This window comes from Collinsella sp. LCP21S3_C7, assembly GCF_052118485.1.
Classification (GTDB): Bacteria; Actinomycetota; Coriobacteriia; order Coriobacteriales; family Coriobacteriaceae; genus Collinsella.
Genome location: NZ_JBQKHC010000018.1, coordinates 1 through 44,612, shown reverse-complemented (window position 1 = coordinate 44,612; position 44,612 = coordinate 1). Strand labels below are relative to the sequence as shown.

31 protein-coding genes and 1 tRNA gene are annotated in these 44,612 nt (G+C 59.7%); 24 read left to right on the top strand and 8 right to left on the bottom strand.

Annotated features, from left to right (window positions below; translation table 11 throughout):
* The 3 genes from ACTQ1E_RS07250 to ACTQ1E_RS07240 all read left to right on the top strand — a co-directional run.
* Window positions 1-814 (top strand): hypothetical protein (locus ACTQ1E_RS07250; protein ID WP_441565571.1); only part of this gene is annotated, 814 nt, incomplete at its 5' end.
* A gap of 11 nt (window positions 815-825) precedes the next feature.
* Complete coding sequence (locus ACTQ1E_RS07245; protein ID WP_441565569.1) at window positions 826-1,389, top strand: hypothetical protein; 564 nt, start codon at window positions 826-828, stop codon at window positions 1,387-1,389.
* A gap of 403 nt (window positions 1,390-1,792) precedes the next feature.
* On the top strand, window positions 1,793-4,498 hold the full coding sequence (locus ACTQ1E_RS07240; RefSeq protein ID WP_441565567.1) for a hypothetical protein: 2,706 nt from the start codon (window positions 1,793-1,795) through the stop codon (window positions 4,496-4,498).
* 182 nt (window positions 4,499-4,680) lie between these two features.
* On the opposite strand, the gene ACTQ1E_RS07235 is transcribed toward ACTQ1E_RS07240, so the two are convergent.
* Entirely contained in the window at window positions 4,681-5,358 is a 678-nt protein-coding gene (locus tag ACTQ1E_RS07235; protein WP_441565565.1) for a DUF3800 domain-containing protein, read from the bottom strand.
* A 474-nt stretch (window positions 5,359-5,832) separates the two neighbouring features.
* Between ACTQ1E_RS07235 and ACTQ1E_RS07230 the strand changes: the two genes are divergently transcribed.
* From ACTQ1E_RS07230 to ACTQ1E_RS07210, 5 genes are all read left to right on the top strand, one after another.
* Window positions 5,833-6,801 carry a hypothetical protein gene (locus ACTQ1E_RS07230; protein ID WP_441083224.1) on the top strand — a complete coding sequence of 323 codons (969 nt, stop codon included), beginning with the start codon at window positions 5,833-5,835 and terminating at the stop codon, window positions 6,799-6,801.
* A 60-nt stretch (window positions 6,802-6,861) separates the two neighbouring features.
* Window positions 6,862-9,543, top strand: a complete 2,682-nt coding sequence (gene pglZ, locus ACTQ1E_RS07225) for a BREX-1 system phosphatase PglZ type A (RefSeq protein ID WP_441565563.1) — start codon at window positions 6,862-6,864, stop codon at window positions 9,541-9,543.
* 11 nt (window positions 9,544-9,554) lie between these two features.
* Window positions 9,555-11,873 (top strand): protease Lon-related BREX system protein BrxL, encoded by a 2,319-nt coding sequence (gene brxL / locus ACTQ1E_RS07220; RefSeq protein WP_441565561.1) that lies wholly within the window; start codon window positions 9,555-9,557, stop codon window positions 11,871-11,873.
* A gap of 78 nt (window positions 11,874-11,951) precedes the next feature.
* Window positions 11,952-13,316 (top strand): hypothetical protein, encoded by a 1,365-nt coding sequence (locus ACTQ1E_RS07215; RefSeq protein WP_441565559.1) that lies wholly within the window; start codon window positions 11,952-11,954, stop codon window positions 13,314-13,316.
* Between the two features lie 27 nt (window positions 13,317-13,343).
* The gene (locus tag ACTQ1E_RS07210) at window positions 13,344-13,535 is read left to right on the top strand and encodes a hypothetical protein (RefSeq protein ID WP_427727982.1); all 192 of its coding nucleotides are present in this window, start codon (window positions 13,344-13,346) and stop codon (window positions 13,533-13,535) included.
* A gap of 337 nt (window positions 13,536-13,872) precedes the next feature.
* On the opposite strand, the gene ACTQ1E_RS07205 is transcribed toward ACTQ1E_RS07210, so the two are convergent.
* On the bottom strand, window positions 13,873-15,474 hold the full coding sequence (locus tag ACTQ1E_RS07205; protein ID WP_441565556.1) for a potassium/proton antiporter: 1,602 nt from the start codon (window positions 15,472-15,474) through the stop codon (window positions 13,873-13,875).
* A gap of 316 nt (window positions 15,475-15,790) precedes the next feature.
* Between ACTQ1E_RS07205 and ACTQ1E_RS07200 the strand changes: the two genes are divergently transcribed.
* On the top strand, window positions 15,791-16,630 hold the full coding sequence (locus ACTQ1E_RS07200; protein WP_441565554.1) for a metallophosphoesterase: 840 nt from the start codon (window positions 15,791-15,793) through the stop codon (window positions 16,628-16,630).
* 317 nt (window positions 16,631-16,947) lie between these two features.
* Here the strand turns inward: ACTQ1E_RS07200 and ACTQ1E_RS07195 are convergent, their stop codons facing one another.
* Window positions 16,948-18,522: a lipopolysaccharide biosynthesis protein gene (locus ACTQ1E_RS07195; RefSeq protein ID WP_441565552.1), complete on the bottom strand. Its 1,575-nt coding sequence runs from the start codon at window positions 18,520-18,522 to the stop codon at window positions 16,948-16,950.
* Window positions 18,523-18,699: 177 nt separating this feature from the next.
* Here ACTQ1E_RS07195 and ACTQ1E_RS07190 point away from each other — a divergent pair, with 177 nt between their 5' ends.
* The 6 genes from ACTQ1E_RS07190 to ACTQ1E_RS07165 all read left to right on the top strand — a co-directional run bounded on the left by ACTQ1E_RS07190 (window position 18,700) and on the right by ACTQ1E_RS07165 (window position 25,249).
* Window positions 18,700-20,271, top strand: a complete 1,572-nt coding sequence (locus tag ACTQ1E_RS07190) for an L-lactate permease (protein ID WP_441565550.1) — start codon at window positions 18,700-18,702, stop codon at window positions 20,269-20,271.
* Between the two features lie 262 nt (window positions 20,272-20,533).
* On the top strand, window positions 20,534-22,204 hold the full coding sequence (gene pckA, locus ACTQ1E_RS07185) for a phosphoenolpyruvate carboxykinase (ATP) (RefSeq protein ID WP_441565548.1): 1,671 nt from the start codon (window positions 20,534-20,536) through the stop codon (window positions 22,202-22,204).
* Between the two features lie 224 nt (window positions 22,205-22,428).
* The gene (locus ACTQ1E_RS07180) at window positions 22,429-23,148 is read left to right on the top strand and encodes a B3/B4 domain-containing protein (RefSeq protein ID WP_441565546.1); all 720 of its coding nucleotides are present in this window, start codon (window positions 22,429-22,431) and stop codon (window positions 23,146-23,148) included.
* 163 nt (window positions 23,149-23,311) lie between these two features.
* Window positions 23,312-23,761 (top strand): MarR family winged helix-turn-helix transcriptional regulator, encoded by a 450-nt coding sequence (locus ACTQ1E_RS07175; RefSeq protein ID WP_154515655.1) that lies wholly within the window; start codon window positions 23,312-23,314, stop codon window positions 23,759-23,761.
* A 119-nt stretch (window positions 23,762-23,880) separates the two neighbouring features.
* On the top strand, window positions 23,881-24,735 hold the full coding sequence (locus tag ACTQ1E_RS07170) for a DegV family protein (protein ID WP_441565544.1): 855 nt from the start codon (window positions 23,881-23,883) through the stop codon (window positions 24,733-24,735).
* A 193-nt stretch (window positions 24,736-24,928) separates the two neighbouring features.
* Window positions 24,929-25,249, top strand: a complete 321-nt coding sequence (locus ACTQ1E_RS07165; protein ID WP_441559671.1) for an MGMT family protein — start codon at window positions 24,929-24,931, stop codon at window positions 25,247-25,249.
* Between the two features lie 421 nt (window positions 25,250-25,670).
* Here ACTQ1E_RS07165 and ACTQ1E_RS07160 read toward each other — a convergent pair whose 3' ends face one another.
* From ACTQ1E_RS07160 to ACTQ1E_RS07150, 3 genes are all read right to left on the bottom strand, one after another.
* Entirely contained in the window at window positions 25,671-25,964 is a 294-nt protein-coding gene (locus tag ACTQ1E_RS07160) for a DUF6485 family protein (protein WP_195838532.1), read from the bottom strand.
* A 221-nt stretch (window positions 25,965-26,185) separates the two neighbouring features.
* Window positions 26,186-27,235 (bottom strand): tryptophan--tRNA ligase, encoded by a 1,050-nt coding sequence (trpS, locus tag ACTQ1E_RS07155; protein WP_441565542.1) that lies wholly within the window; start codon window positions 27,233-27,235, stop codon window positions 26,186-26,188.
* A gap of 159 nt (window positions 27,236-27,394) precedes the next feature.
* Entirely contained in the window at window positions 27,395-28,594 is a 1,200-nt protein-coding gene (locus tag ACTQ1E_RS07150; RefSeq protein ID WP_427719528.1) for an MraY family glycosyltransferase, read from the bottom strand.
* A gap of 533 nt (window positions 28,595-29,127) precedes the next feature.
* Between ACTQ1E_RS07150 and ACTQ1E_RS07145 the strand changes: the two genes are divergently transcribed.
* The 5 genes from ACTQ1E_RS07145 (at window position 29,128) to proB (ending at window position 33,652) form a co-directional block, all read left to right on the top strand.
* Window positions 29,128-30,066, top strand: a complete 939-nt coding sequence (locus tag ACTQ1E_RS07145; protein WP_441041879.1) for a radical SAM protein — start codon at window positions 29,128-29,130, stop codon at window positions 30,064-30,066.
* A 232-nt stretch (window positions 30,067-30,298) separates the two neighbouring features.
* Window positions 30,299-30,371 (top strand) — tRNA-Ala (locus tag ACTQ1E_RS07140).
* A gap of 64 nt (window positions 30,372-30,435) precedes the next feature.
* Window positions 30,436-30,855: a hypothetical protein gene (locus tag ACTQ1E_RS07135; protein ID WP_441565539.1), complete on the top strand. Its 420-nt coding sequence runs from the start codon at window positions 30,436-30,438 to the stop codon at window positions 30,853-30,855.
* 84 nt (window positions 30,856-30,939) lie between these two features.
* On the top strand, window positions 30,940-32,445 hold the full coding sequence (locus ACTQ1E_RS07130) for a nicotinate phosphoribosyltransferase (RefSeq protein ID WP_427747466.1): 1,506 nt from the start codon (window positions 30,940-30,942) through the stop codon (window positions 32,443-32,445).
* 79 nt (window positions 32,446-32,524) lie between these two features.
* Complete coding sequence (gene proB, locus ACTQ1E_RS07125; protein WP_441565537.1) at window positions 32,525-33,652, top strand: glutamate 5-kinase; 1,128 nt, start codon at window positions 32,525-32,527, stop codon at window positions 33,650-33,652.
* A gap of 100 nt (window positions 33,653-33,752) precedes the next feature.
* Here the strand turns inward: proB and ACTQ1E_RS07120 are convergent, their stop codons facing one another.
* Entirely contained in the window at window positions 33,753-35,171 is a 1,419-nt protein-coding gene (locus ACTQ1E_RS07120; RefSeq protein WP_441546407.1) for an alpha/beta fold hydrolase, read from the bottom strand.
* 113 nt (window positions 35,172-35,284) lie between these two features.
* Between ACTQ1E_RS07120 and ACTQ1E_RS07115 the strand changes: the two genes are divergently transcribed.
* Together ACTQ1E_RS07115 and ACTQ1E_RS07110 are read left to right on the top strand one after the other, a co-directional pair.
* Window positions 35,285-36,571, top strand: a complete 1,287-nt coding sequence (locus ACTQ1E_RS07115) for a glutamate-5-semialdehyde dehydrogenase (RefSeq protein WP_441565535.1) — start codon at window positions 35,285-35,287, stop codon at window positions 36,569-36,571.
* Window positions 36,572-36,742: 171 nt separating this feature from the next.
* Window positions 36,743-37,342, top strand: a complete 600-nt coding sequence (locus ACTQ1E_RS07110; protein WP_427747469.1) for an HD domain-containing protein — start codon at window positions 36,743-36,745, stop codon at window positions 37,340-37,342.
* 884 nt (window positions 37,343-38,226) lie between these two features.
* Here ACTQ1E_RS07110 and ACTQ1E_RS07105 read toward each other — a convergent pair.
* On the bottom strand, window positions 38,227-38,712 hold the full coding sequence (locus tag ACTQ1E_RS07105; RefSeq protein WP_427727935.1) for a CarD family transcriptional regulator: 486 nt from the start codon (window positions 38,710-38,712) through the stop codon (window positions 38,227-38,229).
* 342 nt (window positions 38,713-39,054) lie between these two features.
* Here ACTQ1E_RS07105 and argS point away from each other — a divergent pair, with 342 nt between their 5' ends.
* Window positions 39,055-40,908: an arginine--tRNA ligase gene (gene argS / locus ACTQ1E_RS07100; protein WP_427796045.1), complete on the top strand. Its 1,854-nt coding sequence runs from the start codon at window positions 39,055-39,057 to the stop codon at window positions 40,906-40,908.
* 979 nt (window positions 40,909-41,887) lie between these two features.
* Window positions 41,888-44,266: a transcription termination factor Rho gene (gene rho / locus ACTQ1E_RS07095; protein WP_441565533.1), complete on the top strand. Its 2,379-nt coding sequence runs from the start codon at window positions 41,888-41,890 to the stop codon at window positions 44,264-44,266.
* Window positions 44,267-44,612: the final 346 nt, after the last annotated feature.

Here is a 44,612-nt window from a genome sequence, read left to right as displayed (position 1 = left end):
GGCCGACGTCGTCTACAACGGCCGCGCGGCATGCGAGGGCGCCTATGTGCGCCTCGTCGACATCAACGGCAGCGATGCCAAGCGCAAGAAGGCCCTCGAGGCAATCCGAAATCCCGGCTGCGGCTGGTTCTACCGCCGCGACGCCGAGACCTTCAAGCAGATCCCCGGCACCCCCATAGCCTACTGGCTTGGGAAAGGGGCAAGCGGCTCCTTCGAGGTTGGGCGGCCTTTGGCAAAAATTGCGAAAACACGTAAAGGGATGTTTACGGGAAATAATGACTTGTTTCTTCGACAGTGGTATGAAGTCTCTGCTTCACTGATTGACATTGATTATAAGTTCTACTCCAAAGGCGGTCCCTATCGTCGTTGGTATGGTAATCGCGATTATGTCGTGCGTTGGAAGGACGATGGCAAGGAGATCAAAGCGTTTCCAGGTTCAGGTAATATTAACGAGTCTGATTACTTCAAATCATGTCTGTGCTGGTCGCTAATTACCTCGGGTGACATTAGTTTCAGGGCTTTAAATACAGATGAGTATGTCATGGGCGATGCCGGCCCAGCTTGTTATCCCAATCCAGAGATGTATTGGTATCTCCTCGGTCTGTTAAATTCGTCTGCAATTCAGCTACTTTCTAAAGCGATAAATCCGACATTGAACTGGAGCGCTGGAGTCGTTGGCTCTTTTCCAGTTGTATCATCGCGGGAATCGTCTGATGGCGTTAAATCCCTTGTTGTCAAGCAAGTCGTTGAATCTGAAGCGGATTGGGATTCGTTTGAAACCTCTTGGGATTTCAAACGCCATCCATTGGTGTAGCTGGTGACAACATGGACTCCAGTTTTGCTTTGGGCTGTATAAACAGTTTTCCCTATTGGCCCGAATTGATCACTCTGTTTGGCTCACTTGCTCTAGCACTGTTTACATCTAAACTGACTGCCAGATCAGAGGTGCTAAAGGCATATAGAGAAAAACGAGTCGAAACATATGATGAGCTGATTTCATTTCTTGATGCATTTCGGGAAAACCCGGACTGGGCACTTTGTGCCGATTTCTACTCGAAATCTCTGGTTCTCAGCAATCACGTGAGAATATATGGATCGAAGAGCGTCTTAGAAGCAATGAAGACGATGCTTACGTCGCTTAACAAAGACTACGAGTCTTACAAACATGATTCAAAAGAACTGCATAAAAAACATTTTTATACTATTTCTAATCAGCCTGATGATGAGCATCCTCCAGAGTATGTCGAACAAGTGGACGATCTTGATGCTTACGAGGAGGAGGCAAGTAAGCTTCGGGACTCTTATCGGAAAAACGAGAGAGAGGCATTTAAACTTGTTCAACCCGTCTTACAAGCAATTCGAGATTCTGTGTATTCGGGGATGAAATGATTGATCCCAGATGCTCGTTAGATGTCCGTGAAAGCGGTGCTCGGCTCGGATTTGTCCATGAATCAACCATGGGTGTGGACGAACTTCTTGTCAAATTGAAGTGCAGAATACCCGTCGTAAGAAAAACGGCTCGACCGTTTTGCAAGGGGGCTTCTCTTTATGGGACGCCCTCTATTTTTATGCCGCGCAAATCGGAAATTATTGTATTGCCAGCCGGTGCTTTTATTTGACCTCAACGGTCGTAGCCCAACACCTACCGCTCGCACTTGTTGCTCAACAAATGGTGAGGTTGATGGGCTAAGTTAAAGCCAGTGTTCGGCAAAGGCGAGGAGATAGGGGGCTGAAGTCCTCATCGTAAACGTCCCAAAGGAAGTTAAGTAGCTCCTGAAGCCTAAGCGAGAGGTTGATTGAGATGGATTTGGTGACTTCTTTTTTCCACCTGCTGTCCGATTATTGCGTTTGCTTTGACGACGGAATGATCACCTGGGACGGTCATCATCACGCTGCGACCGGTTTGCATGTCGATAACGAAAAGGTGCCCGAGCTTACCGAGTTTGCCACTCAGGGCGGCTTTGATGATTTGAATGATTATCTCAACTGCTTTGTCGACGGTTTTCTGAATAACCTGGTTGAGGCCGATGAGGATCTCATTGTTCCCAGGAGCGCAATCCACGAGGCGCTTTACCCTATGCTTCGAGAAGGGGATTTGACGGGCCTTGTTTTGGCTGATTTCTGCGGCTGTAACAAGGCGCTCGTAATCGACAATCCGGCCCCCGATGCATATTGCGTAATGTATGACACGCGAATCGCTCGCGGTATTCCGCAGTTCTTCAACTTGGTCACACGAATGCTTTGGGATATGCGCCAAGGGCTGCGTAGCCAGCAAGGCGCCTCGTTTAAGGTGACGTTTGTTGCGGCGAAGAACGTCGATCTATCCACGCTGGTCGTAGGCAACGTGACGGACGTTCCGGGCGTGCAGGAAAAGCCGGCAACGATGATGGTCTACTCTGCCCCGGCGATTCAGCTGGACACCTCGGCCTCAGACGGATGCGGCGCGGCGTCTGCCCCCGCGGGAGGGGAGCGGCCTGGTAACGCAGGCGGTGATAGGAAGGTTGCTGCAAGCGAGGGCGACCGCGTATGGGGTAATGCGTTTTCCGTGGCGCTTCCCGATGGCTGGATTGTCGATTCCGACCCCAGCCAAAAAGATACCTTTGTTTTAAGCTCCGCTTCGTCCAACAGGCGCATGGAAGGGGCTCAGGTTCTTTATTCGTGGCGCCCTGAAACACCAGAGGAAATGCGCATCATGGACCAGCTCGAGGTTCGTCGCGCCGTGATTAGGACCACCCACTTCCCTCCCATAAACAACATGGTTCCCAGAGGACTTGAATATCACGAAGTTCAGGGTGATGGGTGCATTGTCGCTGTCGTTCAGGTTGGCGTGGGACTTCCTGGCATGGATACGGGGATTGGCTTGGAGTTCTATGTCTACCCTCTATACCGTGACAACGACGGCATGCGCGTGACGTTCTATTCATGGGATCGGGATCGTGTTGATGAGGCCCGCACGTTTGTCGATGGACTCGCGTCGACCGTTCGTCTTAATAAGGCGGAGCCTCTCAGTTGGGACATTGCGTTTAAGAAATGCTTTGAAACTAAGGTCGAGCCCGAGGAGTTCAGGGAGCTTGCAGTCCAGGGCGTTTCTCTTTTGATTTCTATTCGCCAAGGTGTTTATACGTCAGCAGTATACGAGACCAGTTTGCTAGACGGTAATACTGCGCTTGATAGGGAGAATGCCGGTTTAAAGGCTTTGGCTCAGCTAAATGCGGATTCCGAGCGTTATCTGGATCGCATTCTTGACGCGGTCGATGCCCAGGAGCGCTTCTACGGAAAAGAGAGCTCCGTATATCAGGACATTCGCTCTGCCGCAGCTAATGTTATTGATGTTGCTTTACTGAGGGCATCTAATTGCGACCTCGAAGACGGGCGTAACGCAGAGGCCATCCTTGCCCCTTCCGAGCACATGCGTGAGATTCGCGCCCGCATTGGACTGGATCCGGTGCCGGCGCCCGTTGCGCCGGAGAAGAAGGCCGCGCCGGAGAGTAAGGCGTCGGAGAAGAAGGATGCTGCGCCCGCCAAGGAGAAGAAGGTCGCTGAGCCTGCCAAGGATGAGAAGGCGGCTGCGCCTGAGAAAAAGAATGATGTGGTCATCGAGAAGAAAAAGGCCGAGGACGAGAAGCCTCAACCGTTTCAACCAAAGTCTTGGGCAGAGGACGAGACGAGGGATAGGGTCTACGCGCTTGCCGATCGATGCAATGAGATGCGCGGCGATTACTTTGACGCCAAAGCGAACAAGGCGAGGCGCCAGCGCGAGCTAGATTCGATTGTCGACGATTTGAATGAGGCAATCTCAAAATTCGATTACTTTCGGGACCTAGAGCGCAAACGAGAGCAGCTGGCAGAGCTAAGAAACAACCTTAATAATGAGGTTTCGAGCTGCGAGAAAGAGCTTCAGTCGTTTGGATTGTTCGACATTAGCAATAAACGTCAAGCAAAGAAGAAGCTCTCGGATCTTACCGAGCATATAGAAAAGGTCGATTCCAGCCTTAAGGCGATCGAGGTCAAACTCTCCAAGGGCTCAAGTAAGCTCGTCAAAGCAAAGGTCGATGAGTTGCGACAGCAAAAGAGCGATGCCCAGCTAGCGTTTAAAGAGGCCGAAGCGAACTTCGAACAAATAGAAGCCGAAAAGAAAGAGCGCAGGGCTAAGCTCGAAGCATTCTGTGCCAGCGTGCCAAAAAGTGACCGATTTGATGAATGCTATTGGGATGCCGATTGGCAGATGCGACAAGCGTACGATCGCAAGAGGAAGGCTAAGACCGATCCGGAAAACAAGCGGCTTGCGAAGCAGTTTGCGCAAACAGTTGACGTTGGGGAAGTATTTACTTTATATGACATGATGGACGCTGTTGACGGAATAGATACGTTCTCAAAAGCGGGCGTTGTTTGCTATATGTATGACAGGACTCATTCAGTAAAAAAGGTTTCTCCGATTAACAATCGCACTGCTTATGTGTTGACCGATAAAAGGTTCATGGATATATGGGACGATTGATTTTGAAGCAGAAGTCGGATGTATTTTGCAGGGGCATCTCTAGGGATGCCCCTCCCGTTTTTATGTCGAGCCTGCATTGGATCCAGGCATAAAAAATGCCGGGGGACATCCCCCGGCTCTTGATTGCCCTCCATAAAGGAACGCAACCCATTTATACCATGGCTCCAGTGCGAATGGCTGACTCAATTGAGCCTCTTTTTCTTTAGCTTCTTAACGAAGTTCTTTTTGAATGGGGTGATCGAGCCAAAGAACTCCGTGTCTGTTTTGGTCGCTGTTCCATTCTGGAACTTAAGGAGCGTGAGTTCGATCCCGCAAATATAGTCGGCGACCTGAGATAGTCGAAATGTTCTGGGCGAAGCGTCGCGATAAACCGTGGCCCTTTGGGAAATGGCCTTCTCGATGGCACCGTGAAGCGCGCGCGTTACAACGCTTTGGCCTCCGTCGTAGTAGATCTTGACGTGGTTGAAGCTCTGTATGTACGCCAGGTGGTCGGCAAGGAATAGCGTAACATCGCGTTCGATCTTTTCGGAGAGCTTTTGCGGTTCGTAAAGGCCCTGCCTCTTGTCGTAGATGAAGGGTCGGTATGTGATGGGGGAGTGATCTACGAACTGGCGGAACAGGCTGAGCTGTTTCTTTCGGTTGCGAATGCTGACCCACTGGTAATCATCGTGGCCCGTGAGAAGAGGCCCAAAGTGGAATGGCATCACATCGAGTTCACAGTCTCTAACGTTGCGTTCATACGCGGCGATATTTTCCTTTAGTTCGTTTGCTTGCTCATGAAAGACAAGGGTGACGATATAGTAGCGGGATACGGGACCCGCATCACCCGATTCATCGATAAAGATCGAGAGTTCCGTCATGAGGTGACCTCCATTTACGCATAAAAAATGCCGGGGGGAAGCCCCCGGCTCTTGGAGGTCCCTCTATTCGAGGGTACCAACCTTTTTATACCACGAGACGAGGAGTCTATTCAAGTAGAAATTATAATGACCAAACACATGTTCGTCAATCTGCCTGGGGTTTTAGGAATATGCCGTGGTCTGGTCTGAGATAGTGGGTCATGTTCGTTCGTGCTGTTTTGGTTGGGGTGCTGCGGCTATGGCCCTATGGCTACCGCTCGCACTTGTTGCTCAACAAATGGTGGGGCTGGTGGAGTAAGTTAATACATACTGGCTGCGCAGCGGGGTTCGCCTGTAGTGGGCGTGCCCTCAAAATGGTGTCTCAGAATGCTCTGCATAGGGCGCTATAAGCTTTGCCGTCGGGTAGACTTGTCTATGTTGACTTAGCTAGTTTTATTGGGCTTTTAATCGGTCCTGATTGGATGGGATAGAGATATGGCAACGTTGCTCGCCGATAAATACGAGGCTCGCAAGGCCGAGGTCAATGCTCGCTTTGAGCAGCTTCGCGCTAACGAGGAGGAGCTCAACCGAATCTTTGCCAAGATCTACAACATGGAGGGCGAGGTGCCCATCGAGGTCGAGGACAAGTACGTCTCGGTGGCGCGCATCTTCGATACCGCCGACGAGATTCCCGAGAGCTACAAGGGCAACAAGTACGTGCGCACCAAGCGCGACGAGATTACCTCGCTTATAAGCTATGCCGTGGGCTGCATGTTTGGTCGCTATTCGCTGGACGTGGACGGTCTGGTCCTCGCCGACCAGGGGGCCACGGTTAACGACTACCTGGTCAAGATGCCCGATCCCGATCACGTGACCTTTATGCCCGATGGCGACAATGTGCTGCCCATCACCGATGACGAGTACTTTGACGACGACATCGTTCGCTACTTTATCGACTTTGTGCGCACCGTGTACGGCGAGGAGACGCTCGAGCAGAACCTAGCCTTTATTGCCGAGGCGCTCGGCGGCAAGGGTACCTCGCGCGAGGTAATTCGCGCCTACTTTTTGAAGGACTTCTTTAAGGACCACTGCCAGACCTACAAGAAGCGCCCCATCTACTGGTTGTTCGACAGCGGCAAGAAGAACGGCTTTATGGCTCTGGTCTACATGCACCGCTATACGCCCGATCTGCTGGCGCGCATTCGTACCGACTATGTGCACGAGCAGCAGGAGCGCTATCGCTCGCAGATCGCCGACGCCGAGGACGCGCTGGCCACGGCCGAGCGCGGTGAGAAGGTCGCGCTGACCAAGCGCATCAAAAAGCTGAAGGACCAGCTGACCGAGACCGTTGCCTACGAGGAAAAGCTGCATCACCTGGCCGACCAGATGATCAAGATTGACCTGGACGACGGCGTTAAGGTCAACTATGCCAAGTTCCAGGATGTGCTGGCAAAGATAAAATAATGCACACGTGATTACGCGTTACGCGAATTGTTTTGACCGGTATGACAGTGGGATTGTTAGATGGCAAAGTTCGATGTAATTGAAGAGCTGGCGGCGCGCTTTGAACAGCCGCTGCCCGATTGCCGTGAGCGCCGCGTGGTGGTGTGGCACGACGCGGAAGGCGAGTTTGCCGCCACGTTTGCCGAGCTTGCCGAGGGCGGCTTTGGCGAAGCGGTAGAGCAGCGCCTGCCGCGTCCGGTGCGCTTTGTGGAGGCTTGCGACGGGCATATGTTTGAGGTCAAGCGCCTTATCGCCCGCGAGGACACCACGAGCGACATGCTGGTGTATCGCCAGCAGGGGCGTGGCGGCCTCGAGGGCGATTGGCTGGCCGATGTTGAACTGTACGCCGATCAGTTCTCGGCGGACTATCTGTCACTGCTGGCCGATCAGCTGGGGGCCTCCAACGCGAGGGATATTCGCAAGGCACTGCAGGCGCACAAGTCGTTCTTTGCCGCCAAGGGCCGCGTCGCCAAGTTTTCTAAGTGCATGCCCGCGCCTGCGTGCGCGGCCGATGTTGAGCTGGGCCTGTTGGCCGCCATGTTTGGCGGCTCCGATCCCAGCGCTGCCACCATGCCGTTTATTGTGCGCGCGTGCCTGACTATGCTGCTGCGCGATGGCCCGGAGGCGCTGTCGGAGCTGGCGCAAAAGTTTGAGGCCGCCGACAGCCTTGCTGCCTTTGTGCGTCAGCGCACGGGCTTTGAGGGTACGCTGTTCGAGCGCGATTCGCTCCAGGATTTTGCCGCCCATGTGCTGCTGACGGCCTCAGCCTCGCTGGTGCCAGCGGCTGCGCTGCAAAAGCTTTCCAACCATATTGCGCCTGCCTATGCGCCGTATTGTATTGCCGTTGTCCGCGAATGGGCGGGCGATGCTGCGGCGTCTGATGACCTGCGCGAGATTTGCGAGCTGGTCCAGGACGCGTGCGGCCTGCGCCATGTGTTTGGTGCTCTGCCTACCGACGATCTGCTGCGCCTGGATGTATTCCCGTGCGTTGACGAGGCCATTTTGAGCGACCTGCTCACCTCGCTGGCGCAGGGTGCCGATCGCGTTGACGAGGCGCGTCGTGTTGCCGCGGCCCGTCGCGACCTGTGCTGGTACGACGATGTCTCCTGCTATTACCAGGTGCTTTTGGCGCTGGCCGACATGGCAGCCTTTAAGCGCGACCATGCGGGTGGATTCCATATTGCCCAGGCGGCCGAGGTATGGGAGGCCTATACCACAGATTGGTGGCGCATGGATGCGGCATACCGCGCGCTGCGCCAGGCCAACGAGCGCTGCAAGCTTCGTGGTGTCGACCTGTTGGAGGAGCCCGAGCGCCGCGCGGTCGAATGGGCCGAGAACAACTACGTTAACTGGTATCTGACCGAGAGCAACGCGTGCTGGGCCAATGCCGCCCAGGCGCAGTGGCGCGATGCCGGCTATGTTGAGGGTGTTGCTCGCCAAGACCTGTTTTATTGGGAGACGCTGCCCACGTATACCGGTAGTGCCAAGGCCAAGGTGGTCCTGATCAGCGATGCGCTGCGCTACGAGGTGGCGCAGGACGTGGCTGCCGCTTTGGAGCGCGAGCGCGGCGGCGAGGTGCGCATGGGTAGCGTGCAGGCGATGTTTCCCTCTATTACCGAGATGGGCATGCCGGCGCTGTTGCCGCATCAGGCCATGACGCTCAACATGGAAACGGGCGCCGTGCTGCTCGATGATATGCCCACGGGTTCTACGGTCGATCGTCAAGCGGTGCTGCAGAAGGCCGCGCCTACGGGTCGTGCCCTGAGTGCCGCGGCGTATCTGGATATGTCTGCCGCCGACCGCAAGGAGCTGCTCAAGTCCAGCGAGATCGTGTACCTGTATCACAACAAGATCGACGCGACGGGGGAGAAGCTCGCCACCGAAAGCGATGTGTTCGATGCGTGCGCCGAGAGCGTGGACGAGCTGGTCTCGATCGCCAAGCGCGTGTGCACCGACGCGCCAGGCGCCCGCGTGACGATTACATCCGACCATGGCTTTTTGTACACGGCCAACGAACTGCCGGAATGCTTGTTCCTGGGCAAGAACGACCTGCCCGACGATCCGGTGCTGTTTGGCAAGCGCCATGCGGTGGTCGCTCAGGGCGACACCTTGTCCGATATCGCTAACGGCGCGGACGGTAGCCCGTGTTTAGCCATGAACATGGACCATGTGGTGCCGGGCGGCGGCTACGTTGGCTTGGCTCCGCGCGGGATCGTGCACTACAAGCGACCCGGCGGAACCAAGCGCTACGTGCATGGCGGCGTGAGTCTGCAGGAGCTCGTGGTGCCGGTGGTCGGGTATCGCCGCCTGAGTGCGTCCTCAAAGGAATTCGTTGATACGCAGACTGCGAAGCTGCGCGTGCTCAGCGAGAGCCGCCGCGTTACCAACTCGCTGTTTGGCATTAAGTTGCTGCAGGAGGAGGCCGCTACGGGCAAGGTGCTGCCGTGCGAGTACGAGCTGGTGTTTACCGACGAGACCGGCAACGAGGTGAGCGACGTTGCTCGCGTGCATGCGGACATGACTTCGCCCAACCCGCAGGACCGCGTGGTCGAGGCTCGCTTTACGCTTAAGACGGGTGTGTCGTTTGGGTCCGGCTCGTCCCATTTGCTGGTTTGCCGCGATGCCCAGTCGGGCAAGATCGTTTGGCGCGAGACGTATACCATCGCCGTTTCGTTTGCCCCTGTTGCTGACTTTGGTTTTTAGGAGTGTGCCCTATGATTGATAGCCATGACGACAATCTGTGGGAAGTTCCCTCGATTGATGTGGATGTGCCTGCGGAGGCTGCGGCGTCCGTTGAGGCTGCGGCGCCTGCCCCGGAGCCGGTGGAGGCCGTCGCGCCCGTTGAGGACGAGTCCTCGACCGATGGCTATGACCAAGCTATGGCCGAGACTCCCGAGGATGAGGGCTACGACATGGACGGGCTGGACGGTAAACTGCTCGAGCACTTTGCTGGCAAGATCGTGCGCAAGGACCTGACGGCCCTTATGAAGCGCGGCGCAAACGTGCCAACCTTTGTGCTTGAGTATCTGCTGGGCATGTACTGCTCAACCGATGACGAGGAAGCCGTGGCAGAGGGCCTGGATCGCATCCGCAGGATCCTCACCGATAACTACGTGCGTCCCGACGAGTCCGAGCGCATTAAGTCCAAGATTCGCGAACTGGGCCGCTTTACCATCATCGACAAGGTGACGGCCAAGCTCGACGAGTACAAAGACATCTATGTGGCATCGTTTGCCAATCTGACCATCGAGCCGTTTGTGATGCCGGCCGAGTACGTGCGCGACTATTCCAAGATTCTGCAGGGCGGCATTTGGTGCATTATGAGCATCGAGTATCGTCATCCCGTGGATGAGGAAGACGAGTTTGGCATGGAGGTCTTTGGCGACGATGCGCCGCGCCGCTCCAAGGCCAAGCGCAAAAAGCGCGGCCCCGAGGACTCTCCGTTTAGTGTGGCGTCGCTTACGCCCATCCAGATGCCCAATCTGGACCTGGATGCCATGATCGACGAGCGCCAGTATTTCTCGCGCGACGAGTGGCTCAACATGCTGCTGCGCTCAGCTGGCTACGAACCCAGCGAGCTTTCCGAGAAAGAGCGCCTGCACTTTATCGAGCGTATGGTGCCGCTCATCGAGCGCAATTACAACCTGTGCGAGCTGGGTCCCCGCGGCACCGGTAAGAGCCATATATACAAAGAGGTCTCGCCCTACGCCATCTTGCTCTCTGGCGGCCAGACCACCACGGCCAACCTGTTCGGCCGCATGAACTCCATGCGGGCCGATCGCGTGGGCTTGGTGGGCCACTGGGATTGCGTGACGTTCGACGAGGTCGCCGGCATGCGCTTTAAGGACACCAATGCCGTGCAGATCATGAAGGACTACATGGCCAGCGGCAGCTACGCGCGCGGCCGTGACCAGATCAACGCCGATGCCTCCATGGTCTTTGAGGGCAATATCAACGACACCGTGCAAAACGTCCTTAAGACCACGCACCTGTTTGATCCGTTCCCGCCGGAGTTTAACAACGATTCGGCCTTCTTCGACCGTATCCATTATTACCTGCCGGGCTGGGAGATTCCCAAGATGCGCTCGAGCCTGCTGACCGGGCATTATGGCCTGATCACCGACTGCCTGTCGGAGTTTTGCAAAGAGATGCGCCGCAAGGACTTTACGCACCATATCGACCGTTACTTCCGCTTTAACAGCGACTTTAACAAACGTGACGAGATCGCCGTGCGCAAGACCTTTAGCGGCCTGGCCAAGCTGCTGTTTCCCGACGAGGCCATGGACAAGGACGACGTGCGCTGGCTGCTGGACTACGCCATCGAGGGTCGTCGCCGCGTAAAGGAGCAGCTCAAGATTATGGCGGGCGTCGAGTTTATCGACGTTAACCTGGGCTATATGGATGCCGACAACCCGCAGGACGTGCACGTGGTGCGCGTGCCCGAGCAGAGCGAGGACACGCTGATTCCCGACGGGCCGCTGCTGTCCGGCCACGTGTTTGGCGTGGGCAGGTCGCAGGGCGGCGAGGTCGCCGTGTACAAGCTGGAGAACAAGGCCGTTGCCGGCGAGTGCAAGTTTAAGCACGAGGGCGTGGCCTTTAACAAGCCGGTGCGCGATACGCTGGAGGCCGCGTTCGACAACTTTGTGAACCTGGCGAACCGCGTGGCGCCGGGCATGCACATTGGCTCCAAGGATTACCTGCTGTTCTACAACGACCTGCAGAGCAAGGGCCTGTCCGAGGAAGTTTCGCTCGCCGAGTTCGTGGGCCTGTGCTCCGCGGCGTGCAACCGCCCGGTGATGCCTGCGCTGGCGATTCCGGGAATCTTGCGCATGTCGGGCTCTATGGACGAGATCCGTGGGCTCGAGGACATTATGCGCGTGGCCAAAAACGCCGGCGCCAAGCGCGTGATTTTGCCGCTGAGTGCTATTGCGGGTTTGCAGAGTGTTTCGTCCGAGATTATCTCGGGCCTGAGCCCGGTGTTCTACATGGATGGCGACCCGGTCGACGCCGCGAAGAAGGCACTGGATCTGTAGGAGTGCGGGCGTGCGGGGCGTCCGGTGTTCGGGTGCCCCGCGGGCATGTGGGTGCGTAGTGCGTGAGGAGGCCTTGCTATGGCGGGCGAGCGTTCTGTTGGTGAGCTGCTCGACGAGCTGTTTGGCTTTGAGTCGGTAGCCAAGCGTCAGACGGCGCTTGAGCAGTACGATCGCGGGGAGCTGGTGCGCAAGGCGCGCTCCCGCGAGCTGCTGAGCGTGCTTAGGGGCGTCGAGGCTGCCGAGCACGCTGCGCGCGACTCTGCCGTGCGGGCTGTTGACGGGTATGTTCGCCGTGTTGAGGGTGCGGCCCTTGCGCGGGCTCGCAAGCAGGCGGGCATTGTCGGTCCACTGCAGATGGAGCGCCGCTATGCCGCCTTTTTGCGCATGGAGGACAAGGCCGAGCTGCTGACCCGTTTGGAGCAGACGCTTGCGTTTATCGAGGTAAAGCTGCGTGCGAATACGGCGGACAAGGTTCGCGCGGCGTACGATGCCGCGGGGGCTATGGTGCTACGGGACGCGGCGCGCCTGAATGGCGTGCGCGTTGTGGATGCTGTGCCTTTGGATGCCGACCTGCTGTGTACGCAGCTGGAACAGTTGCGTTGTGCCGCCGATGCGACGGACCTTGCGGGTATGATCACAGCGACGTTTGAGTCCGAGCTGAGTGCGACAGGGTCGCAGGGCGCTGACGGGTTTACGGGCGATTTGGCTGGCGATGCAGCTGGTGACGTGGCGTTGGAGCGTGAACTTACCAACGTGCGCGGCGCTGCGCAGCGAGCGCGCTTGGCAGCGCAGGCGTATCGGGCCGAGCGCGCCGCCCGCATTGCAGGGAGCACGGTGGAGCCGGTATCGTTGCCCGAGCCTGCGTGCGTTGCGTGCGAGACGGCGTGCGATGCCGGTTTGCTTTTCGAGTTGCTCGCTCAGGTTAAGAAGTCGTTTGAGACCTACCGTCGCGTTGTTGCCGACGGCGGGTTGTTCTGTGCGTTTGGCTCTGGCTCGCCGCATGGGACTTGCAGCGGCTCGAGCTATGTTGACTATGATTCTCGGCTTGACGAAGACGTGCTGGTGGGCGAGTACGATGGCGCTACCAGGCACGATGTTCGCCGTGAGGTTCCGATTCCCGAGCTGGTGGATGAGGCTTCGGCCGAGGGCGGGGACTCGCTCGAGGTTGCCGTGGCACGCATGCGTGAGTTTAACGGGCGTCGCTACGATGGTGTGCTGGATGAGGACCCCACGCGCCATGTGAATGCGTTTTGGTATGGACTCAAAAAGCTCAGTCAGTATTGCGAGGCTGCCGTGCGTGTGGATGAGCGTGCTTGGGATTGCTTTATCGATAAGGTGCAGTTCGCCTACGATGAGCCCGTGGGGCGTTTGGCTGTGCAGATGGACGACAAGCAGGTTGCGGCTTTTGTTGCTGCTGTGGATAAGCTTAGCGCTGCTGAGTAGGAGCCTGGCCTGGTAGGAGGTTTCACCATGAAGATCGAAGTTGATGTGGACCAGCTGCGCGAGAGCCTGCTCGATCGCGCGGGGAGTGCAGCAGGCGTGGGCTTTCCGGCTGCCATGCTCGACGTAGTGGATATCGAGGATGAGTCCCCTCAAGAGCTCCTAGCCCGAGCCGAACGCGAAGGCCTCGACCTCCGTGATTTTGCCGTCGACGATGACTAAGAATGTGACAAGGATAGCTAATTTGGGACGGTCGTCTGCGCCCGCCGCTGCGCGAACATGCACGATAAGCCGTCCCAATGGAGCCTAATGAGCGGGCGACCGTTCTATTTTGACTGCACGCTGGCTAAGTGAGTAGACTTTTTTGGAAATGCTGAGCACACGACTAATTTGCTTCAACAAACCCGCAGGTCACAGACTTGTGCTTTGGTGACGTGGTCGGCGATTCGGCAAAAGTCTACTCACTTAGTTTTGAGAGATGCTAATTGTCCTCAATGAGACCCCAGCCGGGGCGATTGATGCTCAAATGTAGCCAATTCGGGACGGCTGTCCCTGCCCGCTACGACGCCAGCGTGGCGATGACGGCTTCGTCGCCGGCGTATATGAGGGTGTTGCCGTCGGGGATGATGGTTTGGCCGTCGCGCTTGAGCATCACGACGATAAAGGGGTGCTTGCCTTGTGGCACATCGCGCAGGCGCAGCCCTGCCAGGCGGCCGTGGGGTGTCACGGTGACCTCGCGCAGCGTTACCTCGGCACGATCTTCAAATGTCGGGGCAGCCATCACCAACAGGTCACCTTCCTTGATCACAGTATCCCCGTTGGGCAGTACCGGATGCGCGCCATCGCGCAGCACCAGGACGACGAGCATGTTCGTAGCGTTGCCAATATCGGCAAGCGAGCGCCCGGCAAACGGATGCCCCGCGCCAACCTTGAGCTTAACAAACGACATGCCGTCCTCGTCGCGGTAATCGTTAAAGGTGCGGCGCACGTCGCCTTCCGCGTCGATCATGTCGAGCTTCTTTGCCACCGCAGGCAGCAGCGAGCCCTGCACCACAATGCTCGCCACGGCAATCACAAACACCAGGTCAAACAGGTCGTGCCCACCGGGAATACCGGCCACCACGGCAAAGAGGCTAAACACGACCGAAGCCGCGCCGCGCAGGCCCGCCCAGCTTACGAGTGCGACCTGGCGAGGATTGGACTTAAAGGGCGCCAGCAGCGTGCCCACGGCGATGGGGCGGCTCACAAAGAGCATAAACGCCATGAGCGCCAGGCCCGGTAGTAGCATTTGCGGCAGGCGCGCGGGCGTCACGAGTAGGCCGAGCAAAAAGAAGATGGTCATTTCGGCCATCTCGGTGAGGGTGTCAAAGAAGTGCGCCAGCTCGACCTTACCGGTGATGTCGCTCGCACCCAGCACAATGCCGGCAAGGTACACGGCTAAAAAGCCGTTGCCGCCCAGATAGCTCGGCAGCGCGTAGGCGACGATCGCCACGGCGAACAAAAAGATGGTCTGCGCGCCCTCGGCCGTTGCGTGTGCGCGCTCGATCAAGCGGCCAGATGCCCAGCCGATGACAAGGCCCAGGCCCACACCCAGGATGATCTGCTTGGCCAGCAGCACAGGGATGTTAATGTCGCCGCCGGCCGCAAGGGTTGCGAGCACGGCGGTGAGCATGTAGGCGACAGGGTCGTTGGAGCCCGATTCGACCTCGAGCAGCGAGTCAGTGCCACCTCTCAGCGACAGACTGTGCTCGCGCAGCACGCTAAAGACGCTCGCTGCGTCGGTCGACGCCACGACCGAGCCCAGCAGCAGGCCGCCAATCCAGTCGAAGCCCAGTGCGAAGTGCGCAAAGGCGCCGGTGATGCCGGCGGTGACGACGACGCCGAGCGTGCTCAGCAGCACCGCGGGCACGGCGACAGGCTTGGCGCGGTCGATGTTGGTGTTAAAGCCGCCGTAGAACATGATGAACAGCAGCGCCGTACTGCAGACGGTTTCGGTAAGCGCATAGTCGCTAAAGTCGATGTGCGCCGGACCGTTGACGCCCAGCAGCATGCCCAGCGCGATAAAGATGAGCAGGGTGGGGAAGGGGAGCTTTTTGCCGACGGGTTTGATGGTCAGGCACAAAATGATGACGAGGCCTATAAAGAGAAGTATCTGGTTCATGGATAGTGTCCGCTCCTGGGAGGTTGGCGTGGCACGGTCAGTTATCTGCGGTTATTTGTACCCAAAGATGGTGGGTTATGGGGGTGGATTGCGGGCGTGCGCATTTTCGACACGAGGCTGCGGCGTGTGCGAAGCTGGCCGGGAATCAGCTGCCGGCGGTGCACCGTGAACTGCGCGCGCGGGCGTTGGCGACCGTTGGCGACGCGTGGCCCTTCCCAGCTTTATTGCAACGGAGTACAATGGGTAACGTTTAAGTTCAACTTGAAGTTTTAGTTGTGGCTCCGGGCTTCGGCCGTAATGCAGGGGAAGGCGTTCCATGGCGATCTATGTGACATCCGATGCTCACGGGCACGTGCGCGCGCTGGACGAGGCCCTTTCCAAGATCTCGCTGGCGTCCGACGACACGCTGTACGTGTTGGGCGACATGATCGATCGCGGTCCCGATCCGGTCGGCGTCATCAACTTGGTGCGCTCGCTGCCCAACGCTCGCGTGCTTAAGGGCAACCACGAGCAGATTATGCTCGACGCGATCATCGGCCAGGACCCGCTCGATGCCGAGACCTGGGATATCAACGGCGGTTGGACCACGCGCCAGCAGCTCAACGAAATGGAGTTTGAGGCATACGAGGAGCTGGTGCGCTGGGCTGCCGCCCTGCCGCTCTATGCGGTGGCAGAGACTGCCGAGCGTCCGTATCTGCTGGTGCACGCCGGTATTCAGACCGAGGCAGCGCGTGCGTTTTTGCTTGAGCATGGTGTCGATTGCGGTGACGGCAGGGGAGCGGTCGATGCCGATAGCGAGCTGCTGCAGCAAATGCTTGCCGTGCAGTCGTCCGATGACTTGCTGTGGATTCGCCATGGCTATTGGGATGCCCCGACGGGGCTGCTATCTGCCGAGGGCAAGGGTCCGGTCGTGGTGAGCGGCCACACGCCCACGGTGTCGCTCGGGCGTTATTGCGAGGTAGGCGGCCTGGCAGGGCTCGATGAGGAGTCGGGCCGCGGACAGATGGTGCGCTTGGGCGGTGAGGATACCGCCGGCGTTCCCGACCGCATCGACATCGACTGTGCCGCCGCCACCGGCTCCGAGTTCGGCCGCGTCGGCATCCTGCGCCTGGATGATGGTGCGGAGTTCTATGCGAACATTCTGCCCGGCGAATAATCGGTGCAAAGGGTAGTTAATTTGGGACGGGGCTTTTTTGACTACTTTTGCCCTTCTGCCCATCAAATGATTTTTCTGGGGCGGGGATTACATAATCATTTGGCTGCCCGCTGGCTAAGTGAGTAGACTATTTTGGAAATGCTGAGCACCCAACATGTTTGCTTCAACAAAACCGCAGGTCACAGACTTGTACTTTGTCGGTGTGGTCGGGGATTCGGTAAAAGTCTACTCACTTAGTTTTGCGTGATGCATATTGTCCGCAACAAGACCCCAGCCCGGGTAATTCCATCGCAAATTCCGGTGGCCGAGGCAGCTAATTAGACACCGTACGGGTTGCGGGCTCGTTCTATGCGCTGGCGGATGTGGGCGTACTCGATAATCAACAGCACCAGCAGTAGGGCCATGATAGCCAGGTAGCTTACGACGGCACCCATCAGCCCCAGTAGGTTGATGAGGATCATCGGGAGCACCACGCTCACGGCAAAGCAAATGAGGTAGATCTTGGTGACATCGCCGGCGTGGCGCAGCACTGTGATAATGGCGTAGATAAAATCGATGGCTGCGGTGATGCCGCCGGCGACGACCATCAGCAGCGCCAATGTGCGGTAGCGCTCAAAGTTGAGGCCGTACATAAAGCTCATAAGGGGAATGCCGGGGCCTGCCATAAACGCGGCGCATGCGCCAGTGATAACCACGATCAGCGCCATGACGGCGACAATAATTAAGTCAAAGCGGCGACGCTTGCGCGGGTTAGCCCAAATGCTCGACAAACGCAAGAGCTGCGGTTTATAGATAAAACCAATGCTCAGCAAAATGGCCTGCGCCGGAAAGAACAAGGCATTAAAATACAGCTGATATTTGTAGGCCAGCGTGCCTTCCATCACAAATTTGGGCATGCTCTCGATAAGGTTAAACAAAAAGAGCGCGCCAAAGAGCGGGGCGCACTGCGCAAAAAGGCGGCCGACTTCGCGTATGCTCACGCGACGCGATTTTTCGGTTTCGAGCAGGGCGAGTGGGGCGGTGACCAGCACAAGCGAGGCGATCGCTGTAACACCCATAGCCATGGCCGCGATGGGCATGCTGCGCGTGAGGAACAGCGCCACGCTAAAGACCGCGATGACGCCGGCGGAGCGCAGCGTTTGGCTCATGCCGGCCAGGTAGAGTTTATCGGCCTGCTGCAGGCGGCCCTCGTACACGTCGGCGATACCGTCGATCACCTTATAGAGGTAGACGCCCAGGCCGATCGTCGCCATCTGCGCGTCGTAGCCGCGGGCGCTGCTGTATGCAAGGCCGCAAGCCAGCGCAATCGCTCCGCAAAGCCAGCGGTTGAGCTGGTAGGAGGCAAAGGACGTCTTCTCGTCGATGTCCGAGACCTGAAAATTGCGCACGCCGTAGTTGCACGCGATCATGATGAGCGTGCCGGTGACAAAGGCAATGGAAAACTTGCCGGCTTCCTCGGCGCCTACAAGCTGCGTAGACACGATAGTGAGCAGCGGAAACGCCATGCCCCACACGGCGGTGCCCAGGGTATTCCAAAGGTAGTCGCGGCTGGTGGCGTGCTCCTCGTATTCGGCTTCTTGCGTGGAGAAACCGCCGCCGTAGACGGCGCCGAGCAGGCGGTTCCACCAGGCGTTGACCATACGGCGGACAGGACCGGGCTCGCGATCGCGCTCGCGCCGACGACGCGTGGCTTGGCCGCTATTTGGCCCGCCGGCGTTGCGCTGACTCAGCTCCTGGATACGCGCGAGCTCCTCGGCGGTGTGCGATGCGGGGAACAGGCCGTTCTCGATGCGGCCGCCCTGTCCGTGCGCCCCGCCCGATACAGCGGGGTTGGCGATGCCGTTGCGGCGGGCGATGGCGCGGCGGATGCTATCGAGGGGCGAGATGCTCAAGGCGGGTCCTTTCTATTGCTGCGTTCTAGTATAGACGCGACGGTGTCACTCATGTTTTTGAACGGATTGTTCAATATTTTCGGGGGGCGGCAGTAAATTGTCGGTGAGCGTGCGGTATCATGTTAAAGTTTTGTGATACCCCGATGCCGCCCGCCCGGCACCAAGGAGCTTCTACCTATGGACGTCGCCGCATTCTTGCTGGCTCTTGTGCCGATCATTTGGCTTGTCGTGATGCTGCTGTGTTTTAAATGGCCAGCTTGGAAAGCCGCCATCGGATCGTTTGTCCTTTCGTGCGTGCTTGCCTTCGCATGGTGGCACCTGCCGGCAGCACAGATCGCGACCGCCTCGCTCGAAGGCTTTTTGATGGCCCTGTGGCCCATCGTTTTGGTAATCATCGCCGCGGTGTTCACGTATAACCTGTGCGTTCGCACGGGCGCCATGGACGTGATCGGCAGCATGATCACCTCCATCAGCAGCGATCGCCGTCTGCTGGCGCTGCTTGTGGCCTGGTGCTTTGGTGGCTTTATGGAGGGCATGGCCGGTTTTGGCACCGCCGTCGCTATTCCCGCCGGCATGCTCGCGGGCCTGGGCTTTAAGGCCGTGCCCGCCGTGCTCATCTGTCTGCTGGCCAACGGCGTGCCCACGCCCTACGGCTCCATTGGCATTCCCACGGTGTCCGTTGCCGGTCTGGTGGGCCTGGATCCGCTACATTTGGCGACCGTTCAGATGGTGCAGTTGGCGCCTTTCTTTGTGATGATGCCGCTGTTTATCGTGCTGGTTGCGGGTCGTGTCGCCGATGACCAGGGTAATGTTGCGGGCGTTGCCGAGCGCCTGAACGGCGTGGCGGGCATCGCCGTGCTCTCCGGCGTGTCCTTTGCCGGTGCGGCTCTTGTCGTTGCTATGTTTGTGGGTCCCGAGCTTGCCGTCGTCGTCGGTTCCATCGTTTCGCTCGCGCTGACAGCTGCGCTTGCCATGCGTGCCGAGAAGTCGGGGCATCTGGACGCACGCTTCCACATGAATATCGAGGCCGGCGAGCAGCTCACCGCTAAGTCGGCGCTTTCGGCTTGGTCGTGCTTCATCCTGATCTTTGTGCTGCTGTTGGGAACGTCTAACCTGGTGCCTGCCGTGCATGCTGCGCTCGCACCGTTTGCGAGCCAGGTGCAGGTGTATTGCGGCGAGAACCCCGGCACGCTCACGTTTTCGTGGATCAACACGCCGGGCGTCTGGATTTTCCTGGCGGCGTTTGTCGGCGGCGCCATTCAGGGTGCTTCGCCGCGCTTGATGGGCAAGGTACTGGCCGCGACCGTCAAGCAGATGATGCCGACGGTCATTACCATGCTTTCGGTTCTGGGCTGTGCCAAGGTTATGGGCTATGCGGGCATGATCTCTTCGATCAGCGCGTTTTGCATTGCGGTCGCCGGTGGCCTGTACCCGGTTCTGGCTCCGTGGATCGGCGCGGTCGGTGCGTTCGTGACCGGTTCGGGCACGTCTTCTGGCATGCTGTTTGGTCCCATCCAGAGCCAGGCTGCCACCGCGCTGGGCGTGAGCGACTACTGGATGGTCGCGCTGAACGCGCTTGGCGTCGCTGCCGGCAAGATGATCTCGCCGCAGACGCTCGCCATCGGCCTGGCCGCCGTGCACGTGCGCGGCAAGGATGCCGAGCTCCTGGGCGCGGTCCTGCCCTACGCCGCCGGCATGCTGATCCTTATGAGCGCCATCGCCATGCTCGGCCAAGGCTTGCCGCTATAGTTGGCACTTAGGGACGTTCCTTTTGTGCCGGCATCCGGGGACACTCCTTGAATGTTGCCTGTTCAAGAGTGTCCCCAACGACTAGTCGTTTAAGAACGTCCCCAATGACTACCCAATGACTAGGCCGCTTGCCTGCGATTTTTGACCGTTGGGCGGGCTTGCCCCCCTTGCCACAAAAACGTTTTTGCATATCGGGTACAACGAACTTTACGTGAGTAAAGTGCGCGCCGCGCCCGCGTGACGCGCTTTTAAAGGAGGCCCCATGCCTGGTGTTACCCCTGCAGAAGTTCTGTCCAACTTTGGTATTACGCTGGTCGAAGATCCCGCCGAGAATCATCCGCGTCTGCTGGTCGATCTACCTGCTGCGGAGCTCGTCGAGCACGCCATCCGCCGTGAAGAGGGCCGCATGGCATCCAACGGCGCGCTGGTAATCGAGACGGGGGAGCGCACCGGCCGTTCTCCCAACGACCGCTTTATCGTTGACACCCCCGATGTTCACGACAAGATCGCCTGGGGCGCCGTCAACCGCCCGCTTTCGATTGAGAGCTACGAGGCCATCAAGGCCGGCATCGTCGACTATCTCAACGAGCGCGACGTGTTCGTCACGCGCGGCATGGCGGGTGCCGACCGCAACCACACGCGTCGCCTGCTCGTTGCCTGCGAGCGCGCGAGCCAGGCGCTCTTCATTAAGCAGATGCTCGCCCGTCCGCTCGCTCGCGAAATTGCGCGCACCGGCGAGCCGGACTTTTGCGTGCTCGCGGCACCCGGGTACCAGTGCGACCCTGCCATCAAGGGCCTCAACTCCAGCGCCTCCGTGGTCATCAACTTCCAGGAACGCGTGATTCTGGTTGCCGGCACCGGCTACTCCGGTGAGATTAAAAAGTCCATCTTCAGCGTCATGAATTACCTGCTGCCCGTCGAGGACGATGTGCTGCCCATGCATTGCTCGGCCAGCATGGATCCCGTCACGCACGAGACCGCCGTGTTCTTTGGCCTGTCCGGCACCGGCAAGACCACGCTTTCGGCCAATCCCACGCGCCTGCTGATCGGCGACGACGAGCACGGTTGGTCCGACATGGGCATCTTCAACATCGAGGGCGGCTGCTACGCCAAGTGCGAGGGCCTGGACGAGTTTCACGAGCCCGAGATCTTCAACGCCGTTCGCTTTGGCGCGATCTGCGAAAACGTGGTGCTCGACGAGAACCGCAAGCCCAACTACGATGACGTCTCGATCACGCACAACACGCGCGTTGCCTATCCCGTCGAGCATATTCCCAACGCGTGGACCAAGGGCATGGGCACCACCCCGAGCGTCGTGCTGTTTTTGACCTGCGATGCCTTTGGCGTGCTGCCGCCTATCTCGCGCCTGACGGCCGATGCCGCCATGTATCACTTTGTGACGGGCTTCACCGCAAAGATCCCCGGTACCGAGGTCGGCGTCACCGAGCCCACGCCTACGTTCTCCTCGCTGTTCGGAGAGCCGTTTATGCCGCTCGACCCCATGGTCTATGCCAAGATGCTCGGCGAGCGTATCGCCGACGGTCGCACCCGCGTCTATCTGCTCAACACCGGCTGGATTGGCGGCGGTTATGGCGTGGGCCATCGCATCGAGCTTGCCTACACGCGCGCCCTGGTCGCACGCGCCCTCGACGGTACCATCGAGGACAGCGAGTTCTTGCACGACGATATCTTTAATGTCGACATTCCCACCACGTGCCACGGTGTGCCGGACGGCATCCTGGTGCCGCGCCAGTACTGGCAGAGCACAGCGCGCTACGACGAGGCCGCGCACAACCTGGCGGTGATGTTCGAGGAGAACTTCGAGAAGAAGTACTCGCACCTGCCCGAGTCCGTCAAGGCTGCCGGCCCGCACGCTCAGGTGTCCGCCGAGGCCCGTCATCGCGGCCGCGGCCTGCTGGGACTCCGCCACTAGCGTCGCCTCGAGTCCATATCCACCACAAAGAGGCAGGCGCCTTTGTGGTGGTTTTGCTCGTGTGGATGACTCGGGTTACAATGCGCCTGACATATCGTCCCCTTCTCCGGATGGGGGCAGCGTAAGCGCTCTTGTGACGGCACCGTAGGACTTTGAAGGTGGCCGTTGTAGGGGCGCTTTTTGTTTAGGCGCTCGCGTTGGCGCGAATTGCGAAAGGAGCACGTATGAAGAGCTTTGTTGCCGAGGATTCATTTTGGGAGCTATTTCCACAGGCGGCGATCGGTGTTGTGGTCGTGGAGGGCATGAAGCCCGCGGCTACGATTCCTCAAGAGGACGTGGACGCGATTGCGGCGCTGCTCGATCACGCCAATATCGATGCGGAGCGCCACCTGACAAGCGATACCATCAGCGAGAACGCGCCGGTCAAGGCTTGGCGCGAGGCCTATCGCCTGTTCAAGACCAAAAAGGGCGCCCGCTGCTCAATCGAGAACCTGCTTAAACGCGTGCTCAAAGGCAAGCCAGTGGGCCACATTACTCCCGCGGTGGATATTTACAACACGGTGTCGCTGACCTACGCGCTGCCCGTGGGAGGCGAGGATTTGCACGCGATTGAGGGAGACCTTCGCTTGGAGGTGACCGACGGTGGCGATGCATTCCTGCCGCTTGGCGAGGAGGCGGATGACCCGACGCTGCCCGGCGAGCTCGCCTACATCGATGATGCGGGTGCCGTGTGCCGCTGCTGGAACTGGCGCGACGGCGTTCGAACGGCTCTGTCCGACGATTCTGCCGATGCGTTCCTGGCGATTGAGTGTGTTGAGCCCGAGCGAATGGGGGACTGTCAGGCCGCGATCGATCGCTTAGCCGAGCTGCTTGAGCGCTATCTGGGAGCGACGGTTGTCGTCAAGACGCTTGTGACCCGCGATAACCCGCGCGTGGAACTCTAGCACGGGCCAAACCACCACACAAACCACCACAAAGGTGCTGTCCCCTTTGTGGTGGTTTTTATGTTGATGGGTTAACAATTGCGATATTTGGGTACGGGGGTTCCGGCATGCGGCTAAGATGTTTACCCGTTAGCATCATGCAAGCGAAAGGCGGTCGTCTCCCATGCAGCAGAACGACGAGACGCGTTTTGAGGACTTTGTTGGACTGATTAGCGGGCTCTACAAGGAGATCCAGCGCATTAAGGCATCTGAGGGCGCAAGGCTGGGCCTTAAGGGTTCCGATATCATGTGCCTGTACTATCTTGAGCGCAGCAAGGACGGCCTGACTGGTGCCGACCTCGCCCGCATGGCAGGCGTGACCCGCGCTGCCGTCTCGCGCACGCTGGCGCATCTGGAAGAGGGCGGCTACGTCGAGGTCGACGATTCGGGCGATGCCGCCGTTAAGTATCGCGCCCCGGTTCGCCTGACCACGTTGGGCGGCGAGAGCATGAATGAGGCCGATCGCATTATTCGCGAGGTGCTCGACGCCACCGGCAAGGCCATGGGCGTGGAGCAGCGCGAGCAGATGTACGCGTCGCTGCGTACGATTCTTGACACCCTGCGCGAGCTGTAGGGCCGCCTAGGCATTTGCTTCCCACTAACAACTGCATCGTCCCGTTTGAGCGCGTATACCGTGCCGGGGCATTGCTGTCAAAATTCCCTGCGCGGGACCTGCGCAAGAAAGGATTCGCTATGTCCGTCCGCATTATTACCGATTCCGCAAGCGATATGTCGCCGGCGGAGCACCCGGCACTGGCTGTTCTGCCGCTGTCCGTTACCTTTGGCACCGATGTGTACATGGATGGCGTCGACATCGATCACCAGCGCTTTTACGAGATGCTCGTGGAGCGCGATGAGGTGCCCAAGACCGGTCAGGTCAACCCGTACGCGTTTTCGCAGGCTATCGCCGAGGTTCGTGAGGCCGGCGATGAGGCCGTGATTATTACCGTGGGCGCTAAGCTTTCCGGCACCAATCAGAGTGCGCGCACCGCTCTTGCCGAGGCCCCGGGCGGCGATGTGTTCGTGGTAGACAGCAACAACGTCACCTTGGGCGAGCGCGTGCTGGTCGAGTATGCCCTGCGCTTGGTGGACGAGGGCCGTGGCGCTGCCCAGATCGCGGCGGCGGTCGAGGCCGTGCGCGACCGCGTGGTGGTTATCGGCCTGCTCGAGACGCTGGAGTACCTGGTGCGCGGCGGTCGCCTGTCTGCTGCGGCCGGCGCTGTGGGTACGCTGCTCAACGTAAAGCCCGTGGTGGCTGCCGAGGACGGTCTGATCGTGCAGCTGGGCAAGGCGCGCGGTTCCAAGAACGGTCGCAACCTGCTGAACCAAAAGGTCGAAAAGGCGGGCGGCGTCGACTTTTCCATGCCGCTGGCGCTCGGCTATACGGGCCTTTCGGATGCGGTGCTCAAGAAGTATATCGAGGACAGCGCCGCGCTGTGGGCTGGCCACACCGAGGGCGAGCTGCCCGTTCACACCATCGGCGCCACCATCGGCACCCATGTAGGCCCCGGTGCCGTAGCCGTAGCCTTCTTCCAGCCTGCCAACTAACCGACCTGCCAAAAAGGGACAGGTTTATTTTGGCAGGTTTTATCTGGGCAAACGCTACCTGCCATGCCATGTGATCCCTCGGCGATGACGGGGTTGCGGACCATCGGCCGCACGGAGGCCGCAAATGATCCGCAACCCTGCCGTCCCCGAGGGATCATTTGATTTATGCTGTTGCGAGCGGAAAGGAGCATCGATGGCGTCTGAGGGCTTTTTTGAGCGGGTGTACGAGGTAGTCGAGCAGATCCCTGAGGGGATGGTTGCCACGTACGGCCAGGTGGCGCTGCTCGCCGGCCGTCCACGAAGTGCGCGGTATGTGGGCTATGCGCTGCATAGCAATCCGCGCCCTGGTCAGATTCCCTGCCATCGTGTGGTGTTTGCCGATGGCAGCATTTGCGAGGGCTTTGCGTTTGGCGGCCCCGATGCTCAGCGCGAACTTCTGCTGGGGGAGGGCGTGGTGTTTGCCGATCCCATGCACGTCGACTTGGCTGCCTGTCGTTGGCCGGCTGGGTTATAGCGACTCGTTCGCGCTAAAACCACTACAAAGGTGCCTGTCCCCTTTGCGGTGGAACGCTGGCTCCATTGATGTTTCCCCAGAAAAAAACCTGCCAAAATAAATCACTCCCTAATTGGCAGGTTTACCGTGTCTAACTTATGGAGAAGGTGTGGCGGCGCGGTTTGATACGGCAAAGTAAACTAGGGCGAACTATATTGTATTCAACAACGGAGCAGGCAATAGGCGATGAAAAAGCCTGCCCTGTTGAGTTTGATTCGCATTCCTCCCCTCTGTGCGATTCAACGGTGTACTTCAGGAAAGCGCCCGTCGGCTGCCATGGTCGGCGGGCGCTTTCCTGTAAGCATGGGGCAAACCCATCAGGTCTGTTATCCCATAATGAGGTACTGACGTTTGGTTTTAGGGGGGGCACTAACTTTGATTGTTAGTCCCGCTTACAGCAACCGATCTTGGTAAATCCCTGCGGCGCTTCTTCGCCTGCGGGGATTCTTGGGCTGTCGCTTCCCAGATATGCTTCTACATGCCGCGCGAACGCTTGCCACGACCACTCGTCTTTATCGGCCTCAAGCCGATCGGGAGAAATCGCGTTGAACAGGCACGTTGGAATCTCGTGCTCGTGCAGATTCTTAGCGATACACGGTGTGCAGCCCTTCTCGTGGTTGACAGGGTTAAATGGGCATTTCCGGTCGTTGCAGGTACAAAACGCAACTGAGCTCATGGGACTCCTTCCGGTCGGTCGGGTCTGCCGTAAAAGCTGCCGCATGTTAAACAATAGGGTGTCATTGCTTAACAGGATATAGCCTCAAGGTGCTTGCGACTTAGGGGTTCTGCCAAGCGGCTGAATATCTCGGCGACCGACCTCTGAAGAAAACAAAACCGCCGCAACGAGGATTGTGCCAATCGCGGCGGTTTAGTTTGAGTGTTGTTTATTGCTCTCGACTAGTACACCATGCCCATGGCGTCCCGAACCTCTGCCAGCGTCTGCTCGGCAATCTCGTTGGCGCGACGGTTGCCCTCGTGCAGGACGTCCTTCACATAGTCCAGGTCGTTCTCGTAGCGCTGGCGACGCTCGCGGATCGGTGCGAAGTACCCGTTGACGGCCTCGGTCACGTACTTCTTGAGTTGGCCAGAGCCGCCCATGCCAATCTCCTCGGCAATCTCGACCTCGGAACGGCCGGTGCAGATGGCGGCGGTCGAAAGCAGACCGGACACGCCGGGGCGGTTCTCGGGATCAAACGTAATCATGCGCTCGGAGTCGGTCTGGCTCTTCTTGATGCGCTTGGCCGTCTCCTCGGCGGTCATCGAGATATTGATGGCGTTGCCGTAGCTCTTGCTCATCTTGCGGCCGTCCAGGCCGGGCAGCAGCGGGGTCTCGGACAGCAGCGCGTCGACCTCGGGGAACACCTTGCCGTAGCGGTTGTTAAAGCGGCGGGCGATGGTACGGGTGAGCTCGATGTGCGGCAGCTGGTCGCGACCGACGGGCACAACGTTACCCTTGCAGAACAGGATGTCGCAGGCCTGGTGTACCGGATAGGTGAGCAGAAGGCCGGTGAGCTCGTGGCCCGAGGCCTCCATCTCGGCCTTGACGGTGGGGTTGCGCGCCAGCTCGGCCTCGGAGACCAGCGACAGGAACGGCAGCATGAGCTGGTTGGCGGCGGGCACGGCGGAGTGCGTGTAGATCATGGTCTTGTCGGGGTCGATACCGCAGGCAAGGTAGTCCATGACCATGTTATACACGTTGTCCTGGATGTGCTCGGTGGTGTCGCGGTCGGTGATGACCTGGTAGTCGGCAATGAGCACGTTGGTCTTGGCGCCCATATTCTGCAACTCCACGCGGCCCTTGAGGGTGCCAAAGTAGTGGCCTAGGTGCAGACGGCCGGTGGGGCGGTCGCCGGTAAGCATGGTGAACTTCTTGGGCGTCTTGGCCAGGCCCTCGCGAATGGCGTTGCTCTTTTGCAGCGCGACTTCGTAGCTGTTCTCGTTTGGCATGATTGCTCCTAACGTATGTTCATGGGTCAAGATGATAACGCGTTTATTGAGAGGGGCGGGCGAAAGTGGGCAAGGGGGTGGTAAGGCGAGGCATGCGTGGCGGTCGAGGCGCGGTCACGAGCGGCCGACGGTAAGCAGAACAACCTTCTGCAGCAAACCTTAATACCTGTGGTGGCGCTCTCCCTTACGCTCCTCGGCCGCTTGCTCCTCCTGCTTAAAGGCGGGGTCGTCGGGGGTTATCAGCTCGTCTTCGTGCGTGCGCTTGTTGTAATGGTGGCGTAGCACGGGCTCAAACAGGTGCAGGTGCTTGGCGAAGGCTGCCGAGCCAATGCCAAGGACGGTAAAGATGAGCACGCGCATGGGGACTTCGACCTGGTTGATGGCGGCCGCACCGGCCGAAAGCAGGACACACCAGGCATAGATAAGCAGCACAGCTTGCTTTTGGTTATAGCCCTCTTGAATGAGGCGGTGGTGGATGTGGCCTTTGTCGGCCTGTCCAATGCTAATGTGGGCGCGCTTGCGGCGCACGATGGCGCTAAACGTGTCGATGATGGGCACACCGGCAACGATGAGCGGAATGATAAGCGAGGTGAGCGCGGCGGTGCGACTCACATTAAGCAGCGAAATGGAGCCCAGCGCAAAGCCCAGCAGCAGCGACCCCGAGTCGCCCAGAAAGATGCTCGCGGGGTTGAAGTTGTAGCGCAAGAAGGCCAGGCAGGCGCCAAACAACGCGATGGAGAGCGCGGCGGCATCGATGCGGCCCGAGAGAACGGCCATCGAGAACATCGTGAACGATGCGATGCCGCAGATGCCTGTGGCCAGGCCATCGAGGCCGTCGATGAGGTTGATAATGTTGGTGAACGCCACCAGGTAGACCACGGTGATGGGGTAGGCAAGCCAGCCGAGCATGATTTCGCCGGGGGCAACCGGGTTGACGATGACGCCGATTTTTAGGCCACCCACGCAGGCGATGAGCGCGGCGAGGACCTGGCCGGCGAGCTTTTGCTTGGGCTTAAGCTGGAAGACGTCGTCGATCGCGCCGGTCGCAAAAATGACGGTAAAAGAAAGCGCCAGCATGGGGTAGCTAATGTGCAGGCGCGGATGCGGGACCAAGACGGGCGGCCAGCCCAGATGCCAGGTGCCCATAATCTGAACGATGCAGGCAACGACCAGGCCCAAAAAGACCGCCGTACCTCCCAAGCGCGGGATGGGCTTGGTGTTGATACGGCGTTTTGAAGGATAGTCAACGGCGTCGAGCTTAATTGCCAGACGTTTAACCAGGGGCACCGTGAGGAAGGTCGTGATATATGCCGCGGCTGCCACGCAAAGGAACGGTATGTAGCTCGTGGATGAAGCCATGTATCAAAACCGCCAAGCGTCGAAGGAAAAGGTCAAAGGATGCCATGCCGCAAAGGGTATAGCTGACCCATGATACTCGACCAAAGGGGGTGCGGGGAATCGCGCCGATCGATAATCACGCGCTTACCAGATATTGGGATGGTGGCGGGGGTTCTACCGAGTGCCGTTGGGTGTCATACGGGATCTGCGATGGCAATTTTTGGCAAAATCGGCAAAAGAAAACCACCCCCCACGTTACGAAAATGAACCCACCTAAAACAGGTGGGTGCCCTCATCGACCGTTCCAGCGTCCTTAACAACGAAGGATACCTGTACTACGTACGACTGTGTGGGCTCCCTAAATAAACGCGACGGTTCACCCAGTTGCTCCGCGGGGGGCGGAATACCTACATCATAAAGCTGCACTTTATCGATTCCAGTCTTGACATTACAAAAATCGTGTCGGACGATTACGGCGCCTTGGGCTCGAGCCGTCTGCGCGGTTGGTCCTTTTGCGTTTGAGCTGCTGAATCGTTGTTTTGGAGCATGTTTTTATGCCGACGTCGTTGACCGAACTTTTTTCGCCCGCCTGCCATTTGTGTCCGCGGCGTTGCGGTGCGGCGCGCGATGAGGGTGCGCGCGGCGTATGCGGTGCTAACGACACACTCAAGGTGGCCCGTGCGGCGCTTCATATGTGGGAGGAGCCGCCTATCTCGGGCGAGGCCGGTTCGGGCACGATCTTCTTCAGCGGCTGCTCGCTCAAATGCGTCTATTGCCAGAACCACGAGATCTCGACGGGCAATTTTGGGCTTGAGATTATGCCCGAGCGCCTGGTCGAGATTATGTTGGAGCTGCAGGACCAGGGCGCGAACAATATTAACTTGGTGACGGCGACGCACTACGCGCACCTGCTGCCGGCGGCGATTGCCGCGGCACGGGCGCGCGGACTGGTCATCCCAATCGTCTACAACACAAGCGGTTATGAGCGCGCGAGTGCCGTGGCGGCGCTCGGCGATCTGGTCGATGTGTGGCTTACCGACTTTAAATATGCCGATGCGGGGCTTGCGCAGTCGCTCTCCCACATTAAGGACTACCCGCGTGTGGCCGTGTCGGGTTTGGCGCAAATGGCGCGCGAGATTGAGCGCCGTGGGGGAGAGCTGGTGGACGAGGACGGGCTCATGAAGCGCGGCATGATCGTGCGTCACCTGGTATTGCCGGGGCATGCGGACGATTCGTGTCGCGTGCTAGACCTGGTGTGGCAGACGGTGGGTGATGTGCCGATCTCGGTCATGAACCAGTACACGCCCAATGCGCTCATGCGCGAGCAGGGCGGCGACTTGGCGCGAGCCGTGACGCGCGAGGAGTACGAGCGGGTGCTCGACCATGCCGACGACCTGGGCTTTACGACGATGTTCTGGCAAGAGGGCGGCGCGGTAGACGAGAGCTTTACCCCAGCGTTCGACACCACTGGCGTCCTCACCAGCGCAAAGTAGCTCTTTTGAGCAGTCTTTTTGGGACGGGGCTATTTTAGCTGCCCCTGCCGTTAATCGTCCAAATCGTTTTCGCTATCTGCTTGGGTAGCTAAAATAGCCCCGTCCCAAAAAGACTGCTCCCGGTGGGGGTCGAGCTACCATCCGAAAAGTAGTCAAAAAAGCCCCGTCCCAAAAAGACTGGGTATTGGGCGTTGACAGTTGGCGAGCCGTAGGTAAAATATCAACTTGTCCTGGGGACGTAGCTCAGTTGGGAGAGCGCTGCCGTCGCATGGCAGAGGCCGAGGGTTCGACTCCCTTCGTCTCCACCCTTGGATTTGATAAGCCGTCGACATTGTGTCGGCGGCTTTTTTTGAAAGAAAGGGCTGCACCATGGCCGAGCTTGAGTCCCAACCATTGTCTGACGAGGAGCGCGCCGAGTTGGAAGAGCTCCGCGCCGAGAAGGCCCGCCGCGAGGAGCAGGAAAAGGCTCGTCGCGAGCGTGAGGAGCTGGCCGCCCTGCGTGCCGAGCATGCGAAGGCCGAGGAGGCTGCCGCGAGCGCCGCATCCGAGCCTGCGCCTGCTGCACCCAAGCCTCAGCCTAAGAAAGCCGCCCGCCCCAAGCCCGCCGAGCCCAAGCCGAGCCGTGATGAGATGACGTTTGCCCAGCGCATGGTCACTTCCAAGGAGCCCACGGCCGAGGGCGAGATCCCCGGTATGGCCCCGGCTCAAAAGATCATCATCGCGCTCGCCTTGGTCGCGTTTGTCGTCTTTATGGGCTACACGATCATGACCAGCATGGGCCTGCTCTAACCGATTTGCATCGGGCGTCATGTCCGCATGCTCTGCTCTCGTCCAACCCTCAACCTCTGCACCACGCATTTGAAAGGTCGCCCCATGGCTTTGACCGACATCTCGCATCCCACCGACATTGCAATGCTCACCGATCTGTACGAGCTCACTATGGCCCAGGGCCTGTGGGAGAGCGGCAAGGCCAATGAGCAGGGCTGTTTTACGGCGTTTTACCGCGACCATCCGTTTGGCAGCGCCTATGCCGTCATGTGCGGCACCGCCGAGCTGCCCGAGCTGGTCGAGAACCTGCGCTTTACGCCCGAGGATATCGACTACCTCGCCTCGCTCCAGGCCCCGGCCGGCGGCGCGATGTTCAAGCCTGAATTCCTCGACTACCTGCGCGATTTTCGTGCGCATGTAAACATCGACGCCGTCCCCGAGGGCGAGCTCGTCTTTCCGCGCGAGCCCATGGTGCGCGTCACCGGCCCCGCGCTGGAGTGCCAGCTGCTCGAGACGGCGCTGCTCAACATCGTCGGCTTCCAGACGCTTGTCGCCACCAAGACGGCGCGCGTGGTGTTGGCGGCGGACGGCCGTCCCGTGGCCGAGTTTGGCCTGCGCCGCGCCCAGGGTCCCGATGGCGGTCTGGCCGTCGCGCGCGCGAGCTACGTTGCCGGCTGTTCCTCTACGTCCAATGTGCTCGCCGGTCGCCGCTACGGTATTCCCGTCTTTGGCACGCATGCGCACAGCTGGGTGATGAGCTTCGATTCCGAGCTCGAGGCCTTCCGTGCCTTTGCCAAGTCGAGCCCCAAGAACTGCACGCTGCTCATTGACACTTATGATGTGCGCGAGGGCTGCGAGCATGCCATTACGGTTGCCAAGGAGATGGAGGCGGCGGGCGAGCGTCTGTCGGCCATTCGCATCGATTCCGGCGACCTCGCCAAGCTGTCCAAGTATGTCCGCGGCCGTTTTGATGCCGAGGGCTTGCCCTATGTGGGGATCTCGGTTTCCAACGATCTGGATGAATACACGATTCAGTCGCTGCTCGACCAGGGTGCGCCCATCGACAGCTTTGGCGTGGGCACTAAGCTCGCGACCTGCTACGACCAACCGGCACTGGGCGGCGTGTACAAGCTTTCCGCCCGCCGTGCGAGCGAGGCGGACCCGTGGACTCCGGTGGTCAAGCTCTCCGAGCAGCCCTACAAGCGCACGATTCCGGGCGTGCAGCGCGTGCGCCGCTATTACGACGGCTTTGGCGGCCCGGTCTGCGACATGATCTATGACGAGGACCATCTGGCGGGGAAGGGCGCCGCGCGCGGCAATACCCTCGTGGCCGTGAACGATGCCGCCCTGGTGACCGACGTGTCCGAGCTTGAGTATCGCGAGCTGCTGGCGCCGATCGTGCGCGATGGCAGCGCTGTTGCCCCGCGCGAGAGCATCGAGGCCGCACGCGAGCGTTGCGCTTGGGCGCTGGACCATCTGGATCCGGTCTACAAGCGGTTCCTGTACCCGCAGACCTATGTGGTGGGCATGGAGCAGGGCCTGGCGCAGGTGCGCGACGAGCTCGTGCGCAAGAACATGGCCGCGGCTTCTGCCTTCCCCTGGGCTCGCTAATTTTCTTGGGTGTAGGGTGGAATTACGTTTCCTCGGCCGTCAGCTCGCCCGAACCCTCAACAGTTGATTGGTTTGACGTATGACGACTTCTTATAAAACGATGGTGGTAAAGATCGGTTCGTCCACGGTGGTGGGCGCCGATGGCAAGGTCAACCGCGCCTTTATCGGCGGGCTTGCCGATCAGGCTGCTGCCCTGCGCAAGCTCGGCTGGCGTCTGGTCGTTGTGAGTTCGGGCGCCATTGCCTGTGGCTATCCCGTGCTGGGCTTTGACCGCAAGCCGGTCGGTGACCTGCCGAGCCTGCAGGCCTGCGCCTCGGCCGGTCAGTGCATCATCTCGTCGGCCTACGACGAGGAGTTCCATGCGCGGGACCTGCTTACCTCGCTCGTGCTGCTCACGCGTCACGACACGGCCCGTCGCACGTCCTATCTGCACGCGCGCGACGCGCTGCTGCGTCTGGTGGAACTGGGCGTGGTGCCGGTCGTCAACGAGAACGACACCGTTACCGTCGACGAAATCAAGTTTGGCGACAACGACACGCTGGCGGCGCTTGTGGGCTGCCTGGTTTCTGCCGACCTGTGCGTGACGCTCTCGGACATCGATGGCCTCTATACCGCCAATCCGCACGAGGACCCCACGGCCGAGTTCGTTCCGGTCGTGCATAAGATCGATGCCAAGATTATCGCCTCGGCGGGCGATTCTTCCACATCGGTTGGCACAGGCGGCATGATTACCAAGATCCGCGCGAGCCGCATCCTGATGACGGCAGGCATTCAGAGCGTGATTTGCTCGGGCGAGGAGCCCGATGCGCTCGTGCGCCTTGCCCGCGGCGAGAGCGTGGGCACGCTGTTCGATCCGCCGGCGGAGCGCCTGGACATTGCGCCCCGCAAGCTGTGGATTGCACTGGGCGACAAGGCGCATGGCTCGGTGACGGTCGATGACGGCGCCGCGAAGGCGCTGGTCAGCCGCGGTTCTTCCCTGCTTGCGGTGGGTATTCGCAAGGTCGATGGCACGTTTGCCGAGGGCGATGTGCTCGACGTGTGCGACCCGAGCGGTATGGTCGTCGCCCGCGGTATCGCCGAGGCCGATTCGGACGTGCTGGAGCTTGCAGCCGGACGCCGCCAGGACCAGATTGCCGGCAACCGCTTGCTGGCAGACTTGGCCGAAAAGCCCGCGATACACCGAGACAACTTGATCGTCTTTGCATAAAGAAAGACAGCGCTGCGGATCGTTTCCCGCAGCGCTGTCTTTCTCGTGCCGGCACTTGGGGACGTTCCTATTGTGCCGGCTGATGGGGGACACTCCTATGCTAGAAGATCTGGCGCAGGTCTCCGCGGTTGAGGGCCTCGTCGAAGAGGTGCTTGAACACCATGCTGCCGTGCAGGCCGTCGTGCTCGAACTCGTTCGTCACCCAGGCGTGTGAGTTGCCCACGCGGCTGAGCGTGTCGAGCTGCAGGCCCGAATCCACGTACATGTCGTCGAAATACACCGCGGCTTGGAGCGGCACCTCGTTGCAGGCCAGGCGCTGCGGGTCGTAGATCTTGTCCCAGCTGGTGTCTTCCATCAGCAGGTCCATGGCGGGCTTGAAGGGCTTGAGCTCGGGCATCTGCTCAAACATCCACGGGAACATGGCCTCACCGGTAAACATGAGTGGGCGCGCGAGGGTGTCGAACTCGGCACGATGGGCCTTTTCCTCGGCGGCTGCCCAGCCAATGGGCATCGTGTCGCCATCGGCGTAGATGAATTCCTGCAGCGTCCAGTACAGCGGATTCGTGCGCGTGTTGGTGCGCTCGAAGGCGCGCATCAAAAAGCTTTCTGATACCGAGGATCCGCAGCTCAACGTGCCGTCGCCGTCAACAAAAGCATGGTCGATAATCCAGTGCATGCGCTCAAAGCTCGGCTTCATGCCAAAGTCGCTGCCCATGAGCTGCAGGCGCTCGACCGTCATCGGCGAGCCGTCGGGCAGCGCGGGCTTTTGCTCCTCGAGGGCATCTGCCAGGGCCGCCACGCGCTCGACGTCGGCGGGGTAGCGGTCGTAATACTGCTGAGTCTTGGCCGCCATACGCGGGAAGGTGTGCGCGTAGACCTCGCTGGCACTCGCCGGTACGTGCGGAATGCCGCCGCAGGTAAAGCTCGCCGCCACGCCCTCGGGGAAGAGCGACAGATAGCTCAACGTCAAAAAGCCGCCGTAGCTTTGGCCGAGTGTGACCCAGGGCTTGCCGCCAAAGCCCACCAGGCGCAGGTACTCAAAGTCGCGCACGATGGAGCTGGCGAGGTGGCGCTTGAGAAAATCCGCCTGCGAGCGGGCCGCATCGGAGCCTGCCGCCTCGGCGCGCTCGCCCAGTGCGGCAATCGTGCGCCCGTCTACACAGCTGCTGCGCCCGGTACCGCGCTGGTCGGGCAGGACGACGCGGAAGTGCTTGACGGCCTCCTCGATCCAGCCGTCGCTTGTGGGCGACAGCGGACGCGGGCTCTCGCCGCCGGGGCCGCCCTGCAAAAAGAGGAGGAGTGGCAGGTCGTCGTTGATACGGTCGGGAGCGCAAACCACGCGGTAGAAAAGCTTGATGCTCTCGGGTGCGCCGGCGATGGGCGCCGGCATGGCGCCGCGGCGCATGGTGCTGCCGAAGGCCAAAAGCATTGGCTCCAGGCCGCGCCAATCCAAGGGGACGTCGATGCTGTGGTCCTCGACATAGAGGCCGGGGACGTGGTACGAAGTGATGAGGGCCATGCGGTACTTCCGTTCGTTGCGGTGTTTCGGGTTGACCAATTCTACCGCCATGCGCGAGGGCATGCACAAATCGGCTACCATGGTTGGCAAACTACTAAGAGAAAGGGCCGCCCATGTCGGTCGATATAGCCACGTATGTCCACGATCTTGCCGTTGCCGCCAAAGCAGCGTCGGCCTCGCTTGCCACGGCGAGCGACGAGCAGCGCCAGGAGGCCGTGCGCGCCATGGCCGCGGCGCTGCGCGATGGCGTCGATTCCATCGTCGCCGCCAACGAGCTCGATATGTCCGCTGCGCGCGATGCGGGCACCTCGGCGGGGCTCCTCGACCGTCTGCTGCTGACGCCCGAGCGCGTCGAGGGCATGGCCGCCGGCCTGGAGAAGCTCGCTGAGCTGCCCGATCCTGTCGGCCGCGTGCTCGACCACCGCGTACTTGCAAGTGGTGTGGACCTCACCCGCGTGAGCGTGCCGCTGGGCCTGGTCGCCATGGTCTATGAGGCGCGCCCCAACGTGACGGCCGATGCCGCGGGCATCTGCATCCGCACCGGCAACGCCTGCATTCTGCGCGGCGGTTCGCTGGCCTATCACTCGTGCGCCATGATTGCCGAACTGCTGGCCGATGCGCTCGAGGCCAAGGGTTTCCCGCGCGAGGCTATCTCGATGATCGAGTCCACCGATCGCGAGGCCACCGGCGAGCTCATGAAGCTTCGCGGCATCGTCGACGTGCTTATTCCGCGTGGCGGTGCAGGCCTGATCCAGCGCTGCGTGCGCGAGTCGCTTGTGCCGGTTATCGAGACGGGCACGGGCAACTGCCACATCTACGTGCATGAGTCGGCCGACTTTGATAAAGCGCTCAACATTATCGTCAATGCTAAGACCCAGCGAGTGGGTGTGTGCAACGCCGCCGAGTCGCTGCTTGTGGACCGCGCCGTGGCAGATTCGTTTTTGCCGGCGGTCGTGGCCGTGCTGCACGACCACGGCGTGCTGATTCACGGCGACGAGGCCGCGTGTGCCGCATGCGCCGACGCCGGTCTTGCCGAGGGCGATGACTTTGTTGCCGCGACCGAGGAGGACTGGGGCCGCGAGTACCTGGCGCTCGAGATGAGCGTGAAGGTCGTGGCGAACGAGGACGAGGCCATCGCGCACATCAACCGCTATGGCACTATGCATTCCGAGGCCATCATCGCCGAGGACGCGGACGCTTGCGAGCGCTTTTTGGATGAGATCGATGCCTCGGCCGTGTATGCCAACGCCAGCACGCGCTTTACCGACGGCGGCGAGTTTGGCCTGGGTGCCGAGATCGGCATTTCGACCCAAAAGCTCCACGCCCGCGGCCCCTTTGCCGCCGAGGCCCTCACCACCTACAAATACAAGCTCCGTGGCACCGGCCAGGTCCGCCCCTAAACCTACCAAAAAGGGACAGGTTTATTTTGGCAGGTTTTATCTGCGGTTTTGCCGGGCGACGCGTTCGCCCGGCTTTTTTCTCCGTATGCCTTTTCTGCCTTTCGGCTTGAGCCGCGGCGATATACGATAGTGACACCGTGTCTTAGCACCGACTCACCTGGAGGTATTGCCATGTCTCAGACGCTTTCCGCCGGAATCACCCGCGACCGTGCGTTCGAATTGCTCAACGAGCACAACAAGGACCCGTTCCACATCACCCACGGCGAGACGGTCGAGGGCACCATGCGCTACTTTGCGCGCGAGTTCGACCCCGAGAACGAGGAGTTTTGGGGCATCGTCGGACTGCTGCACGACTTGGATTGGGAGGAGCATGAGGACGACCCCGTGAACCACACCATCTATGCGGCCGAGATCCTCGAGGGCGAGGGCGCATCGCCCGAGCTCATCCGCGCCATCCAGACGCATACCTCGGACTTCAATACCTCGCTGCCCAAGCCCGAGCTGCAGATGGAAAAGATCCTGTTTGCCTGCGACGAACTTACCGGCCTGATCGGGGCTGCCGTCATCATGCGTCCGAGCAAGAGCGTCATGGACTTTACGACCAAGTCGCTCAAGAAGAAGTTCAAGGACAAGCGCTTTGCCGCCGGCTGCTCGCGCGACGTGATTACGCAGGGCGCCGAGATGCTGGGCTGGGAGCTCCCCGAGCTTTTCGACCGCACCATCGCGGCCATGCAGTCCTTCGCGCCCGACCGCGACACCTTCCAGGCCTAACCTGCCAAAAAGGGACAGGTTTATTTTGGTAGGTTTTATCTGGGAAGACGCTTCCGTTGGACGTTATTCAGCGGAAGCGTTTTCTGTTTAACATGGTGGCGCTTGCGAATGGCGGCGCCTCGCGACAGGCAGCTGCGCTTCGCCGTATCCGTAACGCGGTAAACGCGACGCTAGGACGCGTTCTTGATAATCCATGTTCCGAGTCCGGTCAACAGCTGAACCTGCTTAACGGTTAGCCCTTCTTTTCGAAGCGCGAGAATCGCCTCATTGCGAAGTGGCTTGGAGACGGATTTGAGTTCCGTCGGAGCGCATCCTGCGACGCTTTGCACGATTGCCGTGCCAAATGAATATGGTTTCCCATAAGGCACCAAGCGATAAGCTCGATATTGTGTTTGGGGAGGATTGCATCGAGGATCTGAAGCATGGCGATTCGGTCCTCGGCATCGTCAAACAGCAATTGCCCTCCGTTTCCACGCGACGTGACGTGGAAATAACCGGTTGGTGACTTTGAACGAGGTTTTCTCGGCATGGCCCCTCCTTTAGCTTGGATGGGCTGAAGATACCTCATTCGGGGGCTTCGGTTGTCGAGATTCAGTTTACCGACTATAGCTGCTACCTGCCGAAATGTTATTGCGTTTTCAAATTGATGCTTTTTAATGGTAATTGAGCAAGACGGGCGCGCTTGCTGTGGATGCGGGCGTTGGTTGCGTCGATCTGGACGGCCCTCGCGTGATGTCATCACAAATGGGCTTCACGCATTTTCGCGGCGATAGAAAAATGGCCGGGGCTTACAAACAAAACGGAGCACCCGACCATTTACCAATTGTTTGTTGACGTTTGGCCAGATAAAACCTGTCAAAATAAACCTGTCCCTTTTTGGCAGGTTAGTTGAGGGCGGCTTGGGATAGGCGGGCTTCGGCGTCTTCCTCGGTGACGCCCAGGGCCACGGCAATCTCCTCGATGGAGCGGCGCTTGGCTTCCTTGAGTACGCGCATGTAGTAAGAGCTGGGTTTTTTATCTGCTTCCTCGGCCTGGCGAATACGGTGCATCATGGTTTTTGCCACGCGGACCGTCTCGGGCGCACCCAGCTTGAGCTGCTGCTTAAAGTGCGTCTCCTCGAGCGAGCTGTTGCGCTCGGTAAAGGTGTCGCACTCCAGCTCGTCGTAATGGCTCAGTAGGTGCTCGGCATCTTGCTGGGAGATGGCGGCATGCAGACGGTCGGCCTGCGCCACGGGGTACATGAGGATCGTCTGCGCATGTCCCTGCTTGGTCTCGAGCAACAGCATGGGCTGCGGTGTGTCTTCCCTAAAACCGACGACGGTGCAGACTCCCTGACCCGGATGAATGACGTGTTGACCGATTGAGAACATGCTACCTCCAACTTATACGAATTTACGTATGTCTAGAATACCACGCTGACGTGCGCAAACCCTTACTTTATGCAAGAAAAGCACACAAATCTGATAGGTAAGAGTATTCGATATTCTGAGCTGCCCATGCAGATGTTTATGCATTTTCGGCGGGTGCACAACCAGCAGGCAGACCGCCATCTTTGAATGGCCTTGCGACAGCTGTAGTCAATTTTGTGCATATGCAATATCGATTGACTTTACCCTGCGACAGTAGTTACCGCTTGTGATAGAGTGCTGCAAACTCTGGCTTTTGCCCTACGAGTGACCAAGAGCTCGGGGGCTTTAACACAAGGAGGATCTATGCCCGAGAAGATTGAAGAGCTGGTACGCGCTGCGCTTGCTGCGGCCCAGGAGGCCGGCGACCTTTCCGCATTTGAACTTGACGATTGCGCTATCGAGCGACCGGCTGACACTTCTCATGGCGAGTGGACCTCCACCATGGCCCTGAAGTCCGCCAAGCTGGCTCACTGCGCCCCGCGCAAGATCGCCGAGGCCGTCGTTGCCCATATGCCCGAGGACCCCGCGATCGAGAAGGTCGAGATCGCCGGCCCCGGCTTCATCAACTTCTACCTCTCCGTCGCCGTTAAGAACGCCATCTTCGGCGAGGCTCGCGAGAAGGGCATGGACTTCGCTAAGTCCAACGTCGGCGGCGGCCTGAAGACCCAGGTCGAGTTTGTCTCCGCCAACCCCGTCGGCCCCATGCATATTGGCCATGGCCGTTGGGCCGCTCTGGGCGACTCCCTCTGCCGTGTTATGGACCATGCCGGTTACGATATCCAGCGTGAGTTCTATATCAACGACCACGGCTCTCAGATGAACACCTTCGGCAACTCCATCAGCACGCGCTATATGCAGCTTGCCGACATCATCGCCAAGCAGGGCGTGGATATCGACGAGGCTCACAAGCTGCTGATTGCCGACCGCGATGCCTTTGTTGCCGACGAGAACGACGAGCATCCCGAGACCCATCCGTATCAGGACAACTTTGCCGAGACTCTGGGCAAGGATTCCTACGGCGGCGACTACATCATCGACGAGGCCGCCGAGTTCTGGCGCACCGACGGTGACAAGTGGGTCGACGCCGATCCGCAGGAGCGTATGGAGAGCTTCCGCGAGCGCGGTTATGTAAAGATGGTCGACAACATGCGCGACCTTTGCCATGCCGTCAACTGCGACTTCGATCGTTGGTTCTCCGAGCGCTCGCTGTACGTGAAGGACACCGAGGGCGAGACCGCCGGCACCTCCGCTGTCGACCGCGCTTTTGAGAAGCTCGACAAGATGGGCTACCTCTACACCAAGGACGGCGCTCTGTGGTTCCGCTCTACCGACCTGGGTGACGACAAGGACCGCGTCCTGATCAAGTCCGACGGCGAGTACACCTACTTCGCCTCCGACGTCGCCTATCACTGGGACAAGTTCCAGCGCGTCGACCACGTCATCGACATCTGGGGCGCCGACCACCATGGCTACATCGACCGCGTCCGCTGTGTCTGCGACGCTCTTGGCTATCCCGGCAAGTTCGAGGTTCTGCTGGGCCAGCTCGTCAACCTGCTGCGCAACGGCAAGCCCGTCCGTATGTCCAAGCGCAAGGGCACCATGGTGACCCTGCAGGAGCTCGTCGACGAGGTCGGCTCCGACGCCGCCCGTTACACGCTCATCTCCAAGAGCTCCAACCAGATGGTCGACTTCGATATCGAGGCCGTTAAGAAGCGTGATAACTCCAACCCGGTCTACTACGTGCAGTACGCTCACGCTCGTGTGTGCTCCATTCTGCGCCGTGCCGCTGACGTTACGCCCGAGCAGGCTGACGAGATGGGCATGAAGGCCGTCGCCGCCAAGGCCATCGGCGAGAACGTCGACTACTCGCTGCTGACCGACCCCACCGAGCTTGCCCTTTCGCGTAAGCTCAACGAGCTCACCGACCTCATCGCCAGCTGCGCTCGCGACCGCGCCCCGTTCCGTCTGACGCACTTTGCCGAGGAGCTCGCCGGCGACTTCCACAGCTTCTACGCTGCCTGCCAGGTGCTTCCGAGCGAGGGCCGTCCCGTCGATCCCGAGCTTTCGCGCGCCCGTCTGGCCGCTTGCGACGCCGTCCGCGTGACGCTCGCCCTGGTGCTCACTCTGGTTGGCGTTTCTGCACCCGAGCAGATGTAATCTACGGGTCGTTTGACCGTGTAGGTTTGGCTTTGCTGAGCCCTATAAGCCCGATCTCCATGCGGAGGTCGGGCTTTTTGCGTTTGGCGGGGCTTTTGGCGTGTTGGAAAATGCTACAAAAACGCAACTATACCGGTTTACGGGGCTGAATCGCTGCCTGGCGACCATAGCAACAGCAGCGAAAATAAAATCGCAGGTAGACGGCTTGCCGAATATTAAAAATGCAGGGTATGGTTGGCTTACGCCGTTCTTGCACCGTAATCCGCGAACGTTTTGAAAACGACCCCTTGGGGACGGAGAAAAACGGATCATTTTTGTCCGGTGGGAGAGCGGTGCGAAACCGTCCGCCACGAATCGGGCTTATCTACTACGTTTAGTCGCATACCCCGAACCATGCCGAAAAGTACGATATTAAAACCGCAGGTAGCGGGCTTGCGATTTTAGGAAGATCGAGGGGATGGTCAGGGGTCGCGGGTCAAACGTAGTAGATAGGCGCGTTTCGTGGCGCGGCTATTCCGGATGCCACGGCTTCACTCCTCTGGTGCGACAGAGGAAGCGCTTTTGAGGGAGAGTGTCCCTTTTGACCAGTTGTATAAGAACGTCCAATGACTAAGTTGCAGGTGGTGGCGGTTGTGTTACACTAACGCTGCGTATTTGACGCAATCATCTCGATACAGATCAATGATGCCCGTTGTGTTTTGAACGGAGCTAGACTGTTTAGCCGCCCTGAAGGTTTATGCAGGGAGCATGTGATCACAGGGCTTTAAAAGAAAGTTGAGCAAACACTGTGTCTGATCAACAGCAAGAAAATGAAATAAGCACGGCACAAACCACTCCCACTGCACCGGTTGCGTTGGACCAGATCGCGAAACCCGCACCGTCGCAGGCGTCGGTCCCCGAGACACACCAGAACGCTGCCTCGGCTTCGAGTGAGAACCCTGTTCCCGTCGCGCCTGCTACCGGGGAGGAGGCTGCGCTCGTGAAGCCCAAGCGCACGCGTCGTGTGGCCAAGCCCGCTGCGGATGGCGATGAGGCTGCAAAGCCCAAACGCCGCACCACGCGCACGACGCGTGCCAAGCGTCCGGTTTCAGCCGAGGTTTCGGCGCCGCTTTCAGATGAGGTTGCGCAGGCCCGCGCGCTTGCGCAGATCAGCGAAGCCCAGGTTGTTCGTGCTCGCCGTCGTGCCGCCGAGCGCGATGCCGCGGCTCTGACCGAGCTCGCGGCTCCGTCCGCCCCCGAGGCGCCTTCGGCTCCGGCTCCCGAGCAGGTAGCAGAAACGCCGGCTCCGCGCACGCGCCGTCGCACGGCGGCCAAGGTCCAGCAGGCTGCCGAGCAGGTTTCGTTCGATGCCGCCGAGACCCCGGTTCGCTCTGCGGCGGAGGAGGACGCTTCCTCTGCTGAGTCTGTCGTGCCTGCCGAGGCCGGCGCTGCATTTGTCGTCGATCCTGCTTTGCGCCCGCATCGCCGCGGCCGCAAGCCCAAGGCATTTGTCGAGGCGGAGAAGGCGGCCGCTGCCGCGGCTTCTGTCCAAGATGCCCCGGCGTTCGTCGAGCCTACAGCGGCTGTCGTGGTTTCGGCCGAGGGTGCTGATGTTCCTGAGGTCGCTGTTTCTGCCGCTGCCGAGTCTGCCGACGTTCGTCCCGGGCGCAGCCGTCACACCGCAGCCAAACGCCCAGCTAAGGCAGAGGCGAAGTCCGGCGCCGAATCTGCGGTAGCTGAGTCTACCGAGGCGAGTGTCGACACGACTCCCGAGACGGAGGGCGCCGATCGGTCGGCAGGCGAGAAGCCCAAGCGCACGCGCAAGAAATCTTCCAAGACCAAGTCTGCCGAACAGCAGGGGGATGCTGAGCAACAGCCCGAGTCCGACGCTAAGTCGGACGGCGAGACCCCGGCGACCGCCGATGCGCCCACGACACCTGCCGTCGAGAGCGCTGAGGCCGAAGAGGGTTCCCGCCCCAACCGCCGTCAGCACAAGCGTAACGATGAGCGCAGCGAGCGCAAGGATGATCGTAACAACGACCGCCGCAGCCGTCAGCGCGACCGCAAACAGCGCAATAAGGAGCGCAATGCTGCTCCGACTGAGCCCACGCTTTCGCGCGAGGAGCTCGCGGCCATGAAGGTCGCCGAGCTGCGCGAGAAGGCCAAGGAGTTCGAGATCGAGACGACCGGCAAGAAGAAGGCCGAGCTCGTCGAAGAGATCTACACCACAGCCGCGAAGGCCGAGGGCTTCCGCGATATTAAGGGCATCCTGCAGATTCGCCCGGACAGCTCCGGCATCATCCATGCCCACGGCTACATGAAGTCCAATGACGACGCCTTCGTGCCCGCCTACCTCATCCGCTCCGCGCGTCTGCGCACGGGCGACGTGATCGAGGGTTCGCTTCGCCCCTCGCGCGGCGGCGACAAGCGTGCCGGTCTCGCCAAAATTACGACCGTCAACGGTCTTGATCCTGAGCAGGCCCGTAACCGCCCCAAGTTCGGCGATCTCACGCCGGTCTACCCCAATGAGCCGCTGCGCATGGAGCATGGCAAGGATTCCATTACCGGTCGCGCCATCGATATCGTGTCGCCGATCGGCAAGGGTCAGCGTGGCCTGATCGTGTCACCGCCCAAGGCCGGTAAGACCACGATTCTCAAGAAGATCTGCCAGTCTATCTCGATCAACAACCCCGAGGTGCACCTCATCTGCCTGCTCGTCGACGAGCGCCCCGAAGAGGTCACCGATATGCAGCGCTCCATTGAGGGCGAGGTCGTGGCCTCCACCTTCGATATGCCCGCCGACAACCATACCCGCGTGGCCGAGCTCGTCATCGAGCGCGCCAAGCGCATCGTGGAGTTGGGCGGCGACGTCGTGGTGGTTCTCGACTCTATCACGCGTCTTGCCCGTGCGTACAACCTGGCGGCGCCCGCCTCGGGCCGCATCCTTTCGGGCGGCGTCGATTCGGCGGCCCTGTATCCGCCTAAACGCTTCCTGGGTGCTGCCCGCAATATCGAAAACGGCGGCTCACTCACCATCCTTGCTTCCGCCCTTATCGATACCGGCTCCAAGATGGACGAGGTCATCTTTGAGGAGTTCAAGGGCACCGGCAACATGGAGCTCAAGCTCGATCGCGATCTGGCCGACCGCCGCATCTTCCCGGCCATCGACCCCGTTGCCTCGGGCACGCGCAACGAGGACCTGTTGGTCGACGAGCAGATGCGCCCGTTTGTCTTTGGCCTGCGCCGCATCCTCGCCGGCATGAACAATACCGAGCGCGCGGCAGCGTCGTTTATCAAGGGCCTTAAGGGCACTAATACCAACCAGGAATTTTTGGTGCGTTCGGCCAAAAAGCACAGCGATTACGAGCAGATGTTCTAGTCCGTCCGCTGCATGCGACAGCAACCATAGACATGTCAGAAGGGCCGGGGTTTAGATCCTGGCCCTTTTCGTATAGCCGCTCGCCAACGATTATTGACCTCACGACCGGCAAGCAGCGATTTTCCCGTTTCAATTCCGGTTGATTTCCGATCTCAACCGAACACATTGAGCTGATGGCACGCTCCCGCAGTTAACCGAACGTCCCCGCGGCCCCTCTCGGGCCCCGGGGGCGCCGTTTTCCCAGTTGAAGGAATGGTGGAGATGTGTTTCGATGGGTCCGGTGGCCATGCTCCGCCCGCCGCCCGGCACCTCTTCCCAGACTCAGCCGGACGGTCGGTCCGTCTAT

What these genes read in the sequence shown, in the direction of transcription:
- ACTQ1E_RS07245 (WP_441565569.1), top strand. Translation starts at nt 826, where the DNA reads ATGGACTCCAGTTTTGCTTTGGGCTGTATAAACAGTTTTCCCTATTGG.
- ACTQ1E_RS07235 (WP_441565565.1), bottom strand. Translation starts at nt 5,358, where the DNA reads ATGACGGAACTCTCGATCTTTATCGATGAATCGGGTGATGCGGGTCCC.
- ACTQ1E_RS07230 (WP_441083224.1), top strand. Translation starts at nt 5,833, where the DNA reads ATGGCAACGTTGCTCGCCGATAAATACGAGGCTCGCAAGGCCGAGGTC.
- pglZ (WP_441565563.1), top strand. Translation starts at nt 6,862, where the DNA reads ATGGCAAAGTTCGATGTAATTGAAGAGCTGGCGGCGCGCTTTGAACAG.
- brxL (WP_441565561.1), top strand. Translation starts at nt 9,555, where the DNA reads ATGATTGATAGCCATGACGACAATCTGTGGGAAGTTCCCTCGATTGAT.
- ACTQ1E_RS07215 (WP_441565559.1), top strand. Translation starts at nt 11,952, where the DNA reads ATGGCGGGCGAGCGTTCTGTTGGTGAGCTGCTCGACGAGCTGTTTGGC.
- ACTQ1E_RS07210 (WP_427727982.1), top strand. Translation starts at nt 13,344, where the DNA reads ATGAAGATCGAAGTTGATGTGGACCAGCTGCGCGAGAGCCTGCTCGAT.
- ACTQ1E_RS07205 (WP_441565556.1), bottom strand. Translation starts at nt 15,474, where the DNA reads ATGAACCAGATACTTCTCTTTATAGGCCTCGTCATCATTTTGTGCCTG.
- ACTQ1E_RS07200 (WP_441565554.1), top strand. Translation starts at nt 15,791, where the DNA reads ATGGCGATCTATGTGACATCCGATGCTCACGGGCACGTGCGCGCGCTG.
- ACTQ1E_RS07190 (WP_441565550.1), top strand. Translation starts at nt 18,700, where the DNA reads ATGGACGTCGCCGCATTCTTGCTGGCTCTTGTGCCGATCATTTGGCTT.
- pckA (WP_441565548.1), top strand. Translation starts at nt 20,534, where the DNA reads ATGCCTGGTGTTACCCCTGCAGAAGTTCTGTCCAACTTTGGTATTACG.
- ACTQ1E_RS07180 (WP_441565546.1), top strand. Translation starts at nt 22,429, where the DNA reads ATGAAGAGCTTTGTTGCCGAGGATTCATTTTGGGAGCTATTTCCACAG.
- ACTQ1E_RS07175 (WP_154515655.1), top strand. Translation starts at nt 23,312, where the DNA reads ATGCAGCAGAACGACGAGACGCGTTTTGAGGACTTTGTTGGACTGATT.
- ACTQ1E_RS07170 (WP_441565544.1), top strand. Translation starts at nt 23,881, where the DNA reads ATGTCCGTCCGCATTATTACCGATTCCGCAAGCGATATGTCGCCGGCG.
- ACTQ1E_RS07165 (WP_441559671.1), top strand. Translation starts at nt 24,929, where the DNA reads ATGGCGTCTGAGGGCTTTTTTGAGCGGGTGTACGAGGTAGTCGAGCAG.
- ACTQ1E_RS07160 (WP_195838532.1), bottom strand. Translation starts at nt 25,964, where the DNA reads ATGAGCTCAGTTGCGTTTTGTACCTGCAACGACCGGAAATGCCCATTT.
- trpS (WP_441565542.1), bottom strand. Translation starts at nt 27,235, where the DNA reads ATGCCAAACGAGAACAGCTACGAAGTCGCGCTGCAAAAGAGCAACGCC.
- ACTQ1E_RS07150 (WP_427719528.1), bottom strand. Translation starts at nt 28,594, where the DNA reads ATGGCTTCATCCACGAGCTACATACCGTTCCTTTGCGTGGCAGCCGCG.
- ACTQ1E_RS07145 (WP_441041879.1), top strand. Translation starts at nt 29,128, where the DNA reads ATGCCGACGTCGTTGACCGAACTTTTTTCGCCCGCCTGCCATTTGTGT.
- ACTQ1E_RS07135 (WP_441565539.1), top strand. Translation starts at nt 30,436, where the DNA reads ATGGCCGAGCTTGAGTCCCAACCATTGTCTGACGAGGAGCGCGCCGAG.
- ACTQ1E_RS07130 (WP_427747466.1), top strand. Translation starts at nt 30,940, where the DNA reads ATGGCTTTGACCGACATCTCGCATCCCACCGACATTGCAATGCTCACC.
- proB (WP_441565537.1), top strand. Translation starts at nt 32,525, where the DNA reads ATGACGACTTCTTATAAAACGATGGTGGTAAAGATCGGTTCGTCCACG.
- ACTQ1E_RS07120 (WP_441546407.1), bottom strand. Translation starts at nt 35,171, where the DNA reads ATGGCCCTCATCACTTCGTACCACGTCCCCGGCCTCTATGTCGAGGAC.
- ACTQ1E_RS07115 (WP_441565535.1), top strand. Translation starts at nt 35,285, where the DNA reads ATGTCGGTCGATATAGCCACGTATGTCCACGATCTTGCCGTTGCCGCC.
- ACTQ1E_RS07110 (WP_427747469.1), top strand. Translation starts at nt 36,743, where the DNA reads ATGTCTCAGACGCTTTCCGCCGGAATCACCCGCGACCGTGCGTTCGAA.
- ACTQ1E_RS07105 (WP_427727935.1), bottom strand. Translation starts at nt 38,712, where the DNA reads ATGTTCTCAATCGGTCAACACGTCATTCATCCGGGTCAGGGAGTCTGC.
- argS (WP_427796045.1), top strand. Translation starts at nt 39,055, where the DNA reads ATGCCCGAGAAGATTGAAGAGCTGGTACGCGCTGCGCTTGCTGCGGCC.